Origin of the sequence: Enterococcus sp. PF1-24 (assembly GCF_029893325.1) — a bacterium.
In the GTDB taxonomy this organism is placed as follows: domain Bacteria; phylum Bacillota; class Bacilli; order Lactobacillales; family Enterococcaceae; genus HY326.
This window is the reverse complement of sequence record NZ_JARXWL010000005.1, coordinates 1-57671: the sequence shown is the minus strand read 5'-3', so window position 1 is coordinate 57671 and position 57671 is coordinate 1. Positions and strand designations below refer to the sequence as shown.

Annotated in this window: 57 protein-coding genes, 1 tRNA gene and 1 other annotated feature (1 of these 59 running past the window's edge); of the genes, 13 read left to right on the top strand and 45 right to left on the bottom strand. The window is 36.0% G+C overall.

Going from position 1 to position 57671, the window contains the following annotated elements; translation table 11 throughout:
- The 8 genes from M2139_RS03500 to M2139_RS03465 all read right to left on the bottom strand — a co-directional run.
- Positions 1–2070 carry the 5' portion of a cation-translocating P-type ATPase gene (locus M2139_RS03500; RefSeq protein WP_280737281.1) on the bottom strand. The gene continues 630 nt to the left of window position 1, outside the view, so only the first 2070 of its 2700 coding nucleotides appear in the window; the start codon lies at positions 2068–2070; the stop codon falls past the left edge of the window.
- A 455-nt stretch (positions 2071–2525) separates the two neighbouring features.
- The gene (locus M2139_RS03495) at positions 2526–3272 is read right to left on the bottom strand and encodes an ATP-binding protein (protein ID WP_280737279.1); all 747 of its coding nucleotides are present in this window, start codon (positions 3270–3272) and stop codon (positions 2526–2528) included.
- 22 nt (positions 3273–3294) lie between these two features.
- Entirely contained in the window at positions 3295–5142 is a 1848-nt protein-coding gene (locus tag M2139_RS03490; RefSeq protein ID WP_280737358.1) for an LTA synthase family protein, read from the bottom strand.
- A gap of 185 nt (positions 5143–5327) precedes the next feature.
- A complete protein-coding gene (gene nadE, locus M2139_RS03485; protein WP_280737278.1) occupies positions 5328–6152 on the bottom strand; it encodes an ammonia-dependent NAD(+) synthetase in 825 nt (274 codons plus the stop codon).
- Positions 6153–6174: 22 nt separating this feature from the next.
- The gene (locus M2139_RS03480) at positions 6175–7638 is read right to left on the bottom strand and encodes a nicotinate phosphoribosyltransferase (RefSeq protein ID WP_280737277.1); all 1464 of its coding nucleotides are present in this window, start codon (positions 7636–7638) and stop codon (positions 6175–6177) included.
- A gap of 177 nt (positions 7639–7815) precedes the next feature.
- On the bottom strand, positions 7816–8169 hold the full coding sequence (locus tag M2139_RS03475) for a DUF1827 family protein (protein ID WP_280737276.1): 354 nt from the start codon (positions 8167–8169) through the stop codon (positions 7816–7818).
- Between the two features lie 95 nt (positions 8170–8264).
- Complete coding sequence (locus M2139_RS03470) at positions 8265–8612, bottom strand: DUF1827 family protein (protein WP_280737275.1); 348 nt, start codon at positions 8610–8612, stop codon at positions 8265–8267.
- A 21-nt stretch (positions 8613–8633) separates the two neighbouring features.
- A complete protein-coding gene (locus tag M2139_RS03465) occupies positions 8634–9485 on the bottom strand; it encodes a Cof-type HAD-IIB family hydrolase (protein WP_280737274.1) in 852 nt (283 codons plus the stop codon).
- A 221-nt stretch (positions 9486–9706) separates the two neighbouring features.
- Between M2139_RS03465 and M2139_RS03460 the strand changes: the two genes are divergently transcribed.
- On the top strand, positions 9707–10465 hold the full coding sequence (locus tag M2139_RS03460) for a MerR family transcriptional regulator (RefSeq protein ID WP_280737273.1): 759 nt from the start codon (positions 9707–9709) through the stop codon (positions 10463–10465).
- Positions 10466–10717: 252 nt separating this feature from the next.
- Here the strand turns inward: M2139_RS03460 and groL are convergent, their stop codons facing one another.
- Positions 10718–12343, bottom strand: a complete 1626-nt coding sequence (gene groL / locus M2139_RS03455; RefSeq protein ID WP_280737272.1) for a chaperonin GroEL — start codon at positions 12341–12343, stop codon at positions 10718–10720.
- 48 nt (positions 12344–12391) lie between these two features.
- Positions 12392–12676 (bottom strand): co-chaperone GroES, encoded by a 285-nt coding sequence (gene groES / locus M2139_RS03450; protein WP_280737271.1) that lies wholly within the window; start codon positions 12674–12676, stop codon positions 12392–12394.
- A gap of 221 nt (positions 12677–12897) precedes the next feature.
- Between groES and M2139_RS03445 the strand changes: the two genes are divergently transcribed.
- Complete coding sequence (locus M2139_RS03445; RefSeq protein WP_280737270.1) at positions 12898–13395, top strand: cysteine hydrolase family protein; 498 nt, start codon at positions 12898–12900, stop codon at positions 13393–13395.
- Between the two features lie 62 nt (positions 13396–13457).
- On the opposite strand, the gene M2139_RS03440 is transcribed toward M2139_RS03445, so the two are convergent.
- From M2139_RS03440 to M2139_RS03410, 7 genes are all read right to left on the bottom strand, one after another.
- Positions 13458–14264, bottom strand: a complete 807-nt coding sequence (locus M2139_RS03440; protein WP_280737269.1) for an MBL fold metallo-hydrolase — start codon at positions 14262–14264, stop codon at positions 13458–13460.
- A 94-nt stretch (positions 14265–14358) separates the two neighbouring features.
- Positions 14359–14547, bottom strand: a complete 189-nt coding sequence (locus tag M2139_RS03435) for a hypothetical protein (RefSeq protein WP_280737268.1) — start codon at positions 14545–14547, stop codon at positions 14359–14361.
- Between the two features lie 25 nt (positions 14548–14572).
- Positions 14573–15418 (bottom strand): two-component system regulatory protein YycI, encoded by an 846-nt coding sequence (locus tag M2139_RS03430; RefSeq protein WP_280737267.1) that lies wholly within the window; start codon positions 15416–15418, stop codon positions 14573–14575.
- Positions 15419–16723, bottom strand: coding sequence for a hypothetical protein (locus tag M2139_RS03425; RefSeq protein ID WP_280737266.1), 1305 nt, complete (start codon positions 16721–16723; stop codon positions 15419–15421).
- Positions 16720–18540: a cell wall metabolism sensor histidine kinase WalK gene (gene walK / locus M2139_RS03420; RefSeq protein WP_280737265.1), complete on the bottom strand. Its 1821-nt coding sequence runs from the start codon at positions 18538–18540 to the stop codon at positions 16720–16722. Before walK ends, M2139_RS03425 begins: the two co-directional genes overlap by 4 nt.
- 6 nt (positions 18541–18546) lie before the next feature.
- A complete protein-coding gene (gene yycF / locus M2139_RS03415; protein WP_280737264.1) occupies positions 18547–19248 on the bottom strand; it encodes a response regulator YycF in 702 nt (233 codons plus the stop codon).
- Positions 19249–19508: 260 nt separating this feature from the next.
- Positions 19509–19581: transfer RNA gene (locus M2139_RS03410), tRNA-Lys, on the bottom strand.
- A gap of 257 nt (positions 19582–19838) precedes the next feature.
- On the opposite strand from M2139_RS03410, the gene M2139_RS03405 reads away from it, so the two are divergent.
- Complete coding sequence (locus tag M2139_RS03405; protein WP_280737263.1) at positions 19839–20399, top strand: DUF1836 domain-containing protein; 561 nt, start codon at positions 19839–19841, stop codon at positions 20397–20399.
- Entirely contained in the window at positions 20392–21249 is an 858-nt protein-coding gene (locus M2139_RS03400) for a DegV family protein (RefSeq protein ID WP_280737262.1), read from the top strand. The genes M2139_RS03405 and M2139_RS03400 overlap by 8 nt, the downstream gene beginning before the upstream one ends.
- A gap of 47 nt (positions 21250–21296) precedes the next feature.
- Here M2139_RS03400 and M2139_RS03395 read toward each other — a convergent pair whose 3' ends face one another.
- From M2139_RS03395 to M2139_RS03375, 5 genes are all read right to left on the bottom strand, one after another.
- Positions 21297–22259, bottom strand: coding sequence for a serine hydrolase (locus M2139_RS03395; protein ID WP_280737261.1), 963 nt, complete (start codon positions 22257–22259; stop codon positions 21297–21299).
- 127 nt (positions 22260–22386) lie between these two features.
- Complete coding sequence (locus M2139_RS03390) at positions 22387–23274, bottom strand: hypothetical protein (protein ID WP_280737260.1); 888 nt, start codon at positions 23272–23274, stop codon at positions 22387–22389.
- 298 nt (positions 23275–23572) lie between these two features.
- On the bottom strand, positions 23573–23701 hold the full coding sequence (locus M2139_RS03385; RefSeq protein ID WP_280737259.1) for a FeoB-associated Cys-rich membrane protein: 129 nt from the start codon (positions 23699–23701) through the stop codon (positions 23573–23575).
- Positions 23689–25863, bottom strand: a complete 2175-nt coding sequence (gene feoB, locus M2139_RS03380) for a ferrous iron transport protein B (protein ID WP_280737258.1) — start codon at positions 25861–25863, stop codon at positions 23689–23691. Before feoB ends, M2139_RS03385 begins: the two co-directional genes overlap by 13 nt.
- 1 nt (position 25864) lies before the next feature.
- Positions 25865–26335, bottom strand: coding sequence for a ferrous iron transport protein A (locus M2139_RS03375; RefSeq protein WP_280737257.1), 471 nt, complete (start codon positions 26333–26335; stop codon positions 25865–25867).
- Between the two features lie 323 nt (positions 26336–26658).
- On the opposite strand from M2139_RS03375, the gene nrdH reads away from it, so the two are divergent.
- The 4 genes from nrdH to nrdF are packed head-to-tail and all read left to right on the top strand — an operon-like array spanning position 26659 to position 30389.
- Positions 26659–26886 (top strand): glutaredoxin-like protein NrdH, encoded by a 228-nt coding sequence (nrdH, locus tag M2139_RS03370; protein ID WP_280737256.1) that lies wholly within the window; start codon positions 26659–26661, stop codon positions 26884–26886.
- Positions 26886–27245 (top strand): class Ib ribonucleoside-diphosphate reductase assembly flavoprotein NrdI, encoded by a 360-nt coding sequence (gene nrdI, locus M2139_RS03365; protein WP_280737255.1) that lies wholly within the window; start codon positions 26886–26888, stop codon positions 27243–27245. The genes nrdH and nrdI overlap by 1 nt, the downstream gene beginning before the upstream one ends.
- On the top strand, positions 27235–29394 hold the full coding sequence (gene nrdE / locus M2139_RS03360) for a class 1b ribonucleoside-diphosphate reductase subunit alpha (protein ID WP_280737254.1): 2160 nt from the start codon (positions 27235–27237) through the stop codon (positions 29392–29394). The genes nrdI and nrdE overlap by 11 nt, the downstream gene beginning before the upstream one ends.
- A gap of 32 nt (positions 29395–29426) precedes the next feature.
- On the top strand, positions 29427–30389 hold the full coding sequence (gene nrdF / locus M2139_RS03355; RefSeq protein ID WP_280737253.1) for a class 1b ribonucleoside-diphosphate reductase subunit beta: 963 nt from the start codon (positions 29427–29429) through the stop codon (positions 30387–30389).
- A gap of 41 nt (positions 30390–30430) precedes the next feature.
- Here nrdF and M2139_RS03350 read toward each other — a convergent pair whose 3' ends face one another.
- The 7 genes from M2139_RS03350 to opp3b form a co-directional block, all read right to left on the bottom strand.
- Complete coding sequence (locus tag M2139_RS03350; RefSeq protein ID WP_280737252.1) at positions 30431–31111, bottom strand: HAD family hydrolase; 681 nt, start codon at positions 31109–31111, stop codon at positions 30431–30433.
- 86 nt (positions 31112–31197) lie between these two features.
- Positions 31198–31956: a tyrosine-protein phosphatase gene (locus tag M2139_RS03345; RefSeq protein ID WP_280737251.1), complete on the bottom strand. Its 759-nt coding sequence runs from the start codon at positions 31954–31956 to the stop codon at positions 31198–31200.
- 154 nt (positions 31957–32110) lie between these two features.
- Positions 32111–32812: a glucosamine-6-phosphate deaminase gene (locus M2139_RS03340; protein WP_280737250.1), complete on the bottom strand. Its 702-nt coding sequence runs from the start codon at positions 32810–32812 to the stop codon at positions 32111–32113.
- Positions 32813–33013: 201 nt separating this feature from the next.
- Positions 33014–33955, bottom strand: coding sequence for an ATP-binding cassette domain-containing protein (locus M2139_RS03335; protein ID WP_280737249.1), 942 nt, complete (start codon positions 33953–33955; stop codon positions 33014–33016).
- A gap of 12 nt (positions 33956–33967) precedes the next feature.
- A complete protein-coding gene (locus M2139_RS03330) occupies positions 33968–35020 on the bottom strand; it encodes an ABC transporter ATP-binding protein (protein ID WP_280737248.1) in 1053 nt (350 codons plus the stop codon).
- Positions 35020–36069: an oligopeptide ABC transporter permease gene (gene opp3C / locus M2139_RS03325; RefSeq protein ID WP_280737247.1), complete on the bottom strand. Its 1050-nt coding sequence runs from the start codon at positions 36067–36069 to the stop codon at positions 35020–35022. Before opp3C ends, M2139_RS03330 begins: the two co-directional genes overlap by 1 nt.
- Positions 36069–37010, bottom strand: a complete 942-nt coding sequence (gene opp3b, locus M2139_RS03320) for an oligopeptide ABC transporter permease (RefSeq protein ID WP_280737246.1) — start codon at positions 37008–37010, stop codon at positions 36069–36071. Before opp3b ends, opp3C begins: the two co-directional genes overlap by 1 nt.
- A gap of 132 nt (positions 37011–37142) precedes the next feature.
- Between opp3b and M2139_RS03315 the strand changes: the two genes are divergently transcribed.
- A complete protein-coding gene (locus M2139_RS03315) occupies positions 37143–37487 on the top strand; it encodes a DUF3899 domain-containing protein (RefSeq protein ID WP_280737245.1) in 345 nt (114 codons plus the stop codon).
- Positions 37488–37563: 76 nt separating this feature from the next.
- Here M2139_RS03315 and M2139_RS03310 read toward each other — a convergent pair whose 3' ends face one another.
- From M2139_RS03310 to M2139_RS03300, 3 genes are all read right to left on the bottom strand, one after another.
- Positions 37564–39234, bottom strand: a complete 1671-nt coding sequence (locus M2139_RS03310; protein WP_280737244.1) for a peptide ABC transporter substrate-binding protein — start codon at positions 39232–39234, stop codon at positions 37564–37566.
- 339 nt (positions 39235–39573) lie between these two features.
- The gene (locus tag M2139_RS03305) at positions 39574–41235 is read right to left on the bottom strand and encodes an ABC transporter substrate-binding protein (protein WP_280737243.1); all 1662 of its coding nucleotides are present in this window, start codon (positions 41233–41235) and stop codon (positions 39574–39576) included.
- A 184-nt stretch (positions 41236–41419) separates the two neighbouring features.
- Positions 41420–43081, bottom strand: a complete 1662-nt coding sequence (locus M2139_RS03300) for a peptide ABC transporter substrate-binding protein (protein WP_280737242.1) — start codon at positions 43079–43081, stop codon at positions 41420–41422.
- 420 nt (positions 43082–43501) lie between these two features.
- On the opposite strand from M2139_RS03300, the gene M2139_RS03295 reads away from it, so the two are divergent.
- Positions 43502–43702 (top strand): DUF4177 domain-containing protein, encoded by a 201-nt coding sequence (locus tag M2139_RS03295; RefSeq protein WP_280737241.1) that lies wholly within the window; start codon positions 43502–43504, stop codon positions 43700–43702.
- A gap of 91 nt (positions 43703–43793) precedes the next feature.
- Here the strand turns inward: M2139_RS03295 and rplL are convergent, their stop codons facing one another.
- The 4 genes from rplL to rplK form a co-directional block, all read right to left on the bottom strand.
- Positions 43794–44162, bottom strand: coding sequence for a 50S ribosomal protein L7/L12 (gene rplL / locus M2139_RS03290; protein WP_280737240.1), 369 nt, complete (start codon positions 44160–44162; stop codon positions 43794–43796).
- Positions 44163–44226: 64 nt separating this feature from the next.
- Entirely contained in the window at positions 44227–44730 is a 504-nt protein-coding gene (gene rplJ, locus M2139_RS03285) for a 50S ribosomal protein L10 (protein ID WP_280737239.1), read from the bottom strand.
- A 42-nt stretch (positions 44731–44772) separates the two neighbouring features.
- Positions 44773–44897 (bottom strand) — a sequence feature (ribosomal protein L10 leader region).
- Positions 44898–44955: 58 nt separating this feature from the next.
- The gene (rplA, locus tag M2139_RS03280) at positions 44956–45645 is read right to left on the bottom strand and encodes a 50S ribosomal protein L1 (RefSeq protein ID WP_280737238.1); all 690 of its coding nucleotides are present in this window, start codon (positions 45643–45645) and stop codon (positions 44956–44958) included.
- Between the two features lie 107 nt (positions 45646–45752).
- Positions 45753–46178: a 50S ribosomal protein L11 gene (gene rplK / locus M2139_RS03275; protein WP_280737237.1), complete on the bottom strand. Its 426-nt coding sequence runs from the start codon at positions 46176–46178 to the stop codon at positions 45753–45755.
- 340 nt (positions 46179–46518) lie between these two features.
- Between rplK and sdaAB the strand changes: the two genes are divergently transcribed.
- Together sdaAB and sdaAA are read left to right on the top strand one after the other, a co-directional pair.
- Positions 46519–47187, top strand: a complete 669-nt coding sequence (gene sdaAB / locus M2139_RS03270) for an L-serine ammonia-lyase, iron-sulfur-dependent subunit beta (protein ID WP_280737236.1) — start codon at positions 46519–46521, stop codon at positions 47185–47187.
- Between the two features lie 18 nt (positions 47188–47205).
- Complete coding sequence (gene sdaAA, locus M2139_RS03265) at positions 47206–48072, top strand: L-serine ammonia-lyase, iron-sulfur-dependent, subunit alpha (RefSeq protein WP_280737235.1); 867 nt, start codon at positions 47206–47208, stop codon at positions 48070–48072.
- A gap of 61 nt (positions 48073–48133) precedes the next feature.
- On the opposite strand, the gene M2139_RS03260 is transcribed toward sdaAA, so the two are convergent.
- From M2139_RS03260 to rpmG, 9 genes are all read right to left on the bottom strand, one after another.
- Positions 48134–49444 carry an amidohydrolase gene (locus tag M2139_RS03260; protein WP_280737234.1) on the bottom strand — a complete coding sequence of 437 codons (1311 nt, stop codon included), beginning with the start codon at positions 49442–49444 and terminating at the stop codon, positions 48134–48136.
- The gene (locus M2139_RS03255) at positions 49441–51165 is read right to left on the bottom strand and encodes an adenine deaminase C-terminal domain-containing protein (RefSeq protein ID WP_280737232.1); all 1725 of its coding nucleotides are present in this window, start codon (positions 51163–51165) and stop codon (positions 49441–49443) included. The genes M2139_RS03260 and M2139_RS03255 overlap by 4 nt, the downstream gene beginning before the upstream one ends.
- A 168-nt stretch (positions 51166–51333) precedes the next feature.
- Positions 51334–52410 (bottom strand): ABC transporter substrate-binding protein, encoded by a 1077-nt coding sequence (locus tag M2139_RS03250; RefSeq protein ID WP_280737231.1) that lies wholly within the window; start codon positions 52408–52410, stop codon positions 51334–51336.
- Positions 52411–52514: 104 nt separating this feature from the next.
- Positions 52515–53555, bottom strand: coding sequence for an ABC transporter ATP-binding protein (locus M2139_RS03245; RefSeq protein WP_280737230.1), 1041 nt, complete (start codon positions 53553–53555; stop codon positions 52515–52517).
- 47 nt (positions 53556–53602) lie between these two features.
- On the bottom strand, positions 53603–54382 hold the full coding sequence (locus M2139_RS03240; protein ID WP_280737229.1) for an ABC transporter permease: 780 nt from the start codon (positions 54380–54382) through the stop codon (positions 53603–53605).
- Complete coding sequence (locus M2139_RS03235) at positions 54375–55211, bottom strand: ABC transporter permease (protein WP_280737228.1); 837 nt, start codon at positions 55209–55211, stop codon at positions 54375–54377. Before M2139_RS03235 ends, M2139_RS03240 begins: the two co-directional genes overlap by 8 nt.
- Before the next feature lie 276 nt (positions 55212–55487).
- The gene (gene nusG, locus M2139_RS03230) at positions 55488–56030 is read right to left on the bottom strand and encodes a transcription termination/antitermination protein NusG (RefSeq protein ID WP_280737227.1); all 543 of its coding nucleotides are present in this window, start codon (positions 56028–56030) and stop codon (positions 55488–55490) included.
- Positions 56031–56190: 160 nt separating this feature from the next.
- Positions 56191–56361, bottom strand: coding sequence for a preprotein translocase subunit SecE (gene secE / locus M2139_RS03225; protein ID WP_280737226.1), 171 nt, complete (start codon positions 56359–56361; stop codon positions 56191–56193).
- Between the two features lie 20 nt (positions 56362–56381).
- Positions 56382–56534: a 50S ribosomal protein L33 gene (gene rpmG / locus M2139_RS03220; RefSeq protein ID WP_280737225.1), complete on the bottom strand. Its 153-nt coding sequence runs from the start codon at positions 56532–56534 to the stop codon at positions 56382–56384.
- 342 nt (positions 56535–56876) lie between these two features.
- On the opposite strand from rpmG, the gene cbpA reads away from it, so the two are divergent.
- Positions 56877–57515, top strand: coding sequence for a cyclic di-AMP binding protein CbpA (cbpA, locus tag M2139_RS03215; RefSeq protein ID WP_280737224.1), 639 nt, complete (start codon positions 56877–56879; stop codon positions 57513–57515).
- The last annotated feature ends 156 nt before the right edge of the window (positions 57516–57671 follow it).

Here is a 57671-nt window from a genome sequence, read left to right as displayed (position 1 = left end):
AGCAGCCAATAAATATTGAACAGTTTTTTGAATGTTAGAGAAGACTTTACGACCTTCTTCTACAGCTACAACGATTGTTGCAAAGTTATCGTCGGCTAATACCATATCAGAAGCACCTTTGGAAACTTCTGTTCCGGTAATCCCCATACCGATACCAATATCTGCTTGTTTTAATGATGGTGCATCATTAACACCGTCACCAGTCATCGCTACTACTTTACCTTCTTGTTGCCAAGCTTTTACAATCCGAACTTTATGTTCAGGTGAAACGCGGGCATAAACAGAGTAATTTGGAACAACTTTTGCAAATTCTTCATCAGATAATTCATTCAACTCAGCACCAGTTAAAACACCAGCGTCGTTATCCGCTTCAATAATACCTAAACGAACAGCAATCGCTTTGGCAGTATCTTTGTGGTCACCAGTAATCATAATCGGACGAATACCAGCATCTTTAGCCATCCGGACAGCTTCCGCAGCTTCTTTACGCTCTGGGTCAATCATCCCTACCAAACCAGCAAAAACTAAATCATTTTCTAACGTTTCTGTAGCTAATTCACTTGGAATGGCATCTACATATTTATAAGCCATTGCTAAAACCCGCAATGCTTGTTGTGCCATATCCGTATTGTTGAATAAGATTGCTTCTTTTTCTTCAGTAGTCATCGCTACTTCTTGACCATTTAATAATACGCGGTTTGCTCGTTGTAATAACACATCTGGCGCACCTTTTACAGCAACTAAATATTTGCCATCAGCCATTTGATGAATAGTACTCATCAATTTACGATCTGAATCAAATGGTAATTCAGCTACCCGTGGTTCAGTTGCAACTACTTTATCAACATCAAAGTCATGGTTTAAACCATATTGCACTAAAGCCGTTTCAGTTGGATCACCAATTAATGAACCATCTTGCGCCCGTTTAGTATCGTTGGCGTAATTCATCACTTTTAAAGCCATGTTATCAGCCGCAATTGCTTCATCAGCTGAATGTTGTTTGTTGTCATAATACATTTTTTCAACAGTCATTTGGTTTAAAGTTAAAGTACCTGTTTTATCTGAAGCGATAATATCAGTACTACCTAAAGTTTCCACCGCTGGCAATTTACGAATAACTGAATTACGTTTTGCCATAACTTGTGTACCTAAAGCCAAGATAATTGTTACAATCGCTGGTAGGCCTTCAGGAATCGCGGCAACTGCTAATGAAATAGAAGTTAATAACATATCAACAGCAGAAGTACCATTAACTGCAGTCCCTACAATAAACATGATAATTGCAATTACGATAATTGCAATTGTTAAGAATTTACCTAATTGGTTTAAGTTGTTTTTTAGTGGTGTTTCTGTTTCGTCGGCTTGCGCTAACATGTTAGCAATCTTACCAACTTCAGTGCTCATCCCAGTGTTAACAACGACCCCTTTACCGCGGCCATAAGTAACGTTACTGTTAGAATAAGCCATATTGATACGATCACCAATACCGATATCTTCAACATCTAATACGGTAATTGTTTTTTCTACGGGAACAGATTCACCAGTTAAAGCGGCTTCTTCAATTTTCAATGAAGCAGCTTCAATCAAACGTAAATCAGCAGGAACAACATCCCCAGCTTCTAATAAAACAATATCCCCAGGAACTAAATCTGTACTTTTCACAGATAAAGTATGTCCATCTCGCAAAACATTGGCATTTGGCGTAGACATTTTTTTCAAGGCTTCAATGGCTTGTTCTGCCTTAGACTCTTGGAAAACACCCATAATCGCGTTAATCACAACAACTAGTAAAATAATTGCTGAATCGACAATTTCATGAGAAACAACAGCAGAAATAATTGCCGCTACTAAAAGAACGATAATCATGAAGTCTTTAAATTGTTCAAAAAACTTAACAACCATGCTCTTCTTTTTACCTTCTTCTAATTCGTTGTGCCCAAACTCATTTAATCTTTTTTGTGCTTCAGCATTCGTTAAACCTTCTGCTGATGAATCAACTGCTTGGAAAACAGCATCTTCAGTTTGTGTGTAAAAAGCCTGTGTTACTTGAGATTTTTTTTCTTCTGACAAAACTTATTCCTCCTTTTTAACTAGTAAGCGGAAAATGCCATTACCTTTTTAGCATTTGCGGCTAAATGATTTTGAAAAACGTAAATATTTCACGCTTTTCCCTTAGAACTTTGCTACTCTGGCTACTTCATTTCGAATATTTACGAAAAAAAATAGACCTGTGTATGTTTCAAAAAAACATACATAAGTCTCACCGTTTAATATAGCACCAGAAATTGCTTTCAGTCTTGGTGATGCTATCACAGCTATCGCTGCCAGTTACTCCCTCATGAAGTAGCTATTCAATTCTACAAGAATCATTGTACCAGTTTGCGCTAGTTACTGCAATCATTTTGTGGAAGTTTCTGCAAAAAATCATAATCTTTTTCTTAGTTGGTCTAAAAAACTAGTCATAGGAAATTGTTTTTCAGCATTTCCTATGACTATTACCTAAATTGAATAGCTATTTCAATAGACTATTGTAGGCTTTTCTGCCAAAAATCCTCCGCTGTTCCTTGTTCCATCCCCATAATAAATTTTTGGCGGACATCACTGTAATCAACCGCAATATTTTCCACGAATTTTTTAATTTCTTCCCGCTTGGTCTTTTTATCAACTGGACAAGGGTTAAAAATCACCGGCAATTCTTCTCGTTTAACAATGCTTTTAATTTCTTTTTCTTCTATATAAATTAGCGGGCGAATTAAATGCAATTCAGTTTTCGATAAGTAACTAATCGGTTCAAAGCTGTTCATTTTACCATGGAATAAAAAATTCATAAAATATGTTTCAATCGCATCATCTAAATGGTGCCCTAAAGCCACACTTTGACAATTCAATTCTTTAGCGCGGGCATATAAATAACCCCGGCGCATTTTTGCGCATAAAGAACAAGGCGAACGCTCCGCTCGAATATCAAAAACAATTTTGGCAATATCGGTTGGAACAACCTCTAACTGATAACCCAACTCCGCCACAAATGCTTGTAAAGGTGCCAGCTCCATCTCAAAGCCCATATCTAAGCAAATCGGCACCAATTCAAAATCAAAACCTAATCGTTGTTGGCGACGAATGGTATCTAGTAAATAAAACAAGGCGGTGCTATCTTTGCCCCCACTCATACCTACCGCAATGCGGTCGCCAGCTTTAATCATGCCGTGATTTAAAATTGCCCGACGCATCGGATTGTAGAAACGTTGGTTATCTTTTTTCTTAAATGCCATTACTTATTTCACTCCAGCTTTTTTACTTGTCGTTAGGGGCATCAAAAAAATGTGCCGCTAAACTATATTGTTTCCCTGATAAAATATCATATTGAATTAATTGATACTCTTGATAAATTGCTAATTGTTCTTGCGTTAAATTCAGATTTTCCTGCCACTTAGCCTCTTGATAATACAAACCTTGTTCAAAAGCCGGCAATTCCTGCTGCAATGCTAATAACAGCTGATAAAAACCACTACTGTTAACGGCTGTTTGCTGAAAAAGGTCCGCCGAAAAATAACAAGGACTAGTTATCGCTTGCTGTTCTTTCGTCTGAGTTAAAATTCCTTTAGTATCCCACATTAAAAATTCCGTTTCATGTAATTTATGACCTTGATTGGCAGCTTGAATCTCTTTTGAATAAATTCCAGGAAGATGGTCCCCCCAAAAAACAACTAAGACGCGTTCATCTATTTGTTGCAACTCAGTCATAAAATTTTTCAAAGCTTCAGCGCTATAAGCAATATCTTGCAAATAATTCGCTAATGAATTGTTATTATCATTGCCACTAACTAAATAATCTAACTGCTCATACTTATCCCCATAAGGCATATGGGTTTGCATCGTCACTAAATGAACAAACTGCGGGTCAGCGCTTTGCTTCAACAAATCAAGGATTTCTTGATAAGCAGCTTGGTCGGAAATATATTCGTTGTTGGCGATTTTATCCGTGTGCTGCATGCTGTCTTCATCCAGAAATTGTTGAAAACCTAATTTTTGATAAACATCTTGGCGTTTATACATGGAAGTATTGTAAGGATGAATCGCAGTTGTTTGATAGCCTTGATTCCCTAAAAAAGAAACGACAGAAGGCAACTCTGGTAAATCAGAAACTAGCATCGTATAAGGTGTGGTCATTTGGCCGTTCATCAATTCCATTGAAAAACTAGTTAACGCTTCAAATTCAATATTCGCCGTTCCGCCACCATAGTTTTGCGACAGCATTTTCCCGCTATAAGTTTGCTTAGCTAACTGAAAATAATCAACTAGTGGCTCACCTTTGACAGTAATGCCATTTAAAGCACTGGGGTCGGAAAAACTTTCACTCATAATATAAATAATATGGGGCTGTTCCGCTGCCTTTTGCTGTTGATTTACAGTCGTAGCTTGTTGCTGATACTTTGCAACGATTTCTTCAATCGCAGTTTGTGAATACCCCGCTGGTTCGTTCATGGCTTCAACATTTAAATTATATAAAAACCCCCCGATAAAACCGACGTTATAGTAATTCATCTTTTGGCTATAAGGAATCCATAAAGCGGTTTGATTATAAGCTTTTCGCAAAAGATTGTTTTCATCATTAAAACTACCAACATAAAATAGTAAGCTGGCGCATATTGCGAAACTAAAAACCCGCACCACTTGCCATTTTTTGCTTAAGCGTAAACTGCGGACAAAAGCATAAAGTAATAAAGCGGCCGCAATTAATATGATGATTAGCAGAAAAACAAAAGGCCTGGTGCCAACTAAATCTTTCAACATGCCAAATTCCGTAATCATTTTTAAATCATCAGGATAAATTGGTTCTTCCCGATAGGCCATTTTTAAATAGTCCGCATAGCCTAAAATCCCGATGCTACAACTATAAAAAAGCATTCCCACCGTAAACGAACCACTAAAAGTAATTAGCAATAACAATAGCACTAGTAGCACACTACAACCTAAAAAGAATTTTGCTACATGCCAAGAAAAAGCAAATTTAATCGCCAAGTCTAAGGAATGGTCATTCTGACTCCATTGCAAATACAAATTACTAATAAGCACCACAGCCAAAATAGCTAAAATTTTTATTAACAGCTGCCAGGGGAAACTTCTATTTTTTTCTTTCATTTTTTCGATTATCTTTTTCAACCAACTATCTCCAACATTTATTTATAAGACTGAGTTTAATTTTAAACCACTGTCGTAGTGTTTTACAAGTCAAGCAACTATTTTTTATCAAAATAAATTAAAAAAAGCCTGAACAGTTAGTTTGCTAAATTGCTAAAAACTAACTGCTCAGCCTTTTAATTATTTTATTTCCAGAAATCATCAAAAATCGTAATAGGTAAATGGCGTTTGTGTTGCCCTTTGTGCCACCAATTTTCAATGGTTTGTTGCGCTGTCGCTGAAACGTTTTTGCCTTCTAAATAATCATCAATTTCTGCATAAGTCACACCTAAAGCGACTTCGTCAGCAATTAATGGTTTATCATCTTCCAAATCAGCGGTAGGAATTTTTTCATACAAAGCTTTAGGGGCAGCTAAAGCTTGCAACAGCTGTCTACCTTGGCGCTTATTTAAACGAAAAATGGGTAAAATATCAGCACCGCCATCGCCAAATTTAGTGAAGAAAGCTGTAATATTTTCAGCTGCGTGATCTGTGCCAATCACAGCTCCACGTTTTTCACCAGCAATAGCATATTGAGTAATCATGCGTTGGCGAGCTTTAATATTACCTTTATTAAAATCACTAATTGCTACGCCAGCTTCTTGTAAAGCGGCCACTTGAGCATCAACTGCGGCTTTCACATTAACCTGCAATTCTTGATCCGCTTGAATAAAAGCTAAGGCAGCTAAGGCATCCACTTCATCCGCTTGTTCGCCGTAAGGTAACCGCACCGCGATAAATTGATAGGCAGCATCGCCCGTTTCTTCTCGCAATTCATCAATAGCGATTTGCGCTAAACGGCCAGCTAAAGTGGAATCTTGCCCGCCACTAATGCCTAAAACAAAAGTTTTCAAAAAAGGATGCTTTAATAAGTAAGCTTTCAAAAAATCGACACTTTTACGAATTTCTGTTTGCGGATCAATTACCGGCTGTACACCTAATTTAGCAATAATTTCTTGCTGTAAAGTCATTTTCACGCCTTCCTTCTGCTGATCAATTTAATTCAGAAACTTGTTTACGAACTTTTTCGATTAATTTCATCTTGTGGTTCCAACAATCCGTCGATAAATCAACTGGATATTTTTGCGGATTTAAATCCCGTTTATATTCATCCCATAGAGAGCTTAAATTATCGTTGGTATATTGTTTTATTTCATCTAAAGTTGGCAATTGATAAACTAATTGACCATCCCGATAAATTTCTTGTAAAACTGGCCGAGCATCAAAATCAGTCACGGTTTTATTAATAAAGGTATGGACAGGGTGGAACATAAAAATTTCATCTTCCACGCGGGGATTTTCATCCCACAAAGTCACATAATCCCCTTGTGATTTACCGTCTGATTTACGGGTGATGCGCCAAACTTGTTTTTTACCTGGCGTACTGACTTTTTCTGCATTACCAGAAAGTTTAATGGTATCTACCATTTCGCCATCTTTATTTTCAATTGATACTAATTTATAAACTGCACCTAAAGCCGGTTGATCGTAAGCCGTGATTAATTTAGTTCCTACACCCCAAACGTCAATCGCTGCTTTTTGCATTTTTAAGTTTAAAATAGTGGCTTCATCTAAATCATTAGAAGCATAGATTTTCGCATCAGGATAACCAGCTTCATCTAATTGTTCACGGACTTTTTTAGAAATGTAAGCCATATCTCCACTGTCGATACGGACACCTAAGAATTTAATTTTATCTCCCAGCTCGTTAGCGACACGAATCGCATTTGGCACGCCAGAACGCAAAGTATCATAAGTATCCACTAAGAAAACACAATCTTCATGGGTTTTAGCATAAGCCATGAAAGCATCATAATCATTACCGCAAGCTTGAACTAACGAATGAGCATGAGTGCCACTAGCAGGAATGCCGAAAATTTTAGCAGCTCGAACGTTACTGGTGGCATCGGCGCCACCGATATAAGCTGCTCGTGTTCCCCAAATCGCTGCATCCATTTCTTGTGCCCGCCGTGTACCAAACTCTAGCAAAGGATCATCGCCAACAATTGATTTAATTCTAGCAGCTTTGGTAGCAATTAAGGTTTGAAAATTAACCACATTTAATAAAGCTGTTTCCACTAATTGACAATGAGCTAAAGGTCCTTCAACTTGAACTAATGGTTCGTCGTTAAAAACAATTTCTCCTTCAACGGCTGAACGGACGGTACAGGCAAATTTGAAGTTACGCAAATAATCTAAAAAATCTTCTGAATAGCCCATAACCTCACGTAAATAAGCTAAATCACTTTCTGAAAAAGTTAAATTCTCTAAATAATTAACAACCCGCTCTAAGCCAGCAAAAATCGCATAGCCATGATTAAACGGCATTTTGCGGAAATAACATTCAAAAACCGCATGGGTATCTGCGCGACCTAAATCAAAGTAAGTCTGCATCATATTAATTTGATATAAATCGGTGTGTAAAGTTAAACTATCATCAGCAAAAATTTTATTCATCTTCCTTGCTCCTTTTTGATAAAAATAAAAGAATCTCTGTTATTTACAATGAACATTTTTAGCGCTAAATTACTTTTTTATCCACCTCAATTATACCATAATACAGAAAATATTCATGAAAACTTACTGTGTTTTATGAAAATCCTATTCAGAATTGGCATTTTTCGCAGAAATCGCCTAAACTGCTACTTTATTTTTTTGAACGACAATAAAATCTTTCGCTGAGAAAAACAAACCTTCGGCTGCCATCTTCTCTAAAACATTTTCTAAATAGACATATTGCTCGTTTTTTTCATCTGCTAGCAATTGCTGACAAATAAAATCAACTTCATTTTTGCGGATTTTACGATTTTTATTAAACAAGACTAAGACCTCTGCATCAAAAGTATCAACTTTTAAAATAGTTGTGCGGTCTAATGTGTAAATTTCATAAGTATTAATTTGAATATCACGAAATAAATAGGAACAAATAATCGGATAAACATGACGTAACGCAACAGTGGTATTTAACGGGCTTTTGATTAATTTCATAGCAATTTCCTCCACAAGTTTAGTGCCTGTTATTAAGCAGTTTCCTTGGAAATATTTTATCAAAGGAAGAGGTTTCTACAAAATATAACGCTCTGCTACCTGTCTTTTTCAATCATAATGATATCTTTACAAGCTTTATTAAATTTTATAGCTTGCACTTTTAATAATTTAGGTGTGTTTACAGAAATAATAACTTCTTCTCTGGTCGCATTTAAAAGTTTACGCAAGACAAAATCAATTTCATTTTTCGCAATTTTCCGCTTCGTATTCACCATCAGCACCAGTTCTTTATCAAATAAATCAACATAAATAATTTGATTGCGGTCTAGCGCATAAATTTTATAGAATTTGATAGCACTTTTTTCAAAAAGGAAAGTACTAATTTTAGGATAAATGGTTTCTAAATCTAAATTAGATTGAATCGGGGTTTCAACTAACTTCATATCAAATCACGCTCCTTATTTTTACATTAATATATATTGGTAAATAAATTGACCAACGCCGCCATCCAAACAAGAGTCTACTATTAAATCAGCCTGCGCTTTCACTTCATCACTGGCATTAGCAACAGCCACAGCGACATCCACCACTTCTAACATCGGCAAATCATTGCCGCCATCACCAATACCATAAGTCTTTTCCACATCAAAAGATTTCAAATACTCCACAATGGCTGTTCCTTTTGTACTTTTAGGATTAACAATCTCCAAAGTTTTATAAAAAGAATTAAAAACATAAGTTTCTTCAGAACTTAAGGCTGCGATTAAACGGGGATGTTCTGCATCATCTGGCAACATCAACTCAATTTTTACAATATGTCTTTCAGGATGTTCCGCCAAAAAGTTTAAAGGTTCTTCATGGTGAAGACAATTATTTTCAAAATAATCCTCTTTGAAATCCATTAAACGCTCCCCTTGTTCTCCCATTGGCAGCAAACTTTCCCTTAATGCTTGCATATGTTGCTGATAATATTTCATCGGTTTCACTATGACTTCTTGATCCGTGTGGAAAAAGTAAAAAATATTCTCTTCCTCTAAAATTTCAACAATTTTACGACAAGTTGCTAAATCAAGGCAATTAGTATACTGCGGCGCTTTGCCCATTTCTTTTAACCCAGCACCATTACCAAAAATCACATCACAATCAATGCCTAGTTCAGTTTGCATATTTTGCACAAGATCATAACCTCTACCCGTTACAAAAACAAAATGATGGCCGGCTGCTTGCATTTCTTTCACGGCTTTAATATTTATTTCGGGAACAGTTTCACCTAAATCCTGAAAAGTCCCATCTACATCTGAAAATACAACTTTCATTTACTTCTCACTTTCTATTTTTCAAGCTTTTTTTCTTTTAGTATAACATAGCCATTGGGCAAATAAAAAAGGTTGTCTTTTTCACGAACAAAAGCTAAGCTAACAACTATAATCACTAATTTTTTCTTTTTAAATTTTTTTCAAATAAAGCCTTGACCTTCACGTTGCGTCAGCCTTTATGATAAGTTTATCACCAAGAAATTCAGCAGGAGGAGCTAAAAATGGAGTACACTATCAAAAAAGTCGCCGAGTTATCTGGCGTAAGTTCGCGAACACTTCGTTATTATGATGAGTTAGGGCTACTAAAACCCGCTCGTCTCAATTCTGCCGGCTATCGTATTTATGGTGAAAATGAAATCGACCGTTTGCAACAAATTTTATTTTATCGGCATTTAGGCTTTAAGCTAGAGACCATCAAAGAGATTCTTAATCAAGCTGACTTTGATTACCAACAAGCCCTTATGCAACACTATCAAGACTTATTAGCCCGCAAAGTCCAAATTGATAGCTTGTTAACCACGGTGGAAAAAACTTTACGTCATTACAAAGGAGAAATCAAGATGAAAGATTCAGAAAAATTCACTGCTTTCAAAGCAGAAAAACTAGCTAACAACGAAAATCTCTATGGCCAAGAAATTCGCGAAAAATACGGTGAAGAACCCGTAACAGCCGCTAATCAGCGTTGGGGAAACCTGACGGAAGCGGATTATCAAGCCATGCAGACTACCGAGAAAGAACTTTTTCAACAGTTAACGCAACTCACTCAAGCTAAAGATTTAACAGCGCCAGAAGCACAAGCTGTCTATCAGCTGCATAAACAGTGGTTAAGTTACTCAATGCCTAATTATTCAACTGAAATCCACAAAGGTTTGGTGGATATGTATCTTGCCGATGAACGTTTTGCTGAATATTATAATCAGAAAGTCAACAGCGAAGCTACTCAGTGGTTGCGTGATGCAGTTTATCATTACAGCAAATAAATTCTTTACTAAACTGCCCCTTTCGGATAAAAAATATAGAAAAAAGGAACCCGTTAATTTCAGGGTTCCTTTATTTTTCAAGCTATCATGACTTTTTGGTTGGGTGAAAAACAAGTTTCTCCGCTTTTCTTGATGTCTAGCTGCGAAACTTTGCCCCTCTCAATAAAGTGAAGAAGAAATTCGCGGTACAAAACACCGCTATAATTTATTCTTGCACTTTACTCGAGTGCAGAACAAGTTTCTCCACTTTTCTTACATCATGCCGCCCATCATTGATGGATCCATTGCTGGTACAGCTGGGGCATCAGCTGCTGGTTTGTCAGCAACGACTGCTTCAGTTGTTAATAATAAAGCTGCAACAGAAGCTGCATTTTGTAAAGCTGAACGAGTAACTTTAGTTGGGTCAACAATTCCTGCTTCAACCATGTTTACCCATTCACCATTGGCAGCATTGAAACCAACGCCTAATTCAACATTTTTCAATTTGTCAACGATTACTGAACCTTCGTAACCAGCATTTTCAGCAATTTGACGAATTGGTTCTTCTAAAGCACGAATAACAATTTTAAGACCTGTTGCAACATCGCCAGTTTCTTCGATAGCAGCTACTTTACCAATTACATTAACTAAAGCAGTTCCCCCACCAGAAACCATACCTTCTTCAACAGCTGCGCGAGTTGCGTTTAAAGCATCTTCAATACGTAATTTTAATTCTTTTAATTCTGTTTCAGTGGCAGCACCGACTTTAACTACTGCAACCCCGCCAGCTAATTTAGCTAAACGTTCTTGTAATTTTTCACGATCAAAATCAGAAGTTGTTTCACCGATTTGGTTTTTGATTAATTGAACGCGTGCTTCAATGGCATCTTTAGCACCAGCGCCTTCAACGATTGTTGTGTTATCTTTATCAACAACTACTTTGCTGGCATTTCCTAAGTTTTCAATGGTTGCATCTTTCAATTCTAAACCTAAATCTTCAGTGATTACTGTACCACCAGTTAAAACAGCGATATCTTCAAGCATAGCTTTACGACGATCACCAAAACCAGGTGCTTTAACAGCAACTACATTGAAAGTTCCGCGAATTTTGTTTAAAACTAATGTTGGTAAAGCTTCCCCATCAACATCGTCAGCAATAATTAATAAAGGACGAGATTGTTGTAAAATTTGTTCTAACAATGGCAAGATATCTTGAATGTTAGAGATTTTTTTGTCAGTAATTAAAACGTATGGATTTTCTAACACAGCTTCCATTTTATCGTTATCAGTTACCATATATTGTGAAAGGTAACCACGGTCAAATTGCATACCTTCAACAACATCTAATTCTGTTTCAATCCCTTTAGATTCTTCAATTGTGATGACGCCGTCGTTGCCAACTTTTTCCATTGCATCAGCAATTAATTGACCAACTTCTTCGCTACCAGAAGAAACAGCAGCAACTTGGGCAATTGCTTCTTTTGAATCAACCACAGTTGAAATGTTATGCAATTCTTCCACCGCAACTTTAGTAGCTAATTCAATCCCACGACGAATGCCTAAAGGATTAGCGCCAGCTGTAACGTTTTTCAAACCTTCGCGAACAATTGCTTGTGTTAAAACGGTCGCAGTTGTTGTACCGTCACCAGCAATATCATTTGTTTTAGAAGCAACTTCTGAAACTAATTTTGCTCCCATATTTTCAAAATGATCTTCTAATTCGATTTCTTTTGCGATAGTTACCCCATCATTAGTAATTAATGGAGAACCATAAGATTTTTCTAAAACAACATTACGACCTTTAGGGCCTAAAGTTACTTTTACTGTATTTGCTAAAACATCTACCCCACGCAACATTGCTGCACGAGCATCTTCAGCAAATTTAATTTCTTTTGCCATGAATATCCACCTCATAAATTAGTTTATTTTTTGTTAATGAAAATTTGTTTATTCAACAATTGCAATAATGTCTTTACCAGCAACGATTAAGTACTCATTGCCTTCATATTTAACATCAGTTCCAGCGTATTTTTCAAACATTACTGTATCGCCTGCTTTAACCGGTGTCGGAATTTTTTCTCCGTTTTCCAACAGACGGCCTTCACCAACTGAGATAACTGTTCCTGTTTGTGGTTTTTCTTTAGCTGCTGACGCAAGTACGATACCACCTACATTTTTTTCCTCTTCTTGTGCGACTTCAATAACGACGCGATCGCCTAATGGTTTTAACACAATAAATCCCTCCGATAAACTAGTATTTTTAGATAGTTAGCACTCTAACAACGAGAGTGCTAACTCACAATTCTTATAATACTCATTTCTGTTAAACTTTGCAAGTCTTTAATCCTATTTTCTAAAAAAACATTGTATTTTCTTAAGATTTTTTTGCTATAATCAACATTGTTAACAAGAACTCATTTATAAATACTAAATTTAGCAAAGGTCGGTGCCCAATGAAAGCTTTATTAGTTATTGATTTACAACAAGGAGTTTGCCAGCAAGGCGAACAACAGCTTTATCAATTAGCAACCTTACTAGAGCGAGTCAATCAACGAATCGTCAACTATCGTGAAAATAATTTACCTATTATTTTTATCCAACATGAAGACGAAGACTTAATAAAAAGCAGCGTTCCTTGGCAGCTGCATCCTGATTTATTAGCTATGCCAACCGATTTTTACGTCAGCAAAACTCACGCCAACAGTTTTTTCAAAACAGATTTGCAAGCGACCTTAACTAAATTAGCCGTTACTGATTTAGAAATTTGGGGCGCCCAAACGCAATTTTGTATGGATGCTACAATTAAATTTGCTCACGGCTTAGGTTACAATTTAATCAGCAGCCATCAAGCCAGTTCAACTATTGACAATCAATTTTTATCAGCGGAAGAAACCATTCAGTTTTATGAAAACATTTGGCAAGGACGCTTTGTGGAATTTTTTAAACAGTAAACTAAAAAATCGTATGGCTTGCAACTTTTTAACGGTTGCTACCATACGATTTTTGTATTCATTTAAATTGCAAATAAATCAGATGCTTCATCAGGATCGGTATCGTAAACGCGAAAATCATAGTTTACGCCCAAGCCTTTTTCCGTTAGTACATTTTCCATCGTTAAATGCGCCAACTCTTTAATATTATTTTCACGGCTTAAATGACCTAAGTAAATTCGTTTGGTGCGATCACCTAAAACATCCGTCATGACTAAAGCTCCATCATCATTGGATAAATGACCTTTATCTCCTAAAATTCGTTGCTTCAAGCTCCAAGGATAACCACCCATTCGCAACATTTCCAAATCGTGATTGCTTTCAACTAAATAAGCATCAGCATTTTTCACAACGCCTCGCAAATGGTCGCTACAATAGCCGGTATCCGTTAAGACAACAAAAGATTTACCATCTTTATAGAAACGATAAAATTGTGGTGCCGCTGCATCATGTGAAACGCCAAAACTCTCCACATCCATATCGCCAAAAGTCATGACTTTACCCATTTCAAAAATGTATTTTTGCTCATCAGCAACATTACCAATCATGCCGTCCATCGCTTGCCACGTTTTTTCATTCGCATAAACCGCTAAATTATATTTACGAGCTAAAACTCCTACGCCATGAATATGATCCTTGTGTTCATGGGTAACTAAAATACCATCTAAATCTTCTGGTTTACGATCCACGCTTGCTAAAAGTGAGGTAATCTTTTTTCCGCTTAAACCTGCATCTACTAAAAATTTCTTTTTTTCTGTTTCAATATATAAAGCATTGCCTGAACTCCCACTGGCTAAAATACTCACTTGAAAAGCATGTTCTGCTGCCATGAACAACTAACTTCCTTCCGTTCTTGTCTTACATTTTTTTACTATCCACCGTTATCTTAGCAATCTTTCAAAGATTATTCAATCAAGGCGTGAATTATTTATCTTTTCTCGATTCTTCCTGAGCATTTTTCATAGATTTCCAAAATGCTGCAAGTATTATTAAAACACCAACGATACATAAACAAGTTGCCGGTAAACTTGAAACACCTAGTGGACTAGCAATAAATATTAATTGAAGTCCTATTAGCAATACAACTAAACCCACTACAGCATATTTAAACATATTGGTTCCTCTTTTCAACTAATTTTTATTCACTAGCTACTTTTAAAACCGTGTTAGTAGTAATCACCGTATTGTTTAGGGCATTGACGCTTTCAATTTGTTGGCTATCCTCTGTTTTAAGAGCTACAAACCAAACTGGCACATAAATATCTTTTTCATAAACATCCATAATTCGTGAATAAGCCAGTTGCGTCCAGAGAATTTCAGAGCCTTTTGGTAGGCGACTATTTTTGTATAGCGTTTGAATCGCTTCTCTTTCAGAATATAATTCCATTTTTTCTCGTAACTCTTGAATGTTAATAATATAAGTTTGGCTATAACTTTCAATTTGATACATTTCATCATTGTCTTTTGCTAATTTCAGCACCAACTTTGAAAATTCATCGTTAAAGGGAATTCCTTCAAAGGTTTGCCCCGCCACCACTTCTAAATCTTCATCAGTAATAATTGATAGATTTTCTAAATATTGATATTCATCACTAAATAAAATAAATTGATCTTTAGCAAAAAAACTTTGTAAGCTATTGCTTAATTGATCTGCTTGTAACAGTTGTTTACTGTCAAGAATTTCAGTTAAAGTATAATCGCGATTGGTTGTTTTATTACCTGTTACTGTTTTACTTTGTTCTTTCAAATATTGATTAAAATCAAGTTGCTCCCCACTTAAATAATACCCAGAAAGACGTTCCTGAGAGAAATCATCGTTAAAAGTGATTTGATCTTTTTTCAACAACGTTTCAATTGACTCTGTTTTATTGGAACTAGTCACATTGTGAGTTTCTTTCACGCCATCTTGATAAAGGACAAATAAGAAAATGTTTAACAAGCAAAAGGCAACGACAAAAACCCATTCAATTCGTTTAAAATTCAATTAATCCGCCTCCTTTACTTGCGATTGCTGGATTAATTTTTCCGCTTGATACCAAGTACCACTGTAGCAAACGTACCATTCTGGCGTTAAATTGACCACCCGAGTATTGCCTTCAATACTTTCCCAGGTGTAGCCAATAATAATTGAAGAAATTTCAGATTCTTCAACACCAGCTGCTAACAACTCATCTTTAATAGTAGCTGTTGGTTGCAACTCCGCCACTTCATCAGAAGGAATCGGTACTTGAATCGTGTTGGTGCTTCCTTGAATATGAATTGCTTTGCTATCTTCAGAAACCGTGCTATCCGCTGTTACGCTTAACAAGCCTTGTGAAAATTCACTAAACACCGGATATCCTTCTACTAAGAAACGATAATTAACCGTATTTTTATCACGATCAAAATAGCGTAAATTCCCAAAATTAGTGCCTAATTTTTTTACATAATCAAAACTTTGCGTGTATACATTATCTAGTCCAGTTTCCAATGGTAACTGTCCTCTAAAATCAACCAATTGCTCAATATTACCAGCGTTAACCGTTAAGCGCTCTTCACCGCTAGAATAAACCGAATTGGTTTCGTTATTGACATTTTCCACATCTTGAAAGAAAGCATTACTAAACAATGTAAAAGATTGGGTAGATAAGATATAGCTATATTTTTTTAAAGAAATACTTTCATCAATATTATAACGCCCTAAGTTATAAGTATTATCCCGTGTTACATCAAGTAAGTTAGGCATTTTTTCTGCCATAATTTGTTGATACTTATCCGCTTTTCCAGAAAAAGCTAATTGATAAACCGTGTGTTCTTTTACATTCATAAAATTTACTTGTTGATTCGTAAAATCAATTTGAACTTTAGAAAACAGATAATTTTCTGCTTCATCAGAATCTTTAATATCAAAATGATAAATTTTTAAATACTCAGCTAATGAAAACGGACTTTCATATAGCAACTCAATGCCTTCTGAAATTTGTAGATACTCCGCAAAATCTTTTTCATTTTGATAAACAACCACCGCTAATACCCCAACCGTATCTTTAGCTAATTGCTCTTGAACCTGACTAATTAAATTTTCACTTTGGGTACCTTTAATCGTATCCTCTTGCAGCCAAGCAAGTTGTAAAGGCAAAAAGGTATCCGTCATCTTGCGATAATTTTGATTTTCCGTCACTAATTGCTTAGTATCTGTGGAAAAACGTTTAGTATGAGCTGGGCTCAACCATATATTATAAGAAAAATATAAACTTAAACCAATTAAAGAGACTAACAGGAGCCTCACAAATCGTTCAGAAATTTTCATTCCCACCAGTCCTCCTCATAAGGTTCATAAGGTAAGGCAATATAAAAAGTCGAGCCTTTGCCTTCTTGACTCTCTGCCCAAATCGAGCCTTCGTGGGCTTTCACAACTTCTTTTGAAATTGCTAATCCTAAACCAGTACCACCTTGCGCACGAGCCCGTGCTTTATCCACCCGATAAAAACGGTCAAAAACCCGCCCTAAATCTTTGCGGGGAATCCCTAAACCTTGATCACTAATACTAAAAATAATATTATTGTGGGTTTCAATTAAACGACAAGTAATCGCACCGCCATCTGGTGAATATTTAATGGCGTTATTCATAATATTATCAATTACCTGAGTCATTTTATCTGGATCGGCTTCTACCCATAAATCTCGTTGGGTAAACTCACGACGAATCACATATTTCTTCTCTTGATTATTAACCATCATATCAAAGCGATCCAAAATAAAGTTAACAAATTCATTAAAATTGACTAGTTCTTTTTGAACAGTTGTCTTACCATTATCCATCTTAGTTAGGCTTAACAGATCATTAATCATGCGAATCATACGATCGGTTTCCTCTAATGTAACATTTAAAAAGTTGGGGGCTAATTCTTCATCTTGCCAAGCCCCTTCGCTTAAAGCTTCAATATAGCTGCGCATACTTGTTAAAGGTGTCCGTAATTCATGAGAAACGTTAGAAACAAATTCTCGTCGCTCTTGCTCTGTCCGCTCTTGTTCTGTTACATCATGAAGCACCGCAACAATCCCGCTAATAAAACCAGAATCTCGTCGCAACATTGAAAAGTTAACTTTAATAATCAATTGATCGCTTTCCCGATGAGAATTAGAACGGTCTAAAATTAAATCTTCCGTTTCTTCTAATAAACGTCGGAAAGTATACTCTTTTTCAATATCTAATAAAGTTAAAATCGACATCCCAATAGTTTCTTCACTAGTCACGCCTAATAAAGATAAGGCCATATCATTAATTGTAATTACTTTACCACGACGATCGGTAGCAATTACCCCGTCAGTCATATGGGTTAACACGCTATCCAGTCGATTCCGCTCTGATTCCATTGAATCTTGTGCTTCTTCAATCCGCTCAGACAACTGATTAAAGGATTCTCCTAATTGACTTAATTCATCTTTACCATAAATCTTTGCTCGACCAGTGTAATCGCCATTAGCGATTCTGACTGCTAACAAGCGCATTTCTTCAATTGGCTGCGTAATGGAACGCGAAACTAAAAAAGTAATGATTACTGAGATTAAAGCCGCAATTAAAGAAGCGCTAAAAAAGATGACGGCAATCCGATTAATTTCGGTATATTTCCGTTCCAAATTACTACGGACGTATAACGCACCAATCACAGCATCCCCACTCGGATCTTGAATGGGGCGTACTGTGATATGAACGCGTTTACCTTCCTCATCAACTGCATCTTCACTTTTTAAAGTAAAGGCATTTAAATCGCTATAATCATTTTTAGTACCAACTAAATTACTATTGCGAGTATCTTTCGCGGCTAAAATTACATTATTTTCGTCAACTACCCGAATTTCTAAAACATCAGAAGTAAAATTATTTTCAACAATCTGTTGAACTTCATCTGCACTTTCTTTAGTATCATTTAGCTCAGAACGAATCGTCGCTGCCATTGAAGTTGTGCGTTGATCCATAGAACTGTAAAAAGAATCAATCGTTGAGTTCTCCAACCCCCGGATAAAATAAGCACCAATAATTTCAATAGAAATCAGTAAAATTAAGATAAACGCGACCGCAATCTTAAAGTTAACCGACTGAAAAAATCGGACTTTTTTCTCCATAAATGCTTACTCCTGTTCCGGATTTCTTAAATAGTAACCAACGCCACGGCGAGTCACTAAATAGTTAGGATGACTTGGGTTGTCTTCAATTTTTTCACGTAATCTCCGAACGGTAACATCGACTGTTCGGACATCACCAAAATAGTCGTAACCCCACACCGTTTGTAGTAAATGTTCTCGGGTCATTACTTGACCAAGGTGTTTACCTAAATAATGTAATAATTCAAATTCACGATGCGTTAACTCAATAGAGTCGCCCCGTTTAGTAACCATATAAGCATCAGGATGAATTGTTAAATCACCAATTGCTATTTCTCCTTGGTTGCGGTCATTGCTTTCTTTCGTAGTCGCACCACGACGTAAATTTGCTTTAACCCGCGCTACTAATTCACGATTAGAAAATGGTTTGGTTACATAATCATCTGCACCTAACTCTAAACCTAAAACTTTATCAATTTCAGAATCTTTAGCAGTCACCATAATAATTGGCATATCGTGAGTTTTACGAACTTCCCGTGCAACTTCTAAACCATCAATTTTAGGTAACATTAAATCCAACAGAATTAAATCAGGAACTACTTCTTCAACCATCGCTAAAGCTTCTTCCCCGTCATAAGCTGTATGAACTTCATAACCTTCTTTAGTTAAGTTAAATTTGACAATATCCGAAATCGGCTTTTCATCATCGACAACTAAAATCTTTTTCATCTCTATTCACCTCATAATATTGTTCCAGCGGAAAATGTTGCTTTCTCTTTTTGAAAAAATCAGCAAACATTGGCAGCTAAATACTTTCTTTCATTTTTATTGTTAAAAACATTATACCTTATTTTTGCGACGCTTTCACCTTTTGCTTTTTCAAACAAAATTCGCTGAAATAAAGATTAAAAAAAGAGAACGCGAGAAACATCTTCGAAACGTTGTAAACAACGCCGATGTTTCTCCGTCCTCGTGGGTTTGGCACCCAATGCCCCCTACAGGGCTCGAACCTGTGACCCATAGATTAAGAGTCTACTGCTCTACCAACTGAGCTAAGGAGGCAAAAATAACCACGTGAATATCTTATCACTGTCATTTTTAAAAAGCAACTGAAAAAAGGCTTTTTACTTGGAAAAGCTTATAAATTTATTAAATCACACACGTAGTTTTAAAAACTATGTTGACTAGTTTCGCAAACCCCACTATAATGTTATTGAAATCGTTAACCGTTTTCTAAAAAGCCGACTGTCTTTTTAACATAGTAATTACTTTGTTAAGTTTTACTACAAAATTTACAGGTCAAGGAGGATCAGTTTCACATGAAAGAAGAGCTACAAAAATGGGGAAATGAAATCGAAAACTTTCATCTACCTCGTTGGGAGGATTTGCCTGATATCGAATTATATATGGATCAAGTGTTAACTTTAGTTGAAAAGTATTTAGAAAAAGGCATGATTACCTCTGAAGACAATCATTCATGTTTAACTAAAGCGATGGTTAATAACTATGTAAAAACGCAAATGATTCCACCACCTGTAAAAAAACGTTACAATCGTACTCATTTAGCTTTCTTAATTGCGATTACTTTATTAAAACAAGTCTTAACAATTGCTGAGATAAGAGAAGGCATTTTATTTCAAGGGAAAGTTGATGGGATTCGTAACGCCTACAATTTGTTTTGTAAGGAACAAGAAAATGCGCTCCATTTAGTAGCGACTTACGCTAAAGGAGAAAAAGTGGATATTTTCAATGAAACAAGTTCACCTCATTACTTAGCAGTCAAATCCGCAACGATTTCTTTTGCAAGTAAGTTATTGACACAAAAAATGATCTGTTTAGAAATTGATTACATGAAAGAAGAAGGTAAAAAAGATGAATAAACATAAGATTGCGATTTTAGTCGATTCTGGAACCGATGTCCCTGAAGAAATTATGGCCCAAGAAGAGTTTTTTATGATTCCTTTAAAGATTATTTATAAAGACGCCGAGTATATTGATAAAGTTACCATTACTGCCGAAGAAATTTATCAACGTTTTGCCGAAGAAATTCCAAGCACTTCACTACCATCTGGCGAATTCATCAATAATATTTTTGATGAAATTAAAGCAAAAGGTTATGAAAAAGTTATTGCTATCACCATTTCAAGTGGCTTAAGTGGAACTTATAACGCTGTTCGTTTGTTAGGGGAACACTATGAAGGCTTAACGGTTCATACGATTGATACTAAAAATATTGGGATTGGTGCTGGGTTGTTAGGTGTTTACGCTTCAGATCTCTTAAAAGCTGAATTACCATTTGAAACTTTCATTGAAAAATTAGAAGTACAATCCTTAAAAGATAAAGTTTTCTTTAGTGTAGCAACTTTAGAGTATCTACAAAAAGGTGGCCGTATCGGCTTAGTGACTTCAATTGTGGGAACAGCTTTAAAATTGGTACCGATTATTTCTTGTAATGAAGACGGTGTTTATCATACGGTTGCAAAATCGCGTGGTCGTAAAAAAAGTTTTGATCGTACCATTGAACTCATTCGCGAATTCATCGGTCCACATCAACGCTTCAATTTAGCGGTAGCTCACGGTAATGCCTTGGAAGAAGCTGAAATGATGAAAAAACGTTTGTTAGAAACTTTTCCAAATGTCGAAAAAATGTTTTTCGGTCAAATTTCACCAGCTTTAGTGGTTCATACAGGTCCTGGGCTTTTAGGCTTTGGTATTCAGTTGTTAGATTAAAACTTAACTAAAAAAACGGAAAACTCACAATGAGTTTTCCGTTTTTATTATTTTTTCGGATATTGTTCTTCTTGAAATTGCCAAACTTTATCAGAAACCTTAGTAATGATGCTTTTGGCATCTTCCACATTGTTAGTATAAACCGTCAAAATGTAAGGCTTTTTTCCATAAAAAATACCAATATCATGGACATTTGCTTCATAAGTCCCAATTTTATGGGCGACTTTGGTAGTTGTTGCGGCTGTTTCTAAGCGTTCTTTATAAACCGTATTTTTCATGTTATCAATTAGTTGTTGATAATCTTTTCGCTCAGCACTACCTTCATAAAGAATTTCTAAAATATCCACAGCATCATTGGCAGAAATTTTATTCTCGCCTTTTTTAACAATTTTACCTAAATAAGTAGCGTAAATTTCTTGAACGCCTTTAGGCTGACCACCTAGCTGACGATAAAGCATATTTTTAGCCACATTATCAGAAACAGTAATCGTTAATTCGGCCAAATCAGCCAATTTATACTGTGGTTGCAAATCATTAATTAAGGTTCCCGTACCTTCTTCATAATCGGCCTTTTCATAGGCAATTTCTTGCTGCCAAGAAAGTTCACCGGCAGCTACTTTATCACTGATTAACATTACTAAAGGAACTTTGGTGGTACTAGCGCCGTGAAATTGCTTATCACCATTAATCGCAACTTTTTGCCCCGTCGCTAAATCCATATAAACAAGCGCAAAATCACCAGAGATGCCTTTCGTAACCTCTTTCAGCTGTTTGCTTAAGTTTACATAGTACTGAGATAAGTCTGCCGTAATCGGTTCATAGTTATAGTCATTTTCTTCCTCAGTCACTTCTTCAATCACAACATCAAAAGTAATTGGTGAGTAGTCCAGAATGATATCTTGTGTTTCGGCATTTACTTGATTATTCAAGCCATAAAAATACCAAATCAATGTGAAAACTCCAACCACCAATAAAAGATTGGATACAAATTGATCACTCAGTTTTTTCAAGTCCACACCTCTTTAATTGCCTGCCAGCGTTGCAACTTATAATTTGTAAAAAACACAAAAGTCTGTTAGTTAACAAACTTTTGTGTTCAATTTTTCAATATTCAATAAAAAGATTAAGCGTAATGGTTTATTTTTCAGATTTATCCAAACGAGATAATTTATTTAAACGTTCTTCTAATTCATGATAAATACCCATCACTTCATTTTTAGACTCTTCAACTTCATTAGAAATTGTTTTCGCACGATTGCCAATGTTTAACATTTCTAATTCAGCAGAGTTAATAATGTGTTTCGCTTCAACTTTAGCTTCACTAACAATTCGTGTTGCTTCTTTCTTAGCTGAAACCATTACCTCACCAATTTCTTGTTGAGATTTAATCGCTTCTTCTTGCAAGGCTTGATTTTTGAATAATAAATCATTAACTTGTTGTTTCGCTTGTAATAGCTCAGTTAATTGGGCATCATTTGAAGCATTACCACTCGTTGCTGAACGTAATGTCCGCAATTCTTGATTAGCTGCTTCACATTCGTTATCTTTTTCTTGATAAGATGTTTGTAAAGCTTTAACTTCTGCTTCAAGTACATCTTTTTGAACAAGATATTTATCATTAACAGCTCTTAAACGGCCAACTTGAATTTCTAAATCAGATTTCTCTTTTAACGCATTTTGTAACTCTTTGCGTAATTCTTCTAAATGTTCACCTTCAACGGCATTGTTTGAAGCAGAGCTAGCTTGTTTTAATTGCTTATTTTCATTTTCAAGTTGCGTATTTTTTTGTAACAACTCTTGTTGCGCGGCTTGAGCTTGAGCTAATTCTTGTTTCAACAGTTCAATGTCATTGTTAGTTGCTTCAACAGCTGTATTTTCTGCCAAGTTAGTATCCTCTTTCTCTAAGTTTAGGTTGTCAAACGCTTCAGTAAAATCCACTTCATCATCTAAATCTTCTTCAGAAACTTGATTAATACGTTCTAATAAACGTTTTTTCAATAAATTTTCCTGTCTTTGCTCTGGCATATTGTGTTCACGTCCCCTTTAGTTCATTTTTACCTGCCATTTTATACAATCTTGTGATTAATTATCTTAGATAAATAGGTAAATATTTTTATTTACATCCAGCACAATTGAAATTATTGTGCATACCTCTAGTCATACATACTACATTCTAGCATTCTAGCCCGTTATTGGCAACTTTTTTTGTAAAATCAACAACTACTCTGACTTAATCATTAAAGGTTTGACAATAAAATACCTATATTTTATCAAAAAGAGTAGCTCTGCGGTAAAACCACCCGAACTACTCTCCGATTATATCTTATTTTTCTTCTGGTTTAACTGCACAATCACAATGGCAATCGTTACAGCCACCATTGCCTCGCAAGCGGGAAATGACAACATAGCCAGCAAAACCAAAAATTGCCACCGCTAAAATTATGGTTGCCATCCGTTTGCACCCTTTCCAATTAAATCATTTGCATCCAATGAAATCGTTCCATCGTTTTGTGGTTTACCTTTTTTGAATAGGAAGTAAACCATAGTCAGTAAGACAGCGCCTGCTACGACTGTCATGGCATTGAAACTACCACCTTCAAAAATGATATGTCCAAATTGATAAATGACTAAACTAGCTGCATAAGCTAAGCCACATTGATAAGCAATCGCAATCCAAGTCCACTTAACTTGAACCATTTCGCGATGAATTGCGCCAATTGCCGCAAAACACGGCGCACATAACAAGTTGAATACTAGGAAGGAATAGGCCGCAACCGGCGTAATAACCGCTTGTAAATCACCCCAAACTTCAACTCCGTTTTCAGAAACTTCTTCAACATTATGGAATAAAATCCCAAAAGTATTCAAGACATTTTCTTTAGCAACCAAACCAGTAATTGTCGCCACGGTGCTTTGCCAGTTGCCCCAACCTAATGGTGCAAAAATCGGTGCAACTACCCGGCCTAAATTAGCTAAAATACTTTCATCGCCATCAACAGCTTTAAAACTAAAGCTATAGCTTGATAAGAACCAAATAATTATACTTGAAACGAAAATGATTGTACCAGCTTTTTTAATAAAAGCCATACCACGATCAAAAGTTTGCCATAAAACATTTTTAAGTTGTGGTAAATGATACGGCGGTAATTCCATGATAAACGGTGCTGGATCGCCAGCGAATAATTTCGTTTTCTTCAACGCAATCCCTGATAAAACAATTGCGGCCATTCCGATAAAGTAAGCGGAAGGTGCTACCCAACTGCTATGTGGGAAGAAAGCCCCAGCAATCAAAGCCACAATCGGTAATTTTGCTGAACATGGCATAAAGGTGGTTAAAATAATCGTCATACGGCGATCTTTTTCATTTTCAATCGTCCGCGTTGCCATTACACCGGGAACGCCACAACCAGTTGCTACTAACATCGGAATGAAAGATTTACCTGACATCCCAAATTTTCTGAAAATCCGGTCCATCACAAATGCAATCCGTGACATATAACCACAATCCTCTAAAATTGCTAAACAGAAAAAGAGCACTAATAATTGCGGTACAAAGCCTAACACCGCCCCTACCCCAGCAATAATTCCGCTAAGAACTAAATCTTGCATCCAGCCGGCTACATTAGCACTGACCATCCACGATTCCGCTGCTTCAGGAACGATTTCGCCAAAGAGAACTTCATTCACCCAATCTGTCCCCATAACGCCAATCGTCTGAATTGAAATGTAGTAAACCAACCACATAACAAAAGCAAAAATCGGTAAAGCTAACCAGCGATTCGTTACAATACTATCGACTTTATCGCTAATTGAAGCTTTAAAATCATCGGTATCCGTAGTGGCTAACTGAACAGCGCCTTCTACAAAGGCATAGCGTTCATTAATTAAAATCGCTTCACTATCTTCTTCAAAAACTTTTTCAGTAATTTTAATAACTTCTTCAATTTCAGTTTTTTGAATGCTGCTTAAATTAATTTCTTCGTGTACGCGCACATCTCGCTCAAATAATTTAATAGCGAACCAACGACTTTGTTGTTCAGGAACTGTTTGCCCTAAAATATCGCTGATTTCACTTAAAGCCGACTCCAAACGCTTATCATAAGTTGGATAATTCATTTCGACTTTCGTTTTTAAATGAGTTGCTGTTTGTAAAGCTTCTTCCACCCCTTGTTTTTTTAAGGCACTCATCCCTACAACGGGGGTATCTAAAGCATACGCTAATTTTTCTAAATTGATTTGTAAGCCACTTTTGGCAACCACATCCATCATGTTTAAGCCGATGACTACGGGCACGCCAGTTTCTAATAATTGCGTTGTTAAATATAAGTTCCGGGTTAAATTTGTGGCATCTACCACATTTAAAATCGCGGTGGCTTTTTTAGAAAGTAAATAATCTCTAGCAATCACTTCTTCTGGCGAATAAGGTGACATAGAATAAATCCCTGGTAAATCTTGAATTTTAATTTCTTTATTACTTTTAGCAGAACCTTCTTTACGTTCCACCGTTACCCCTGGCCAATTACCAACATATTGATTGGCGCCTGTTAATAAGTTAAAGACACTGGTTTTCCCGCTATTGGGGTTACCTGCTAAAGCAATTTCAAATGCTGCCATCTTAACTCAGCTCCTTTCGAACTAAAACTTGAGCTGCCTCATTTTTTCGTAAACTTAATTCATAGCCACGTACTTTAATTTCAATCGGGTCCGCTAGCGGTGCAACTTTTTGCACTAATAATTCAGTGCCCTTGGTTAACCCCATATCCATTAAACGACGTTTGATGGCACCCGTTCCATAAATCCTTAATACTTTGGCTTTTTCACCCACAGCCAACATATCCAAAGATAACCAAGTTTCAGATGATTCAACCGTTTCATCTACTAAAATTCCCGTTAACACTTTTTGACTTAGGGCTAAGCGAGCACTTTGAGAAAGTATAATACCAGATTCACCGGCTAAAGAAATAAGTGCAATTTTGCTCCCTTTAATAATACCTAAGCCATTTAAATGACGTTTAGTATCTTCATCCAATTGAATTTCTTGGACTTGATAGGTCTTTTTTAACTCCGCCTCAACTAATGATTTCATTTGACACCAACTTTCTATTAATCAACCATGCGATAATGATAATCGTTATCATAAGATTACTATCAGCAGGCCAAAAAGTCAATATGATTTCCTTTATTATCAGCTTTATCCCCTTGCTATTATTATTGTTTTCAGTTTATAAACATTATTTATTATTTCAGTTATAAAAATCATTGGAAAAGCTTAGCAAATCAGCCCATCAACACTAAATGTAGACACTACCGAAAAATATACCACAATATCTAGTGCTTATTTCTTGACCTTTAGAAATGAAATCCTTATACTAAATATTTGTAAATGATAAAACTCCGGAGGTAACTGAAATGAAAGTAAAAATTTTCTCTAAAAATAATTGTATGCAATGCAATATGACTAAGCGCTTTTTGGAACAACAACAAGTGGCTTTTGAAGAAATAAATATTGATAACCAACCAGAATTTCTACCTTGGTTAAAAGAACAAGGTTTTCAAAGTGTTCCCGTTACCATTGCAGAAGAAAAAACGATTGTCGGTTTTCGTCCGGACCAATTGAAGCAATTGGTGATTGGCTAATGAAAATTGTTTATTTCTCACTTACAGGACAAACAAGGCGTTTTGTTAATAAATTGGCTTTATCTAATGCCGAAATCACTGCTGATTTGCAAATAAACGAGCCTTTTATTTTGATTGTACCTACTTATTCTAGTGAATTAGTTGCGCCTGTTAGTGAATTTTTAAACCGCAATCATCACCAAAGTTTATGTCTAGGTATCGCCGGAAACGGCAATCGCAATTTCGCAGACGCCTTTATTCATACCGCCAAAAGACTAGCTAAAGAATATCAATTGCCACTACTTTTTGCTTTTGAGTTTAGTGGCACCAACGAAGATGTCGCAAATTTTACGAAAGTGGTGAATCAACTTGAGCCTTAAAGATTTAAAAAATGTAACTTATTTTCAATTAAATAATGAAATCAACCGGCCGGTAAACGGCCAAATTCCTTTACAAAAAGACCAAGCAGCTTTAACTGCTTTTTTTAATGAAAATGTCCTACCAAATACAAAGCAATTCGCAACCATTGCAGAGAAATTAACTTATTTAACCGATAATGGTTATCTTGAAACTGCCTTTATTCAAAAATATCAACCCGAATTTATTGAAAAGTTATTTCAATTTCTAAAAGAACAAAATTTTCGTTTTAAATCTTTTATGGCAGCTTATAAATTTTACTCCCAATATGCCTTAAAAACTTTTGACGGCAACCACTATTTAGAAAGTTATGAAGACCGGGTGGCTTTCAACGCTTTATATTTTGCCGATGGCGATGAAGAACTGGCGTTAAGCTTAGCTGATGAAATGATTCATCAACGCTATCAGCCAGCCACCCCTTCTTTTTTAAACGCTGGCCGAAAACAGCGGGGCGAATTGGTTTCTTGCTTTTTATTACAAGTCACTGACGATATGAATAGTATCGGTCGCTCCATCAATTCAGCGCTACAGCTGTCAAGAATTGGCGGCGGTGTCGGTATCACCTTATCTAACTTGCGAGAAGCTGGCGCACCTATTAAAGGCTATGAAGATGCTGCTAGTGGTGTTGTGCCAGTTATGAAATTATTTGAAGATAGTTTTAGTTATTCAAATCAATTAGGTCAACGACAAGGGGCGGGCGTTGTTTATTTAAACGTCTTTCATCCTGATATTGAAGCTTTTTTATCTACGAAAAAAGAAAATGCTGATGAAAAAATTCGCGTTAAAACCCTTTCTCTCGGTTTGATTGTGCCTGATAAGTTTTACGAATTAACTCGTAAAAATCAAGAAATGTATTTATTTAGCCCTTATAGCGTTGAAAAAGAATACGGCGTGCCTTTTTCTTATGTTGATATTACCGCCGAATACGACAGTTTAGTCGCCAATCCTAATATCCGCAAGCAAAAAATCAAAGCTCGTGATTTAGAAAATGAAATTGCTAAATTACAACAAGAATCTGGTTATCCTTACATTTTAAATATTGATACCGCTAATCGCGAAAATCCGATTGACGGTAAAATCATTATGAGTAATCTTTGTTCGGAAATTTTGCAAGTTCAAACTCCATCAGTCATTAACGACCGCCAAGAATATGAAGTCTTAGGCACTGATATCAGCTGTAATTTAGCATCAACTAACATTGATAACTTAATGGCTAGTCCTAATTTTGGTAAGTCTGTTCAAGCTATGACTCGCGCCTTAACTTTTGTCACGGATACTTCACAAATTGCCGCAGTTCCTTCAATTGAACATGGCAATCAACAAAGTCATACCATTGGTTTAGGGGCAATGGGCTTACATACTTTTTTTGCTAAAAATCAAATGGATTACGGTTCTGAAGAAGCCCTTGATTTTACTAATATTTATTTTATGCTCTTAAATTATTGGACGTTAGTAGCTAGCAACAAAATCGCTGTAGAACGTCAAACAGTCTTTCATAATTTTGAAAAATCAACTTATGCCAGTGGTGAATATTTCAACAAATATTTAACAGGGGAATTTCAACCGCAAACAGCCAAAGTTCAAGCTCTGTTTGCTGATATTTTTATCCCAACAGTAGCTGACTGGCAAGCTTTAAAAGAAACCGTTAGCCAAAGTGGTTTATATCATCAAAATCGCTTAGCAGTAGCGCCAAATGGCTCAATTTCGTATGTCAATGATACTAGCGCCAGCTTGCAACCCATTACTCGCTTAATTGAAGAACGACAAGAAAAGAAAATTGGCAAAATTTATTATCCAGCTGCTGGTTTATCAAATGAAACATTGCCTTATTACACTTCAGCTTACGATATGGATATGCGTAAAGTGATTGATACTTATGCTGTTGCACAACAACACGTAGATCAAGGGATGAGTTTAACCTTATTCTTACGCTCTGAAATTCCTGAGGGTTTGTATGAGTGGAAAAATACCACCAAACAAACTACTCGTGATTTAAATATTTTACGTCACTACGCCTTTAATAAAGGTATTAAATCAATTTATTATGTGCGAACTTTTACAGAAGACGCTGAAGAAATCGGTAGCAATCAATGTGAAAGCTGTGTAATTTAAAACTTTTCCAACAAAATAAAAAGGAGACAGTTATGACAACACCTTATTATCAAGCCATTAATTGGAATGAAATTGAAGATATTATTGATAAATCCACTTGGGAGAAATTAACTGAGCAATTTTGGTTGGATACCCGGATTCCTTTATCTAACGATTTAGATGATTGGCGCAGTTTATCAGCCGTCGAAAAAACAACCGTTAGCCATGTTTTTGGTGGTTTGACTCTCTTAGATACCATCCAGTCAGAAAGCGGTATGGATCAATTAAAAAAAGATATTCGGACGCCACATGAAGAAGCAGTTTTAAACAATATTCAATTTATGGAATCCGTTCATGCCAAAAGCTATTCGTCAATCTTCAGCACCTTAAATACAAAAAAAGAAATTGATGATATTTTTGAATGGACAAATACTAATCCTTACTTGCAAAAAAAAGCAGAAATAATTAATGAAATTTATAAAAATGGCTCACCATTAGAGAAAAAAATCGCCAGTGTCTTTTTAGAAACTTTTCTTTTCTATTCTGGTTTTTATACCCCCCTTTATTATTTAGGAAATAATAAACTGGCTAATGTAGCTGAAATTATCAAATTAATCATTCGCGATGAATCAGTTCACGGAACTTATATTGGTTATAAATTTCAATTGGCTTTCAATGAATTAACGGAAGCGGAACAACAAACCTTAAAAGATTGGCTTTATAATTTACTCTATGAATTATATGAAAATGAAGAACTTTATGCCGAAGAACTCTATGATGAATTAGGTTGGACGGAGGAAGTGAAAATTTTCCTACGTTATAACGCTAATAAAGCCTTGATGAATTTAGGGATGGAGCCCCTTTTTCCAGATACAGCCAATGATGTCAATCCAATTGTAATGAATGGCTTATCAACAGGTACAAGTAATCATGACTTTTTTTCTCAAGTAGGTAACGGCTATCTACTAGGGGCGGTTGAAGCTATGAATGATGATGATTATTTAATCGGTATGTAAAAAAGAGAGAGGAACAAAATTGTTCCCCTCTCTTTTGCTGTTTAAACTTCTGCAACCCACTTTTGTAACTGTGGTAAATCAATTTCTGCAAAACTATTAATCACCTGATTAGCACAGCTTAAATCTTGCAAAGGATAATCAGGATTAGCAAAGCCAACTACATACATCTCTGCTCTTTTACCTGCTAAGCTACCATTTTTCGTATCTTCAAAAACTAAACAATCCCTTGCTGCTACCCCTAAATCAGCGGCAGCTTTCAAAAAAATATCTGGTTCTGGCTTAGAGTGAGAGACTTCTTCCCCACTGACAATCACATCAAAGCAATCTTTTATTTCTAAGGCTTGCAACATCGCTAAAATTTCTTTTTTAGGAGAAGAGGACGCAACCGCTAACGGGATACCCGTCGCAGCTAAACGCTGCACCAATGCTTGCGCGTGCTTAATTGCTTTTACCCCATCTCTTTCAATCATCAATTGCCGTTGCTTGTTCATTTCAGCAATATACTCAGCCACCGTTAAAGGTAAACCCAACTCATCCTTCATCACTTGCCACATGAACTCATGAGTCGTCCCCATAAATTGATACTGATAGCTAATATCTTTAGTGAAACCAGCATCTTTCAACATAGCGGTTTTCGATTCTAAATAAGTATATTCAGAATCAACTAAAACCCCATCCATATCAAAAATAATTGCTGCTAAATGTTGCTTTTTTTCAGTCATATCGTCTACCTCACTTAGTTTTTTTATGCAAAAAACAAGCATTTGTCATTTATAAAAGATTACAAGTGCTTGTTTATTCTATTCATTTATTTCAAATACAATGCTTTTAAATCTTTTAAATCAGAAGCTGCTAAGTGTAAAACTTCTTTTGAATAGTTAGTGATATCACCAAATGTTTTTTCTAACAGTTGATAAGCATGTTCTAAATACTCTGTCTTAACTTCCATTGCTACTCGCATGGTTTCCACTTGTCGCTCATTAGCTCCTTGAGCGATTAGCTCGTCAAACATCAGCTGATTAGGCACTTGACGTTGCGCATTAGTTGCCAAATAATCTTGATAAATAGTCGTTTTCGGCACATCTAATAACTCTAAAGTTAAAGCAGCCGCAATCCCCGTACGGTCTTTTCCAGCAAAACAGTGAAATAAAACAGAACCATTTTCAGTTTTTAATAACTCTTCAAAGTATTGACGATAACCTTCTTGCGCTCCTTTATCTAAAATCAAGTTATCATAAATTGAAAACATATGTTGGTCAATGCCTTCAACGTCGCCAACTTCCATAAAGCTGCTCATACTAGCAGTATTTTCAACATCTTTCATAATATCAATCCACGCATAATTGATTTCTGGCAACTGATCATCTGGGCGTTTTTCCCGCTCATCAGCCCCACGTAAATCAATTACTTTAATTAATTGATGTTCGTTTAATAAATCCCGACTTGCTTGATTCAAGTTGTACAATTCCCCTGAACGTAACAAACGATTTTCTTGAATTTTTTTGCCTTCACGATTTTCTAGCCCACCAAGTTGGCGAAAGTTAGCTAAATCTGTTAATTTCCCCATTAAAATAGTCCTCCCTAATTCATAACCTTCAACTAGTCGTTTTTTCGGTCTCTTTTCCTTAACTATATCATAAAATCGCTTAAAAAATGAAGCTTTCTTTAATAAAAAAGTGAGATAAGTCAATTATTAACTTATCTCACTTTTTTATTTTTAATTATAATTTAGCAGCAGCTGCATCATCAAGAATTACAACTACGTCATTGTGTTTTTGCAAAGCACTAGCAGGTAAATCTTCTGAAAGAGGACCATTAATCATCCCCGCAATCGCATCAGCTTTGGCTTCACCAAATGCCATTAAAACGATTTTTTTACTTGTCATAATAGAGGCAATCCCCATAGAAATTGCTTTTGTTGGCACATCTTCAACTTTTTCAAAGTAACGTTTGTTAGCATTGATTGTTGATTCAGTTAATTCTACTACTTGTGTTTCAGAATCAAAAGAGGTGCCAGGTTCGTTAAAACCAATATGACCATTTTGACCAATTCCTAAAATTTGTAAATCAATTGGATGTTCAGCAATTACTTGATTGTAACGTTGACATTCTCCTTGTAAATCAGTAGCTTTGCCGTTAGGTACAAAAGTTTCTTTAAATGGTTTTTGATTGAATAATTGTTGATTCATAAAAGTTCGGTAGCTTTGTTCATCTTCAATTCCTAAACCAACATACTCATCTAAATTGATTGATGTCATATCAGAATAATCAGTATCACTAGCCACCATACTTGCATATAAACCTTCTGGTGTACTACCTGTTGCTAAACCTAAAACTTTAGCGCCATTAGTCATTGCTGTTTGGATAAGTTCGTAAGCCTTTTGGCCACCTTCAAGTGCATCTTTCACGCGAATAATTTCCATGATAAATCTCCCCATTTCATTTTTATTAATATGTAAATTTTTCAAGTTCATTTCGGTATAGTCCAATTATATTGCTTTTTTCTGTTCCCGTCAATTAGTATAGACCAAATTTCTATTCAAAAAAAATCCTTTTTATCAAAAACTTCTGTAATTATACAAAAAAGCAGGATTTCCAAAAATGAAAATCCTGCTTTTCTAATTTTAAGCTTTTTTAGCTTGAATTTTATCACGATAAAATTTAACTTCAGCGTCACTTGCATAAACATAATGACCGTCTGTAATTTCTTTCAACGTCCGAACTTGGCCGTCTTTTTCAACAGAATCATCATATTTAATCCGAGTACGAGTTCGTTCGTAATCTGGATCTGGTAACGGAATTGCAGAAAGTAAACTTTCTGTATATGGATGAACACCATAGTTATAAATTTCATCACTTGTACCAACTTCTAACAATTTACCACCGTGCATAACACCAATCCGGTCACTGATGTGTTTAACCATTGATAAATCATGGGCGATAAATAAATAAGTTAGATTTTGATCATGTTGTAAATCTTGTAATAAGTTAACAACCTGTGCTTGAATAGATACATCCAAAGCAGAAATTGGTTCATCACAAATAATAAAACGTGGTTTTACTGCTAAGGCTCTTGCAATCCCAATCCGTTGACGTTGACCACCAGAAAATTCATGGGGATAACGCGTCCCATGGTTTGGATCTAAACCAACTGTTTTTAAAAGCTCGTTTACGCGAGCATTTCGTTCTTCAGTTGATTTTGCTAAGCCATTAATATCAATACCTTCAGCAATAATATCATTAACTTTCATCCGTGGATTTAAAGAAGCATAAGGATCTTGGAAAATCATTTGCACTTCCCGACGGAATTTACGTAATTCTTCTTTGCCTTTTATTTTCGTAACATCTTTGCCTTCAAAAATTACTTCGCCACCTGTTGGTTCATTTAGACGAATAATTGTCCGGCCAGTTGTAGATTTACCACTACCTGATTCACCAACCAAGCCAAAAGTTTCACCTTCGTAAATGTGGAAAGTTACATCATCTACAGCTTTTACTTCATCAGGACGGCCAACATTAAAATATTGTTTTAGTCCTTTTACATCTAATAAAATTTTATCTGACATGCTTCCACTCCTTTACCCTTTTTTAGCTGCTTGTTTTTCTTGGAAAATCTTCCAGCGGCGCTGAATTTCTAACGGCGGTTCTACTTTTGGTGCTTGTGGTGCTAACAACCAAGTCGCCGCTTGATGTGTACTAGAAATTTCAAAATAAGGAGGTGCTTCTTCAGTATCAATTTGCATTGCAAATTCATTTCGTGGATAGAAAGCATCACCAGTTGGTGGCGCTAATAAATCCGGTGGCGAACCAGGAATTGCGTACAAACGGTCTTCTGTGCCTTCTAATGTCGGCATAGAACCTAGTAAGCCCCAAGTATAAGGATGTTGTGGATTGTAGAAAATTTCTTCTGAAGTTCCCACTTCCACAATACGTCCCCCGTACATAACCGCTACCCGGTCAGCTACATTAGCGACTACCCCTAAATCATGGGTGATAAAGATAATTGAGGTATTAATTTTACCTTGAATTTCTTTCATTAATTCCAAAATTTGTGCTTGAATCGTTACATCCAACGCCGTTGTTGGTTCATCAGCAATTAAAACTTCTGGATAACAGATTAACGCAATCGCAATAACAATCCGTTGACGTTGACCACCAGAAAACTGATGAGGATAGTTTTTCAAACGTTTTTCAGCATTAGGAATCCCTACTAGATTTAATAAATCTAAGGCTGCTTTTAAACCTTCTTTTTTAGAAACTTTATTATGTTTAATTAATGACTCCGCTACTTGTTTACCGATTGGCATTGTAGGATCTAAAGAAGTCATTGGGTCTTGGAAAATCATGGCAATTTCTTTACCACGAATACTTTGCATTTCTTTTTCTGATTTCTTAACGATATTAGCGCCTTTAAATAAGATTTCACCATTATCAATATTAGCATTGCTAGAAAGCAATCGCATAATACTACGCGTAGTTACAGATTTACCACTTCCAGATTCCCCTACAATTGCTAAGGTCTCTCCTTCATATAAATCAAAGCTTACGCCACGAATAGCATGCACTTTACCAGCGAAAGTATCGAAAGAAATCTTTAAGTCTTTTACTTCAAGTACTTTTTTCAAATTCATCACTCTTTCATTTTCGGATCAAATGCATCACGTAAACCATCTGCCAACAAGTTAAAACAAATCATAATTACTGACAAGGTTACAGCTGGTACCCACATTAAATATGGTAAATAGCGGAAAGTTTTGTAGCCTTCATTCAACAAAGTTCCCAATGAAGCAGTCGGTGCAGATAAACCTAAACCGATGAAACTTAAGAACGCTTCGAAGAAAATTGCTGATGGGATACTAAACATCATTTGTACAATAATCACACTAGAAATATTTGGCAAAATATGTTTAAAGGCAATCTTAAATTTAGATTCCCCTAAAGTTAACGCCGCCAAGACAAATTCTTGGTCTTTTAACTTCAAGGTCTGTGCCCGCACAACCCGTGCCATTGAAATCCAGTTAGTAATTGCCATCGCTGCAATAATTGAGAAAATCCCAGGTTCAAATACAACTAGCATCAAAATCATTACAACTAAGTTAGGAATACCTGATAATACTTCTAAGAAACGTTGCATAATATTATCAATCCGTCCGCCAAGTAAACCAGAAATCAAACCATAAGTTACCCCAAATACGATATCAAATAAGGCAGCAACAAAGGCAATAATTAATGAAACTCGTGTTCCCATAAATAGACGACTTAACACATCACGACCTAAACTATCTGTTCCTAAAAAGTAATTAACATCATCTGGAACTTTAGCTTGAGCGTATTTATCTACTAATTGTCCGCCAACCATCGCTTTACCGTTTAAACCATTAATGTTTAAACCAGGAATTCGTGGTGGTAGATTAGTATAATTTACATTTTGTTTTGTTGGATCCTGAGGAGAAACAAAGATTGTAATAATCGCGATCAGGATGATTAAAATTAAAATGCTTAACGAAATTACTGCTGCTTTATTTTTTTTCAAACGACGCCAAGAATCTTGGAAGAAGTTTAATGAAGGAGCCGCAATTTTTTCCCGTTCAGCAACGCTGTCAGTTGCTAATGGTTGAAATTTGGAAGCAGGTAGATTTTTAATTTTATCTGGTAATTGATTTAATTTAAAACTTTCCATTAGCCTTTGCTCCCCCCTGTAATACGAATACGTGGATCAACTAATCCATATAAAACATCCACGACTAAAATAACAACTACTAATAAAGTAGAGTACATCATCGTTACTGCCATAATTGTTGGATAGTCATTTGTCATAATTGATTTTGTAAATTGTTCCCCGATACCAGGAATCGCAAAAATATTTTCTACTACTAAAGATCCAGTCATCAAACCAACTGTTAATGGACCTAATAAAGTTAGTAAAGGAATTAAACTATTGCGTAAGCCATGACGGAATGCTACTTGCCAACGGCTCAAACCTTTAGAACGAGCTAATTCAACATAGTCACTATGCAACACTTCTACCATCTCAGTCCGAATAAAACGTGCCGAATCGGCTAACGGCGACATGGCTAAAGCGATCGTTGGTAAAATCGTATATTTGAAACCATTCCATTGAGCAATTGGTAACAATTTAAATTTGATTGAGAAAATATATTGCAATAATACCGCAAAAACAAAGTTAGGAATTGAACGACCTAAAATTGCCACTAAAGTTGCTAAAGTATCAACAATTGTATTTTGCTTCATCGCTGCAATAACACCCAAAATAATTCCCACAAAGGTTCCTAGTAATACGGCTTGCAACCCAAGCTGTATAGAAGGTCCAATTCGTGCAGATAGCAAATTCGCTACTGGTTGATTTTTAAATTGGAATGAAATCCCAAAATTCCCTTGCACGAGATTTTTTAAGTAAATCCCATATTGAACTACTACAGGCTTATCCAAGCCGTTTTGTTTATTTAACAGTTCAATTGTTTGGGCACTTAATTTTTCTTGATTGGTGTATGGTGTTCCTGGTAATAATTTCATTAAAAAGAACGTAATAGTCGCAATCAACCACAACGTAATAATCATGAAAAATACACGCTTCAAGAAATATTTAATAAAGTCACTCAATATTTCCGCCTCCTAAAGCATTTTTGACTTTCTTTTGTAAATTAGATAAAGTAGAATATGTAAAGCCACAGGAACCCTCTGATTAAGAGAATATTCCAAAAACTAGACAAAAAGAAAAGATGTGAATCCACTTTGAAAAAGAAGCCCTATCCTATAATTATATCACTTATTTGCCTATTAGTAAGTATTTTAATTGCAATTTACCAAAAAAATTTGTCTTTCGAAACATTATCCAACCATCTATTTATGTTTACTTTACTTTTTGTAATCATTGGTGGTGCTTTAACGGTCTTTGCCTCTGGTTTCTTTGATTTTTTCCAACAATCGATGCGTACAGCTCTTGCTCGAAAAGAAAAAAGAAGCCAACCTTATACAAAACTCTCCGAAGTCGGTGGGCAATCGTATAAATTATGGTTATTAACCGCGGGCTGTCTCTTATTAACATCACTTATTTTTCTTGCAATTGCTTACTTATAAGTAAATCATCCTTTAAAAGTTATGAGGCTGGAAAGCTTTTCCAGCCTCACTTTTTTTATCTTGATTACTATATAGTTTACTCTTCAATATAAATCCATTTGAAGTCACGTTTTACGCCTGAAGCATGGTGAACCATACCTTTTACGTTTTCAGCACGCATATGTGCTTCAGCTTTTTGATAAACTGGCGCAATTGCCGCTTCATCCATAATGATATCAGAAGCTTCAATCATATCTTCCCAACGTTTATCAGCATCTAATGCATCTGTTACAGCCATTTTTTCTAGTAATGCATCATATTCTGCATTCGTCCATTTCCCACGGTTATAAGAACCATCTGTAGCAAATAAATCTAAGAAGCTACTTGGATCAGCATAGTCAGCTCCCCAGCCAGTCATAACGATATCAAAATCACCATTATTTGAACGATCTAAACGAACTGCAAATGGTACAGTACTTACTTTAACTTTCATACCTTCTAAGTTCTCTTCTAAAGCACCTTGTAGATATTCTGCAATTTTCTTACCACGTTCAGAATCATCCGCTAAAATTTCAACTTCTAAAGTTTCTACGCCTAAATCTTTTTTCGCTTTAGCCCAATGTTCTTTAGCTTTATCAACATCGAAATCTGCTTTAGTGCTTACTTGGTCAACAAAATCTTTACCAGATTCATCAAAAACTAAATCAACTGGAATTAGATGATAAGCAGCTAATGAACCATTTGAAATAATGTTGTTTACAAATGAATCACGGTCGATACAGTAAGATACAGCTTTACGTAAATCAACATTTTTCAATGGTGAGTCTTCCGCTCTTTGATTGTACTCAAGATAGAAAACAGAACCTTCCATCTCACTTACCATACGTGGATCGTTCGCCATTTGTTGTGCTAATTCACCAGATAAAGTAATATCATCAACTTGACCATCTTCAAATAAATTCAAAGCAGTTGAGCTTTCTTTAACTACTGTTACTTCAACAGCATCTAATTTAACGTTTTCAGCATCCCAGTAATCAGGATTCTTCACGTAAGACCATTCAGTATCAATCCCAGGTCCATCAAATTCAGCTAAAGTAAATGGGCCATTATAGATTGCTTTATCACTATCAGATGCATATTTATCTCCAAATTCTTCCACAGTTGCTTGATGTTGTGGGAAGAAGTTAGGGAATGCCATTAAATATTCAAAATAAGGTGTTGGTTTAGCTAAAGTAATTTCTAATTCATAATCACTTACAGCTTTAATTCCTAATTCAGAAACTGGTTTTTCACCAGCAACCACTTCTTTACCGTTTGCTAAGTTTTCAAAGAAAAATGCATATTCAGATGCAGTTTCTGGATTAGCAGTCCGTTGCCAACCATACACATAATCATCAGCTGTTACAGGATCACCATTTGTCCAAACAGATTTTTCATTTAATTTAACAGTATAAGTTAATCCATCTTCACTAAGTGTAGCCATTTCAGCTGCCCCAGCTGGTTCCAATTCTTGGTCAGCATTTACTCGGTATAAGCCTTCATAACAACTATTTAAAGCGTTATGACTCACTACATCTGTTGCTAAAGATAAATCCGCTGTTGGCATTTCTTGTGATTCTACAAAGCGGAAGATTTGTTCACTAGCAAGATTACCAGTATCTCCACCAGTAGCCGCACCAGAATCAGTTGTTGTATCAGAGCCGCCCCCACAGGCACTTAGAACTAAACCACAAGTTGCTGTTAGTCCAAAAAGAACACTTTTCTTCATTACATTACCTCTTACTATTTTTTATTTTCAGAAAGATTAAGTTTTTCTGAAGTTAATTAAGATTTTAATGAATTTTCATTAAAAAAGCAACATATTCACTTCGAAAATATCAATAAAATAATTTTAAATTTAACTAGTTAATCAACACAGTGTCGAAAAAATCTTATCTCCACTCAGTTTATAGAAGTTAAAGTCCATTTCACTTAAGAATAAATAACTAAAAAAATAATACTACTTTTTTTCAAATTTATTCATAAACTCAGATTTATTGATTTAAAGTAAAAAATAAAAAAAAGAACCAATGCCAAAATTCAGATTGGTTCTTATTTTCATTAATACTTATTCTTCAATGTAAGCCCATTTATAATCATATTGTGCGCCTGCCGCATGAGCGACAATTCCTTTAAGATTGGTTGCTCGCATATGGCCTTCGGCTTTTTGATATACCGGAATAACACCTAATTGATCTAGCATAACTTTTTCAGCATCAATTAGATTTTGCCAACGAGCAACTGGATCATTGGCATTTTTAACAGCTGCGTCTTTCACAAGTACATCATATTCTTCATTGCTCCAACGACCACGGTTGTAAGAGTTTCCTGTTACGAATAAATCTGAATAGCTACTTGGATCAGCGTAGTCAGCGCCCCAACCACCTAATAAAATATCAAAATCACCTTTATTACCACGGTCAATTCTGACAGATAATGGTACTGGGCTTAATTTGACAGTCATACCTTCAAGGTTTTCTTGTAGAACCCCTTGAATATACTCAGTCATTTTCTTCGTAGAATCGGTATCAGATGACATTAATTCAAATTGTAAACTATCAATCCCTAATTCGGCTTTAGCTTTTTCCCAATATTCTTGGGCTTTTTCAACATCGTGTTCAACTTTAACGCCGACATCTTTACTGAAGTCTTCGCCAGTTTCAGGATTGAAAGACATCGCTTCAGGCACTAAACCTACAGAAGCCACTGAACCATCCCCAAGAATTTGTGTAACTAAAGCATCACGGTCAATTGCATAAGAAATTGCTTTTCGCAAATTAACATTACGGAATGGTGAGTCTTCTTCAATTTGATTCAATTCGATATAGTAGCTAGTTGCTTCTTTTTGACTAACAAATTCAGGGTCATTTGCCATTTGTTGCGCTAATTCACCTGTCAAAATAACATCTTGCATCTGACCATCTTCAAAAAGGTTATAAGCTGTAGATGCTTCTTTAATTACACTTACATTAATAGTATCTAATTGGACTGTTTCAGCATCCCAGTATTTATCATTTTTAACGTAGCTCCAGTCAGTATCTACCCCTGGGCCATCAAAATTATCTAAAACAAAGGGACCATTATAAATTGCATTTTCACTTGTTTTAGCATAATCATCCCCAAACTCCTCAACAGTTGCTTGATGTTGTGGGAAGAAACTTGGGAAAGCTAAAAAATAAGGGAAATACGGTGTTGCTGCCTCTAAAGTAATTTCCAATTCATAATCACCGATTGCTTTAATTCCTAAATCCGTAACTGGTTTATCACCAGTAATTACATCAGGGCCATTGGCAACTTTTTCATAAAAATAAGCATACTCTGAACCTGTTTCTGGATCAGCAGTTCTTTGCCAGCCATAAACATAATCAGCTGCAGTTACAGGATCACCATTTGACCAAGTCGCATCTTCTCTAAGTTTCAATTTGTAAACTAAACCATCTTCGCTAATTTCTGCCATTTCAGCCGCACCAGCAGGTTGTGGTTGACTATCAGCATCCAAGCGATACAAACCTTCATAAACATTGTTCAAAACACTAAAACTAATGGTATCTGTTGCCAGTGATAAATCCGCTGTCGACATTTCTTGCTGTACAGCTTTATTGAAAACTTGTTCAGTACTTCCGCCACCAGCATTATCAGTTGAACCTGTTGCAGCATCTTTGCTACCGCCACAAGCTGATAAGACAAGTGTGCATACTAACAAAGTCCCAAATAAACGATTTTTCTTCATTTACATATCCCCCAAATTTTTATTTTTTTACAACTTAATTAGATTTTAATTAAAAAATTAGAAAAATGCAACAAAAAAATAAATAGTTACTCAAAAATGTAAATATATTAATTTTATTTTTAAACAAAAAAAACAGATTGAAGGATCTAGCATCCTTCAATCTGTAAAGTTTATTTATTTTAGTTTACTCTTCGATGTAAACCCATTTGTATTCATAAGGGGCACCGGCACCATTGGCAACTACGCCTTTGATTTTTTCAGAACGTAAGTGTCCTTCAGCTTTTTGATAAACTGGAATCGCACCTGCTTGAGCGCTGATTAATTCTTCAGCTTCCAGTAAATCTTGCCAGCGTGCTTCTGGATTTGTAGCGTTGGTAGTCGCTGCTGATTTAACTAAAGCATCATATTCAGGATTTTCCCAATGGCCACGGTTATAACTGTTACCTGTAGTAAATAAATCCGTGAAACTACTTGGATCTGAATAATCAGCTCCCCAACCGCCAATTACTACATCAAAATCACCACTATCAGAACGATCCAAACGCACGGTAAATGGAACGGTGATTAATTTGACAGTCATACCATCAAAAGCTTCACTCCAAGCACCTTGGATATATTCACCAACACGTTTAGTAGAATCTTGATCATCAGCTAATAGTTCAAAAGAAAACTCTGTAATTCCTAATTCTTTTTTAGCTTTTTCCCAATATTCTTGAGCTTTTTCTAAATCATATTCCATCGCTGTATTTGAATCTTCAATGAAATCATCACCTGTTTCAGGATTGAAAGACATACCTTCTGGAACTAAAGTTTTTGAAGCCACACAACCGTCGCCTAAAACATTAGTTACTAAAGCTTCACGATCAATCGCGTAAGACAAAGCTTTTCGTAAGTTTTCATTGTTAAATTCAGAATCAGCTTCCCGTTGATTCATTTCAATATAAGAAGTCCGAGAATTTTTAACAACTACAAATTCAGGGTCATTCGCATTTTGTTGTGCTAACTCACCAGTTAAAACAACTTCATCCGCTTGATCGTTTTGGAATAAACTTAAACCAGTCGCTGATTCTTTAACAACTGAAACGCTGATTTTATCCATTTGGACTGTTTTAGCATCCCAATATTTATCGTTTTTCAAATAGCTCCACTCAGTATCTACACCTGGACCATCAAAGTCAGCTAAAACATAAGGACCATTGTAAACGGCATTTTCACTCGTTTGTGCGAAATCAGTCCCGTATTCTTCAACAGTTGCTTGGTGCTGTGGGAAGAAACTTGGGAAAGCCAATAAATAATCAAAATATGGTGTAGCTGTATCTAAAGTAATTTCTAATTCATAATCGCCTACTGCTTTAATTCCTAAAGTATCAGCAGCTGCTTCATCGGCCATGATAGCTTTAGCGTTAGCGACATTTTCATATAAGTAAGCGTATTGTGAACCTGTTGCAGGGTCTACTGTCCGTTGCCAACCATAAACATAATCAGCTGCGGTTACGTTATCGCCATTTGACCATTTAGCATCGTCTCGCAATTTAATTTTATAAACTAAACCGTCTTCGCTCACTTCCGCCATTTCAGCGGCGCCAGCGGCTTCAACTTTACTTTCTGGATTTAAGCGATATAACCCTTCATAAACATTATTCAAAGCAGCAAAACTAATCGTATCAGTTGCAATTGATAAATCGGCACTCGGCATCTCTTGTAAGACACATACACGATATTCTTTCAAATCGCCTTCTTTGCTAGTAGCAGCTCCTGAATCAGCCGTTTTATCGCTACTTCCGCCACAAGCTGCTAAAGTCATTGAACAAACGAATAGCAAACTCAGTAAACTTTTTTTCTTCATATTAAATTCCTCCTAAATTTTCAGCTAAATTAATTAGCTAACCTTCAAGCGAACAACATTTCATCCCCCAATGAAAATGCCTTCCACTTTTTTTACTGATTTTTTTCAATCAATGTAAAACTATTTTATTAGAAAAATTAGTTAATTGCAATCTTTTTTTCATTTTTATCTTCTTTGATTCTAATTTTACGGAAAATTCTTATATTTCATACAATTAGATTAAAAAACTAAAATATTCACATTTTTTAAACGTAAAAGAGCTCCTTTCATTTATTAGATATTTAAAAGTACCAAAATTATTTTTTAGCATATCATTTTGAAACAGGCTTTTTAAGACAAAAATCTTACCATTTCTGACAAAAAATCTCTTTTTTATAATTATCATGCTAATATAATAATTATAAAAAGGAGGTTTTTACAATGTATGAGTATAAATCAGAAATTTTAGTAACAAAAACAAAATGGCTTTCTGATAAAGCAGATGCGCAAGATTTATTTGAGTTAGATAACTTAATTAATCAACGCGCCAAAGAGGGGTGGGAGTTAGTTACTTATTCCTATATGTCAACTTCGTTACAAATTAAAGGAGCTACTTTGATTACCTTTAAAAAATTAAGATAAATCAATTGAAATCATTCTATTTTAGAAAAACAAAAAAGCCCTAGAACTCTTGATTTAACAAGAATCCTAGGGCTAATAATTTTAGAAAAAATTATTTAACAGTTACTGAAGCGCCAACTTCTTCAAGAGCAGCTTTTAATGTTTCAGCTTCGTCTTTAGAAATGCCTTCTTTAACTGGTGCAGGAGCGCCATCAACTACAGCTTTAGCTTCTTTCAAGCCTAAGCCAGTTGCTTCACGAACTGCTTTGATAACTTTAACTTTTTGGTCGCCAGCAGCTGTTAACTCAACAGTAAATTCTGTTTGTTCGTCAGCTCCACCAGCAGCAGGGCCAGCAGCAGCAGCTACAGGAGCAGCAGCAGATACGCCAAATTCTTCTTCGATAGCTTTAACTAAGTCGTTTAATTCTAAGATTGTCGCGCCTTTTAGCTCTTCGACAATGTTTTCAATGTTCAATGCCATTATAAATTTCCTCCATTTAATAAATGTTTTTATATTTTTTTAATTATTGATTCTTATGCGGCAATTAAGCTGCATCTCCATCTTTGCTTTCTGCCACTGCGTTGACAGCGTAAGCCACGTTGCGGACTGGCGCTTGTAGTACAGATAACAGCATAGAAAGAAGACCTTCGCGGTTTGGTAATTTTGCCAAAGCAACGATTTCTTCCAATGAAGAAACTTTACCTTCGATGATACCGCCTTTGATTTCTAAAGCTTTAGCTTCTTTAGCAAATTCGTCCATAATTTTCGCAGGGGCAACTACATCTTCGTTACTAAATGCAACGGCAGTTGGACCAGTGAAAACTTCTTCCAAACCTTCTAAACCAGCTTGTACTGCAGCACGAGAAAGAATAGAGTTTTTGATAACTTTCATTTCTACGCCTGCTTCACGCAATTGTTTACGTAAACGTGTTACTTCATCAACAGTTAGTCCACGGTAATCAACGATTACTACAGATGCTGCTTCTTGAAATTTCACACATACTTCATCAACAATTGCGGATTTTTTTGCGATAGCTGCTTCACTCACTTGAATTTCACCTCCTGATTTTGATGGAAGAGTTATTTGTTTAAAAAAACAAAAATAACCCTATGCCACCGTAGACATAGAGGGACCATTGAATTTCTCAACATGTGTCCTCGGTAGGAAATTAAGGTAAAACCACCTACTGTCTTCGGTACAGTTAAATTTTTTAACTTCAACTACCTTATCATAAATAAGGTAGTTGAGTCAAGTTTTAATTTAACGATTTAATTAAAATGTGTTTTGGTCAACGTGAACGCCAGGACCAAATGTTGTTGTTACAGTGATATTTTTCATGTATTGACCTTTAGCTGCTGCTGGTTTAGCACGCAATAAAACGTCATGAATTGTTTTGAAGTTTTCAATCAATTTAGCATCGTCAAAAGATACTTTACCGATTGGAACATGGATATTACCGGCACGGTCTACACGGTAAGTTACTTTACCAGCTTTAACTTCGTTAACAGCTTTAGTTACGTCCATTGTTACAGTACCAGTTTTAGGGTTAGGCATTAATCCTTTAGGACCTAAAACACGACCTAATTTACCAACTTCAGCCATCATGTCAGGCGTAGCAACAACTACGTCAAAATCAAACCAGCCACCTTGGATTTTTTGAACCATGTCAGCATCACCAACGTAATCTGCACCAGCAGCTTCAGCTTCTTTAGCTTTGTCGCCTTTAGCAAATACTAAAACTGATTGAGTTTTACCAGTTCCGTTTGGTAATACAACTGCCCCACGAATTTGTTGGTCAGCTTGTTTAGGGTCTACATTTAAAAGGTAAGCAACTTCAACAGTTGCGTCAAATTTCGCAATGTTTGTTTCTTTTGCCAAAGCAACTGCTTCTTCAACAGAATATGCTTTGTTTGTATCAACTTTTTTCAATGCTTCTTGCATTTTTTTGCTTTTTTTAGCCATTTTGTTTCCTCCTAGAATGTGGTTATAACGGTTGTACCTCCCACGTTTTCTGCATTTTTCAATACAGAATCAACTGAGAAGCCGTCTTTCAGGGTCTGATGAAGAAATTATCCTTCGACAGTAATCCCCATGCTTCTTGCAGTTCCTTCAACCATACGCATTGCAGCTTCGATGCTAGCAGCGTTTAGGTCTTCCATTTTAGTTTGCGCAATTTCTTGAACTTGTGCTGAAGTTACTTTAGCAACTTTAGTTTTGTTTGGTTCACCAGAACCTTTAGCAACGTTTGCTGCTTTTTTCAACAAGACTGCTGCTGGTGGTGTTTTAGTAACGAAAGTGAATGAACGGTCTTCGTATACAGAAATTACCACTGGAATAATTAAACCTGCTTGGTCAGCTGTACGAGCATTGAATTCTTTAGTGAATCCCATGATGTTAATACCTGCTTGACCTAATGCTGGACCTACTGGTGGAGCTGGTGTTGCTTTACCTGCAGGAATTTGCAATTTAACGATTTTTTCTACTTTTTTTGCCACGAGACATACCTCCTTGAGTCCGTGATGTGGTTAATTGGAGATACATATTTCTCCTCCCACCTCGCTTAGAAAAACTAAGCATTAAAAACTGTGCGTACAGAAAACGCACACTGATTTATTATAACAACTTTCCCCAGAGTTGCAAGAGGAAAAGCAAAGTTTTCTGTAATTTCCCTAAAAAAATGCTCCTGTTTCTACTTAATTAACTGTTAAACAATTTTTTCTAAGAAATAGCAAAAAATTTACTTAGAAATGTTTCCTATTTCTGACACTCTTTGCAGAAAGTGATACACTTAGCTTTATTAAGTTTATCAAGAAATCAATCTGGGGGGGAAAATAAGTGGCAGATTTAAAATATCGTAGTGTTTTTGACATCATTGGTCCGATTATGGTAGGCCCAAGTAGCTCTCACACAGCTGGAGCGGCTCGCATTGGTAAAATCGTCCGCACGATTTTCGGCGAACAACCTGATGTGGTGGATATTTATTTATATGAATCTTTTGCTAAAACTTATCGAGGCCACGGCACTGATGTCGCCTTAGTTGCGGGTTTGCTAGGAATGGAAGCTGATGATAGCCGCCTACCTAAATCTTTACAAATCGCCCATGAAGAAAAAATGGAAGTTTATTTTATTCCTAAAAATGAAAAAGCCGAACATCCTAATTCAGTGCGGTTAGTTTTAACTAAAGGCAACCGTAAATTATCAGTTACCGGGATTTCAATCGGCGGTGGCAATATTCAAATTTCTGAATTAAATGGTTTTAAGTTGGCCTTATCAATGGGAACACCGACTTTTATCATCGTTCATCAAGATATGCCTGGCATGATTGCTAAAGTCACTAATATTTTATCAGCCACCAATACAAATATCGGTACCATGACCGTGACCCGTGAATCAAAAGGGGAAAAAGCGATTATGATTATCGAAGTGGATGATCCGCAAATTATCGAAACCGTTGAAGGCTTAAATCATTTGCCTGGTATTTATAGCGTTAATTATTTTGATTAAAGGATAGAGGAAAATAAAATGTTTACTACCATTCAAGAATTGGTGCTGCAAGCTGCTGAATACGATTCCGTGGCTGAATTAATGATTGCTACCGAAATAAAAATGTCTGGCCGGTCCAGAGAGCAAATCCTTGATTTAATGAAACAAAATTTAAATGTTATGAAAAGTTCTATTGATAAAGGTATTGCCGGCGTTACTTCAGTCACTCAGTTAACCGGCGGTGATGCGCCGAAACTCGCTAAATATATCAATGAAGAAAAATTTCTCAGTGGCAAAACTTTATTAAAAGCCGTCCAAAATGCAATTGCTGTCAATGAAGTCAATGCCCAAATGGGTTTGATTTGTGCCACTCCCACTGCTGGAAGCGCCGGCGTGGTAGCTGGAGTATTGGTAGCAGTTAGCGAAAAATTGGCGTTATCAGAAAAACAGCAGTTAGCGTTTTTATTTACGGCTGGTGCTTTTGGTTTAGTAATCGCCAACAACGCTTCAATTAGCGGAGCGGAAGGCGGATGCCAAGCTGAAATCGGTTCTGCTAGCGCCATGGCTGCAGCGGCATTGGTCTGCATTAATGGTGGCTCCCCTGAGGAAGCCGCCCAAGCAGTTGCCATTAACTTAAAGAATATGATGGGTTTGATTTGTGACCCAGTAGCTGGTTTAGTTGAAGTTCCTTGCGTCAAACGCAATGCTTTAGGGGCTTCACAAGCCTTCATTTCAGCTGATATGGCTTTAGCTGGTATTCGTAGCGTGATTCCACCAGATGAAGTGATCCGAGCAATGTATCAAGTCGGCCGTCAAATGCCCGCAATTTTTAAGGAAACAGCAGAAGGCGGCTTGGCAACTACGCCCACTGCACAGGCGATTACTGCAAATCTGCAACATAAATAAACTTAAAAAACCGCTAGCTAAACTTCTTTAAAAAGAATTCTGCTAGCGGTTTTTGCTATTTTTACTGCTGGCGAGCAGCTGCTACAAATTTATCCATTTTTTGATAAAGGGTTGCTCGCAAATCAGTTAAATTTTCATGAACTAATTCTTTATTTTTTACTAGTTGTTGCCCGTTAACCCACACCGCTGCAACATTGCTGGCATTGGCTGAATAAACTAAAGCAGAATATGCATCATAAATTGGAAACATATTAACGCTTTGGGTTTCCACTAAAACTAAATCAGCTTTTTTACCAACTTCAAGACTGCCCACATCTTTAAATCCTAAAGCTTTAGCGCCATTAGTCGTTGCCATTGCTACAATTTCTTTGGCGGGAAATAACGCTCGGTCGTGATTTTTCGTTTTATGAAAATTTACCACCATGCGCATTTGTGTAAACAAATCCAGAGTGTTACCGCTACTAGGGCCATCTGTTCCTAAACCTACCGTGATTCCTTGGGCAACCAATTCTTTCACAGGGGCAACGCCTTTAGCTGATTTCGTGTTGGCAGCAATGCAATGAGCGACACTAACTTGACCTTTAGCTGCCGCTAAAAGTTCGATATCTGCTTGAGTCAGATGAATTCCGTGAGCTAGAATAAATTCACAATCCAAATACCCTAAATCTGCTAAAAAAGCTAACGGTGTTTGCTGATATTTTTCGGCAAATTCTGTCATTTCGTAATCCATCTCCGCCACATGCATTGTGATGGGCGCTTGATATTTTTGACTTAAAGCTACAATTGCTTGTAAATCAGCAATTTTATTGGTGTTGGGAGCATGTGGAGCAATTGCCGGTTTGATTAATGGATGTTGTTGCCATTTTTGCAGTAGTTTTTCACAATAAGCTAAACTGGCTTGCGTGTTCGGACTGTCGCAGGTGGGCATATCAATAATCGTTTCACCGACAACCGCCCGCACTTGCATTGCATGACAAACTTCCGCTACTTCATCTTCAAAATAATACATATCACAAAAGCTGGTGACGCCACTTAATAACATTTCAGCAATCGCATAGGCGCTACTAGCTTTGACTAAATCTTTTGTCATATAAGCATTTTCTAACGGAAATAAAAAGCGTCTTAAACGATCTGGGACATCATCACCTAAAGAACGAAAAGGAATCATGCCGCAATGAGTGTGGGTATTGACAAACCCCGGTAGTAAAATCCCACCTGCTCCATCAATTACTTTTTCAGCCGCAGGCAACGATTCTGGCATTGCTCCTACCGCAATAATTCGCTCATCTTCAATTAAAAGATAGCCATTTTTATATTCTTGTCTATGCTCATCCATAGTTAAAACATGGACATTTTTTATTAATGTTTTCATAATAATCGCCCATCTTCAGGAAAAATCAACGGATAAAAAGTCTGTTCACGGGTATTCATCATGCCGAAATCAGTCACTTTAATCGCTGGTGAGACTGGCAACGATAACGTTGAAAATGACATAATCTCATTCATATTACGATAACCTAAATTTTGCATCGCCGCTCTGACTTTTTGTAAATCAGCGCCTAATTCTGAAATTGGCGCTTGCGAGACAATTCCGCCAATCGGTAACGGACAGCGGCCACTGATTTCATTACCGGCAACAACCACATAGCCACCTTGCATCGCCAACAATTCCTGCTGCGCTTTTAAAATAGCCGCTACATCATTCCCCATCACCATTAAATTATGATGATCATGAGCCCAAGTCGTAGCAATGGCGCCTTTTTCAGTAATCGCTTCTTCAATCAGAGCATAAGAGATATTGCCGTTTTTACCATAGCGTTCCATGGTAATCAGTAAGCAACAATCGCTATCTTCCCAAGCTAAATAGCCATCAATCACAGGTAATTCTTTAACAATTGGTTCGGTAAAAGTGCCCACCTCTTGTTTTTGAATTACATTGCAACGAACTGTCGCTAAGTCAGTCGCGACTTTCAAGCGCAAATCTTCAGCAGTTAATTGTCGGCAATTAACCGTTTGGTAATAACTTTCAGGGAAAATTTCAATTTTTCCAGGATGAACTAAGACATCCCCTTTTTGAAAAACTTGCTGGCCTTTTTTATAAACTGCAGCAATTGAAAAATCGGCTAAATCATCCAATAAAATGAAATCGGCTAAGCGACCAGGTGCGATTATTCCTCGATCATTTAAACTCATTCTGCGAGCCGGCGTGTAAGTCGTCATATAAATCGCTTGTTCAACGGGTAATCCAGCCGCCACCGCTTTTTTCAGATTTTCGTTTAAATGGCCTGTTAATAAATCATCTGCCATCACATCATCGGTAATAAGACAGGCGTAATCATAAAAATTATTCTCTACAATCACCGCCATATTTTCCGGCGTAATGGATTTATTTTGAAACTGAATAAACATCCCGTTTATAATTTTTTCATAAAGAGATTCCGGGAACTGGTGGGTATGGTCAGAAGTAATGCCACTATATAAAAATGCAGCTAAATCTTCTTGATAAACTTTCGGACAGTGGCCCTCTAAGGGCATCGTCGGGCGCTCTTTTTGACATAAAGCAATAATTTGGCGAATCAAGGAATCGGGTTCATAACTTATACCTTTGAAATTCATGGCTTCCCCTAAACAAATTATCCGCGGATCCTGCAATAAATCAGCCACTTCTGGTAAATCGACAATCCCCCCCGTTGTTTCTAGCTCGGGGGTTGTTGAAGGAACAGATGAAGGAATCGCGTAAAAAATATCGACTTCTGTTTCAGCCTTCATAAATTCTTTTTGCCCTTCAATCCCAAAAACGTTGGCCATCTCATGGGCGTCAGCCACCACCGTTGTCACCCCAAAAGGTAAAACCGCTTTAGAAAAAATTGTCGGTGTCGTCATGGAACTTTCAATATGCATATGAATATCTAATAAACCGGGAATCAAATATTGTCCGCTGGCATCAATTATTTTTTCTGGAGCTAAATTACTTAAATCTTCAGTACTAATATAATAAAATTTATCGCCAGCTACCGTTACGTTTTTAATTTCAAAGGATTGCTTCATAGTATTAAAAACTTGGGCATTTTGAATTAATAAATCAATTTTCATCTGTTTTTCCTCATTCTATTTAAGCTATTTCCATTTTAACTTAGTTGACAAAGCAGTTCAATTATTCCCTGCGAAAATCCTTAAAGTTGTCCTTTTTTATCGTAAGCTGTTAAATAATACAAAAAAAGCTGAGGTTCCCCTCAGCTTTTAAAAATTTTATTAATTAAATTAGTTGTTTAATAAACGGTTCCACTGGTCAACCCAAGTGTTTAATTGTTCATTTACAAAAGTAAAATCAACCATTTTGGCACGGTCAGCAATTTCACCTACTGTTTTGTTACCAACTTCATCTTCAGATAATCCAACAGTTGTGTTAACTGGCGCTTCATTAAGGGCAGCTACTTTTGATTTTTGTGATTCAGCACCAATCCGGTAGTTAATGTATTCGTAAGCTAAATCTTTATTTTTAGCATCTTTAACAATATTCATAGTGTTGTAGTTAGCATATGTGCCGCTTGTAGGTACTAAATATTCCATTGTTTCAGAGTCGCCTTTAACAATATCATAAGCAAAATCTAAAACGACAGCCACTTCAATTTCACCAGCAGCAAACATATTAGCTAAATCAGATGATTTGGCATAAGTTTTTACAATGTTAGGTTTTAATTCTTCTAACGCTTCAAAAGCTGCTTCGCCGTTGTCGCTTGTGATATCTACACCAGCATATTCGCTAGCAATATACATCATCAAAGGTCCACCAGTTGTTGTAATATCAGGAATTGCCACTTTACCTGCTAAATCTTCACTCCAAAGATCAGCCCATTCAGTAATTTCGCCAACTTTTTCGCTATCATAAATAATACCGACACTGTTAACTGTATAAGGTACACCAGCGCCGCTATCGAAAACTTCTTTAGCACCATCAGTTAAATCAGCTAAGTTTGGTAATTTTGCTTCATCAAGTTTTTCAAACAAGCCTTGGTCGCCACCATCAGAAGCGTTGGCTTGTGCTAATTCAATTACATCAATTCCGCTATTTGGATTATTGGCTAATTTTGTTAAACGATCGCCACTATTACCAAGATCCATTGTTACAGTAGCACCAAATTTGTCTTCAAAAGGCTTAATTACATCGCTTTTTACGATGTCTTCACTTAAACCAAATGTTGATAACACCATTTCTTGAGAAGCTTTGCTACCAGTGTCGCTACCGCTATCCGCTGTTTTTTCAGTGCTACCACCACAAGCGCCTAAAACTAACGCACTTGCTAAAGCAACAGTTCCTAATAAAAATTTCTTCTTCACAAAAAGTTCCCCCAATTTTTATATAGCTGAAAGAGTAAATATGCTCTTTGTCAGCTATTTTTTTATTCAAACATTAGCAAGTCGCTAATTGTTTTAAAACCCAATTATTTATTTTCCAAAAGAATAATTTTTTCTTTCGGGAAAGTTAAAGTAATTTTTTCACCTGTTTCGTAAATTTGCTTATCATTCCCGTTAACTAAAAATTTACCTAAAGCAGTGGTTACTTCATATTGATAGCTTTTTCCTAAAAATGTTCGGACTTCTACTTGACCGTTGACGATATTTTTTTCTTCTGTGGAAGCAATCTCAATATCATCAGGCCGAATTGTTGCCACTAATTCCTTAGCAGGCGCTTGTTCATAAGTTGTTTCAAAAATAGCTTCACCACTGCGATATTCTTTGCCCGCCACTTGTTCCATTGCAAAGAAGTTTTCAAAGCCAATAAAGTTAGCCACAAATTTTGTTTTAGGATAACGATAAATCATTTCTGGTGTATCATATTGTTCAATTACGCCGTTATTCATAACCGCAACTTTATCAGAAATAGAAAAACATTCTTCTTGATCGTGAGTAACGAATACTGTCGTAATCCCTAATTGCTGTTGCAGCCGTTTAATTTCAATCCGCATTTGCACTCGCAATTTAGCATCTAAATTACTTAAAGGTTCATCTAATAATAATAATTTAGGTTCAATCACTAACGCCCGCGCTAAAGCCACCCGTTGCCGTTGTCCACCAGAAAGTTGTTTAGGATAGCGACTTCCTAGCTCTTCCAAGCCACAAACCGCTAACATTTCATTCACTTTTTTATCCATCTCAGCTTTGCTGATTTTTCTAAGTTTTAAACCAAAAGCAACATTTTCTGCAATCGTTAAATGGGGAAATAGTGCATAGCTTTGGAAAACCATCCCAAAATTACGTTTATGAACAGGCACTTTAACCATTTCTTCATCATCTAACACAAAAGATCCATCATTTGGGGTGATTAACCCCGCAATCACTCGCAAAGTAGTTGTTTTCCCACAGCCACTGGGGCCTAGTAAAGAAACTAGCTCGCCTTTTTCCATCGAAATATTTAAATGTTCTAAGATATTTTGCTTGCCATCATAGCTAACACGAATATCGTTTAAATTTACAAAACTCACAAAAATCCTCCTCATCTCAATCTATTCATTTTTTCAGTTTGGTGGTTTTAGGCGATTGAAGCTAACCCTAATGTTTTTTCAATAATAAACATCAACACAATCGTCAAGAGCATAATCATCACCGAAATCGCTGAAACGGTTGGATCATAAGTATATTCAATATAGCTTAATAAAGAAGTTGGCAACATCGTTACTCCCGGACCAGATAAAAACATCGAAACCGGCACATTGTTAAAAGAATTAACAAAAGCTAACATAAAAGCCGCAAAAATTCCGGAAGAAACATTTGGTAAAACAATCTGGATAAAAGCTTTTAAACGCGTGTAGCCCAACGTCCAAGCCACTTCTTCAATTGAAAAATCTAACTGTTCCATGCCAGAACCAACGACCCGAATAATATAAGGTAAACTAATTAAAAAATGTCCGATTAGTAAACCTTGAATAACTGGCAGACGTAACTGAATCACAATAAATTGAAACAAAGTATAACCCACAACGATTCCCGGAATCATCGTTGGCGAAAGAAAGAAGCTTTTCAAAAATTTCTTACCTTTCATAGAATAACGAGAAAGAGCGTATGAAGTCGGTACTCCGACTAATAACGCTAAGAAAGTCGCGCCACAACCAATTGATAAACTCAATTTAAAACTACTTCTAAAAGTTTCTGACGATAAAGCATTGGCATACCATTTCAATGAAAATTTCTCAACTGGAAACTGAATCGTGGCTGCTTCGCCAAAAGAAGTCCCCACAATGACGATTAACGGAAAGAATAAAAAGGCAAATACCACTACGGCAATGATTGTAATCCATTTTTGCTTACGCATGGTCTAAGTCCCTCCGATCAATCTTTGCAGCTACAAAGTTTAAAGTTTTATTTACAAACAAGGTAATCGCAATCATGATTAAAGCGATCATACTAGCTGAAGTCCAATTACCTAAGGCTGAAGCTTGTTGGTACAAGAAAGTAGCTAACATCATTTTTTTATTGCCACCTAATAATTGTGGTGTCGTATAAGCCGTCATCGTACCAGTAAATACTAAAATACTTCCGACAATCACACCAGGGATACATAAAGGTAAAACAATTTTATAAAAAGCTCTAAAAGGACTAGCCCCTAAAGTTTCAGCTGCTTCTAAAGTTTCTCCTTCAATATTTTCCATAACACCAATTAAAGTAGTAATCATCGTTGGCAAAAATAAATAAATCGAACCAATAATAATAGCAAATTCCGTATAAAGAATACTGATTGGCTCCGAAATTATCCCAATTTTCATAAGTAAATTATTAACAATGCCGTTTTTTCCTAAAATATTAATCCAAGCAAAACTCCGAATTACAGAATTCGTTAATAAAGGAAACATGGTTACTGCCATTAAAATGCTTTTCCATTTTTTGTTAACGCCAGCAATAAAGTAAGCGGTCGGGATTCCTAAAAGAATACACGATGCCGTCACGATTAAAGCAATACGAATCGTCCGAAAAAGAATCGTTTGATTGTAGTCATCGGTTAAAAAGTCCCAATAACTTTTAAGAGTAAAACCGGCTTCAGTTGAAAACGTTGGCCAAACGCTGTTTACTAAAGGTAAAATCATAAAGAATAATAACAAAATCACCCCTGGTAAAACAATAAGATACGGCACATTCCGTTTCATTTGCAAACTCCTTTACTTTTCATTTTAAGCACCCTTCAACAGGCTGCTTTTCACTCCATGTATTATAATCAAAAAGACGAACATTTGCAACATAACTTCCAGTTAATTTTTATCTATTCCCCAAAATTCCTTATTTCACAACATTTTAGTGATGGAGCTAGATAAAACACGAACATTAACTTTAAAAAACCGCACACAAAAGTACAGTCTTTTAAAAACAAGAAAAAAAGCATAGCTGCTTTTGACAACTATGCTTTCTTTATAAATGTTTGCTAATTAAATTTTATCAACTTGCTCAAAATCAAGTTCGGTACTAGTTTCCCGGCCAAACATATCAATACTTACTTTTAATTTTTGTTTTTCGTTATCAATTTCTTGAACTTCGCCTTCTAAACCAGAGAAAGCTCCTTCAATGATTTTAACAATTTCGCCAATTTCAACTTTCAACTCAGTGTGGCGAGCGCTCATACCAATTGAACGTAAAATATGGTTGATTTCTTCTTGTAGTAATGGTGCTGGTTTACTACCGGCGCCGTGAGAGCCCACAAAACCAGTTACGCCAGGAGTATTACGAACAATATACCAAGAATCATCTGTCATAACCATTTCAACCAAGACATAACCAGGGAAAGTTTTATGAATAGTTTCTTTTTCTTTACCATTTTTTGTTTCTTTAACAGTTTCTTCAGGGACAACTACTCGGAAGATATAATCACCCATCCCCATACTTTGTGCCCGTGATTCAATATTTGCTTTTACTTTATTCTCGTAACCAGAATAAGTGTGTAATACGTACCAATTTCTTTCAAAAGTTTCCATTATTAGCCCTCCATGATGTTTTTGTTGCGTCTAAATTAATCCAAATAAATCCATTAACAAATTTATCCTATTTTTTTATCAAAATAAAAAAACCTCAGCAATCCCGAGATTTTTCCACACAAGTATTATATCACTCACCAACTAAATTGGCTAGCATAATTTACTTTACAAATGAAGATAAAGCAAATGTAATTACAGAATCCACTACAAAGAAGAAGACACCAAAAATAATTGAAGTTTGAACAACTGTTAAAGTATCACGACGTAATTTTTTACCATTTGGCCAAGTTACCTTCTTCATTTCATCTACTACACTACGAAGAAATTTCATTTATTCTTTCCCCTTTCCCATTACTTAGTTTCTCGATGCAAAGTATATTGATTGCAATATTTGCAAAACTTATTAATTTCTAACCGTTCCCCACGCTTGCCTTCACTTACTGATTTCGTATAATTACGAGACCCACAAACGGAACAGGCCAATGCTGCTTTTTTCGTTGCCATTATTAGGTAACCCCCTTATGTTTGTAGAAACTACAAACAATCATTTCCTTTTAGGGCATTCATCTATTTATTTTGAAGCTTAATTTCAAAACGCCTGTAAACGTACCTAACTACATTATCATTTTCTGCGTCATCTGTCAATTTTTCCAACAAGAAATTGACCTTCGCAACAGACTTTGAAAAAAATAATTGTTGCGAAAACAGCGTATTTTAACTGCTATTTTACTCCATTTAAGAGATTTCAAAAGAATTTTTCGGAAATCGCACACAATTTCTATGGTTTCCTAAATAATTATGTTATCATGAATATATCAAAACGTTAGCTGTTAGGAGGCGAATTAGATGTTATTAAAATCTATCGTTTATAAAAAAGCAAATATCACCACAGTTCATGAAGGTTGTACTTTAGAAGAAGCCTTACAAATTTTAGAAGAGTCTGGTTTCCGTTGTGTACCGATTCTCGATGAATCTGGTAAAATTTTCCGTGGAAATATTTATAAGATGCACATTTATCGGCATAAAGCCAATGGTGGCGACATGAATCTGCCAGTTACTCGCTTATTAAAAAATGCTACTAAATTTGTTTATGTAAATACTTCTTTCTTTAAAATCTTTTTCACGATTAAAGAGTTACCTTATATCGCTGTTTTGGATGAAAATAATCATTTTTATGGTATTTTAACTCACAGTGCTTTATTGACTGTTTTACAACAATCTTGGAATATCGAAACCGGTAACTACGTTTTAACCATTGCTTCTACAGGTAAACGAGGAGATTTAGCTAGCATGGCTAAAATCATCGCTAAACATTCTGATATCGCTGCCTGTATTACTTTAGATGTAGGTAAAGATGAATTTATCCGCCGCACGCTGATTACTTTACCAGAAAACACCAGCAATGAAGTTTGTGCAACTATCGTTGAACAATTAGAACGTAAAAACTTTAAAGTTGTAGAAATCGAAAACTTAAAAGAAGAATAAACGTCCGCTAATCGGACTAAAAAAGCAGTTAAAGTAAAATTATGTTTAACCATAATTTTCTGGCTCTTTGTCAACTGGTGTTGGTGAAGAGAAAATCCAATAGAATAATTTGATTTTTGCAGTCAAGCAGCTTTCATTGCTTGACTGCTTTTTTCT

Coding starts and splice junctions, on each gene's coding strand:
- M2139_RS03495 (WP_280737279.1), bottom strand. CDS start 3,272: ATGGCATTTAAGAAAAAAGATAACCAACGTTTCTACAATCCGATGCGT.
- M2139_RS03490 (WP_280737358.1), bottom strand. CDS start 5,142: ATGAAAGAAAAAAATAGAAGTTTCCCCTGGCAGCTGTTAATAAAAATT.
- nadE (WP_280737278.1), bottom strand. CDS start 6,152: ATGACTTTACAGCAAGAAATTATTGCTAAATTAGGTGTACAGCCGGTA.
- M2139_RS03480 (WP_280737277.1), bottom strand. CDS start 7,638: ATGAATAAAATTTTTGCTGATGATAGTTTAACTTTACACACCGATTTA.
- M2139_RS03475 (WP_280737276.1), bottom strand. CDS start 8,169: ATGAAATTAATCAAAAGCCCGTTAAATACCACTGTTGCGTTACGTCAT.
- M2139_RS03470 (WP_280737275.1), bottom strand. CDS start 8,612: ATGAAGTTAGTTGAAACCCCGATTCAATCTAATTTAGATTTAGAAACC.
- M2139_RS03465 (WP_280737274.1), bottom strand. CDS start 9,485: ATGAAAGTTGTATTTTCAGATGTAGATGGGACTTTTCAGGATTTAGGT.
- M2139_RS03460 (WP_280737273.1), top strand. CDS start 9,707: ATGGAGTACACTATCAAAAAAGTCGCCGAGTTATCTGGCGTAAGTTCG.
- groL (WP_280737272.1), bottom strand. CDS start 12,343: ATGGCAAAAGAAATTAAATTTGCTGAAGATGCTCGTGCAGCAATGTTG.
- M2139_RS03445 (WP_280737270.1), top strand. CDS start 12,898: ATGAAAGCTTTATTAGTTATTGATTTACAACAAGGAGTTTGCCAGCAA.
- M2139_RS03440 (WP_280737269.1), bottom strand. CDS start 14,264: ATGGCAGCAGAACATGCTTTTCAAGTGAGTATTTTAGCCAGTGGGAGT.
- M2139_RS03435 (WP_280737268.1), bottom strand. CDS start 14,547: ATGTTTAAATATGCTGTAGTGGGTTTAGTTGTATTGCTAATAGGACTT.
- M2139_RS03425 (WP_280737266.1), bottom strand. CDS start 16,723: ATGAAAATTTCTGAACGATTTGTGAGGCTCCTGTTAGTCTCTTTAATT.
- walK (WP_280737265.1), bottom strand. CDS start 18,540: ATGGAGAAAAAAGTCCGATTTTTTCAGTCGGTTAACTTTAAGATTGCG.
- yycF (WP_280737264.1), bottom strand. CDS start 19,248: ATGAAAAAGATTTTAGTTGTCGATGATGAAAAGCCGATTTCGGATATT.
- M2139_RS03405 (WP_280737263.1), top strand. CDS start 19,839: ATGAAAGAAGAGCTACAAAAATGGGGAAATGAAATCGAAAACTTTCAT.
- M2139_RS03400 (WP_280737262.1), top strand. CDS start 20,392: ATGAATAAACATAAGATTGCGATTTTAGTCGATTCTGGAACCGATGTC.
- M2139_RS03390 (WP_280737260.1), bottom strand. CDS start 23,274: ATGCCAGAGCAAAGACAGGAAAATTTATTGAAAAAACGTTTATTAGAA.
- M2139_RS03385 (WP_280737259.1), bottom strand. CDS start 23,701: ATGGCAACCATAATTTTAGCGGTGGCAATTTTTGGTTTTGCTGGCTAT.
- feoB (WP_280737258.1), bottom strand. CDS start 25,863: ATGGCAGCATTTGAAATTGCTTTAGCAGGTAACCCCAATAGCGGGAAA.
- M2139_RS03375 (WP_280737257.1), bottom strand. CDS start 26,335: ATGAAATCATTAGTTGAGGCGGAGTTAAAAAAGACCTATCAAGTCCAA.
- nrdH (WP_280737256.1), top strand. CDS start 26,659: ATGAAAGTAAAAATTTTCTCTAAAAATAATTGTATGCAATGCAATATG.
- nrdI (WP_280737255.1), top strand. CDS start 26,886: ATGAAAATTGTTTATTTCTCACTTACAGGACAAACAAGGCGTTTTGTT.
- nrdF (WP_280737253.1), top strand. CDS start 29,427: ATGACAACACCTTATTATCAAGCCATTAATTGGAATGAAATTGAAGAT.
- M2139_RS03350 (WP_280737252.1), bottom strand. CDS start 31,111: ATGACTGAAAAAAAGCAACATTTAGCAGCAATTATTTTTGATATGGAT.
- M2139_RS03345 (WP_280737251.1), bottom strand. CDS start 31,956: ATGGGGAAATTAACAGATTTAGCTAACTTTCGCCAACTTGGTGGGCTA.
- M2139_RS03340 (WP_280737250.1), bottom strand. CDS start 32,812: ATGGAAATTATTCGCGTGAAAGATGCACTTGAAGGTGGCCAAAAGGCT.
- M2139_RS03335 (WP_280737249.1), bottom strand. CDS start 33,955: ATGTCAGATAAAATTTTATTAGATGTAAAAGGACTAAAACAATATTTT.
- M2139_RS03330 (WP_280737248.1), bottom strand. CDS start 35,020: ATGAATTTGAAAAAAGTACTTGAAGTAAAAGACTTAAAGATTTCTTTC.
- opp3C (WP_280737247.1), bottom strand. CDS start 36,069: ATGGAAAGTTTTAAATTAAATCAATTACCAGATAAAATTAAAAATCTA.
- M2139_RS03310 (WP_280737244.1), bottom strand. CDS start 39,234: ATGAAGAAAAGTGTTCTTTTTGGACTAACAGCAACTTGTGGTTTAGTT.
- M2139_RS03305 (WP_280737243.1), bottom strand. CDS start 41,235: ATGAAGAAAAATCGTTTATTTGGGACTTTGTTAGTATGCACACTTGTC.
- M2139_RS03300 (WP_280737242.1), bottom strand. CDS start 43,081: ATGAAGAAAAAAAGTTTACTGAGTTTGCTATTCGTTTGTTCAATGACT.
- M2139_RS03295 (WP_280737241.1), top strand. CDS start 43,502: ATGTATGAGTATAAATCAGAAATTTTAGTAACAAAAACAAAATGGCTT.
- rplL (WP_280737240.1), bottom strand. CDS start 44,162: ATGGCATTGAACATTGAAAACATTGTCGAAGAGCTAAAAGGCGCGACA.
- rplA (WP_280737238.1), bottom strand. CDS start 45,645: ATGGCTAAAAAAAGCAAAAAAATGCAAGAAGCATTGAAAAAAGTTGAT.
- sdaAA (WP_280737235.1), top strand. CDS start 47,206: ATGTTTACTACCATTCAAGAATTGGTGCTGCAAGCTGCTGAATACGAT.
- M2139_RS03260 (WP_280737234.1), bottom strand. CDS start 49,444: ATGAAAACATTAATAAAAAATGTCCATGTTTTAACTATGGATGAGCAT.
- M2139_RS03255 (WP_280737232.1), bottom strand. CDS start 51,165: ATGAAAATTGATTTATTAATTCAAAATGCCCAAGTTTTTAATACTATG.
- M2139_RS03240 (WP_280737229.1), bottom strand. CDS start 54,382: ATGCGTAAGCAAAAATGGATTACAATCATTGCCGTAGTGGTATTTGCC.
- M2139_RS03235 (WP_280737228.1), bottom strand. CDS start 55,211: ATGAAACGGAATGTGCCGTATCTTATTGTTTTACCAGGGGTGATTTTG.
- nusG (WP_280737227.1), bottom strand. CDS start 56,030: ATGGAAACTTTTGAAAGAAATTGGTACGTATTACACACTTATTCTGGT.
- secE (WP_280737226.1), bottom strand. CDS start 56,361: ATGAAATTTCTTCGTAGTGTAGTAGATGAAATGAAGAAGGTAACTTGG.
- rpmG (WP_280737225.1), bottom strand. CDS start 56,534: ATGGCAACGAAAAAAGCAGCATTGGCCTGTTCCGTTTGTGGGTCTCGT.
- cbpA (WP_280737224.1), top strand. CDS start 56,877: ATGTTATTAAAATCTATCGTTTATAAAAAAGCAAATATCACCACAGTT.